Genomic DNA, 54,009 nt, shown 5'->3' on the forward strand with positions numbered 1-54,009 from the left:
TGTTGCCACCGCTAGGACCTGAACCTAGTGCGTCTACCAATTCCGCCACCTGGGCACGTTTCGCTTGCTGCGATGCGAAGACCGCTATTCTAGCGTGTCTTCGAAGTCTGTCAACACAATTTCATCCGAAGCGATAAAAATATCGCATCCTTGTGCGACGGAGTCTCACGCGCCGACCGGATCCGCGCGTTTTGCCGCGAAATTCCAGCGCTGCGCCTGGCCCGTATCGACGCGTGCCGGCAGCAGTCCGGCGGCGAGGAACGTGTCGGCGATCTTCTGCTGTTCGCCGAAATTTTGCGCGACCACTGCGCGAACGAGGTAGCTGCGGCGCGCGTTCGCGCGCGCGATAGTCGCCGCGTCGAGCCCCCAGATCGGCGCAAGCGTATTCGCGGCCTCCTGCGGATGGTCGCGCAGCCACGCGCCGGCCTGCGACAACTGGTCGAACAGGATCTGGACAACGTCGGGCCGCGCGGCGGCGAAACTGCTCGATGCGAGGTAGTAGCGCTGGTACGACGCGAGTCCGTTGCCGTCGGCCAGAATCCGCACGTCGGGATTCCGGTCGACCGACGCGACATACGGATCCCACGTGATCCATGCGTCCACGCTGCCGCGCTCGAACGCTGCGCGGCCATCTGCGGGCGTCAGGTAGTGGATCGCCGCGTCGGCGGGCGTGAGCTTTGCGCGTGCGAGTGCGGCGAGCAGCAGGTAGTGGCTGCCGGCCGCCTTCGTGACCGCGATGCGCTTGCCCTTGAGATCGGCGAGCGTTCGAAGTGTGCTGTCCTGCTTGACGACGATCGCCTGTGCCTTCGGCGACGGCGCTTCCTGCGCGACGTACACGAAACGCGCATGCGCGGCCTGTGCGAAGACCGGGACCGTGTCGGCGACGTCGGCGCTGAAATCGACGGCGCCGACGTTGAGCGCTTCGGTCAGCGGCAGCCCGCTCGCGAATTCATGCCACGACACGCGCAGGCCGAGCGGCGCAAGCGTCTGCTCGAGTGCGCCGCGCGTCTTGAGCAGTGTGATGAGCGTCGAAGACTTCTGGTAGCCAATGCGCAATGCGGCGGGCGTGGTCTCGGCGTGCGTTCGGACGCCCGCCGCAGTGAGGCCTGCGGCCAGCATCGCGCGCGCGAATGCGCGACGGTTCATCGACGTCATGAATCGTGCTCCTCGTTGGGTTCGTTGCAATGAAGCGGGCCGGCTAACGTACCAACGGGGAGGGCGGGCGATAACCGATAAATTCTGCTATCGATCCGACTGGCGGGCATAAGGGTGGGTGGGGAGGCGGTCGCCGCGCAGAGTCCGGAGATCGTGCCGAAGGCGCTCAATCCGCGCGCCTGCGGAAATTCATGAAGGCCGAGTTCGACGAGCCGTGCCGGTTGCTGCGCAGGTTCATCGGTGAGTAAGTCGCTCTTTTTCCCGAGTCGGAAATGAAAAAGGCCGGCTAGAAGCCGACCTTTTTATAAAACAAGTGGTGCCCAGGAGAGGACTCGGTCACACGAGCGCGACCCCGGCTGCGCTTGCAAGCGCAGCCTTTCGAGTCCTCCCGCAAAGCGCGCAGGCGCTTTGCTTCCTGGGCCTGAAAAAGAAAAAGGCCGGCTAGAAGCCGACCTTTTTAAATAAGTGGTGCCCAGGAGAGGACTCGAACCTCCACGGTGTTGCCACCGCTAGGACCTGAACCTAGTGCGTCTACCAATTCCGCCACCTGGGCACGTTTTGCAGTAGCTGCTTGCTGCAAAGAAGCGAAATTATAGCGCCCCAATTATTCGTGTCAACACTTTTTTGCGATGCATCGCAAACCGGCCGCCGTCGCGCCCGCCCGCGGCATTCCCGTCATTTGGCGACACAGGCGGGTGATAGAATGACCCGCCGCCGTCAATATAGAACTGTCTGACGGACACCTCTATGTTGATGCCGTGCACCATCAGTCAACGCAACGAGAACAATCATCGACAAACCCTTGAGCAAATATCCGTACCCCATTCCGAGCCGTGAAGAAATTCTCGGCGTGCTGCGTACGAGCGATGCGCCGCTGGCTGCCAACGACATCGCCGAAGCACTGTCGATCAAGCGTCAGGAGCGCGAAGGGTTCTTCCGGCGTGTCGCCGCGATGGAGCGCGACGGCCAGATCCGCCTCGACAAGCGCGGCCACTACCAGTTGACCCATCCGTCGAATTTCGTCGCAGGGCGCGTGCAAGGGCATCGCGACGGCTACGGGTTCGTGATCCGCGACGACGGCCAGGACGACCTGTTTTTGCCGAACGGCGAAATGCAGAAGGTGATGCACAACGACCGTGTGCTCGCGCGGATCGTCGGCTACGATCGCCGCGGCCGGCCGGAAGGGCATGTCGTCGAAGTCACCGAGCGCGCGAACAAGCGCGTGATCGGCCGCCTGCTCAACGAGAACGGCGCGCTGATCGTCGCGCCGGAAGACAAGCGCATCGGCCACGACATCCTGATCACGCAGAACGTGAAGAAGGCGAGGGTCGGGCAGGTCGTCGTCGTCGATCTGACCGATTTCCCGAGCCGTCATTCGCAGCCGCTCGGCCGTGTCGCCGAAGTCCTCGGCGACATCGACGATCCGGGCATGGAAATCGAAATCGCGGTGCGCAAGTACGGCGTGCCGCATGAATTCAGCCAGTCGGCGCTCGACGAAGCCGCCGCGCTGCCCGACAAGGTACGGCCGGCCGACCTGCGTTTCCGCGTCGACCTGCGCGACGTGCCGCTCGTGACGATCGACGGCGAGGACGCACGCGACTTCGACGACGCCGTGTACTGCGAGCCGGTCAAGGTCGGTCGCGGCGACGGCTTCCGGCTGATCGTCGCGATCGCCGACGTGTCGTACTACGTACAGCCGGGCAACGGGCTCGATGCCGACGCGCTCGAGCGCAGCACGTCGGTCTATTTCCCGCGCCGCGTGATCCCGATGCTGCCGGAGAAGCTGTCGAACGGCTTGTGCTCGCTGAACCCGCAAGTCGACCGCTGCGTGCTCGCGTGCGACATGGTGATCACCGCACGCGGCGAGATCAAGGCGTACCAGTTCTATCCGGCCGTGATCCATTCGGCTGCGCGCCTTACGTACACCGAAGTGGCGGCCGTGCTGTCGAACACGAAGGGGCCGGAGGCTGCGCGCCGCGCGGAGCTGCTGCCGCACCTGCAGAACCTGTACGGCGTCTACAAGTCGCTGTTCGCCGCACGGCAGAAGCGCGGCGCGATCGACTTTGATACGACCGAGACCTACATCGTCTGCAACTCGCAGGGCAAGATCGAGCAGATCGTGCCGCGCCAGCGCAACGATGCGCACAAGCTGATCGAGGAGTGCATGCTGGCCGCGAACGTCTGCGCGGCCGACTTCCTGAAGCGCAACAAGCATCCGGGCCTGTACCGCGTGCACGCGGGGCCAACGCCGGAGAAGCTCGAGAACCTGCGTGCGTTCCTGCGCGGCATGGGCCTGTCGCTCGGCGGCGGCGACAAGCCGCATGCAAGCGACTACGCGGCGCTGATGGCGCAGATCCGCGACCGGCCCGACGCGCAGATGCTGCAGCCGATGCTGCTGCGTTCGATGCAGCAGGCCGTCTACAGCCCGGACAACATCGGCCACTTCGGTCTCGCGTACGAGGCGTACGCGCACTTCACGAGCCCGATCCGTCGTTATCCCGACCTGCTCACGCACCGCGCGATCTATTCGATCCTGTCCGGCAAGAAGTACGTGCCGAAGGCGCCGGAGGGCTTCGAGCTGAACACCGCGCTGTCGCCGCGCGCCCGCGCGATGCAGCAGGCCGACGACGAAGCGCGCAACCGCTCGCGCTCGAACACGGCGATCTGGGAAGAGCTCGGCCTGCATTGCTCGGCGAACGAGCGGCGTGCGGACGAAGCGTCGCGCGACGTCGAGGCATGGCTCAAGTGCTACTTCATGCGCGACAAGCTCGGCGAGGAATACGGCGGGATGGTGAACGGCGTCACGTCGTTCGGCATCTTCGTGCAGCTCGACACGCTGTTCATCGAAGGGCTCGTGCACGTCACGGAACTCGGCTCGGACTACTTCCAGTACGACGAGATCAAGAATGAGCTGCGCGGCGAACGGACGGGCATCCGCTATCGTCTGTCGGACCGCGTGCGCGTGCAGGTGAGCCGCGTCGATCTCGACGCGCGCAAGATCGATTTCCGCCTCGTGCGCGATACGCCGGTGAAGGCGCCGCGCCCGTCGCCCGCGCCGGCTGCTGCAGGCGCAGGTGCCGGCGCCGATCGCAACGGCCCGCGCGTGCGTGCGCTGCCGCAGGCGGAAGAGCTCGCGCCGCGCCGCAAGAAGGCCGCAAGCGCACCGAGCGTCGCGGTGAAGGAAGCACGTGCCGCACGCAAGAAGGGCGGCAGCGGTGGCAGTGGCGGTGCGGCGGCGAAGCCGACCGCGAAGAAGGCACGCGCCCGCAAGAAGTATTGAGCGTTCGGGGCGGCGCAAGCGCACGCCCTGCAGTATCGAGAGACGCCGCGTCACCGGTCATCGGCCGGCAACGCGGCGCTTTCCTTTTCCATGGATCGCGGCCGCGCGCGTCGCGCGGCCGCACGTTTGATCGAAGGTTGTTCCAGTCATGTCACGTCTGAAGGTTCTTTACGGTTTTCATGCGGTGACCGCACGTTTGCGGCACGATGCATCGACGGTTGCGGAGGTGCTGTACGACCAGACGCGCCGCGACCGCCGCATGCAGGACTTCCTGCACACCGCGAAGGAAGCGGGCGTGCGGCTGATCGCGGCCGACGAAACGCGCCTGTGGGGCCTCGCCCATACCGAGCGCCACCAGGGCGTCGTCGCGCGTGTCGAGGACGTTCCGCTCGCGCAGAACCTGTCCGAGCTGCTCGACGGCATCCAGGGCCCCGCGCTGCTGCTCGTGCTCGACGGCGTCACCGATCCGCACAACCTCGGCGCGTGCCTGCGCGTTGCCGATTCGGCCGGCGCGCACGCGGTGATCGCGCCGCGCGACCGTGCGGTCGGCCTGAACGCGACTGCGGCCAAGGTGGCGAGCGGCGCGGCCGATACGGTGCCGTACATCACGGTGACGAACCTCGCGCGCGCGCTGCGCGAGCTGAAGGAAGCCGGCGTGTGGATCATCGGCACGTCGGACGAGGCGTCGGCGACGCTCTACGATACGAAGCTCGACGGCCCCGTCGCGCTCGTGATGGGCGCGGAAGGCGAAGGCATGCGCCGGCTCACGCGCGACACCTGCGATGAGGTGATGAGCATCCCGATGGCCGGCAGCGTGGAAAGCCTGAACGTGTCGGTCGCAAGCGGCGTGTGCCTGTACGAAGCCGTGCGCCAGCGGCGCGTGAAGGGCTGACACATCCTGTCTCGCGCAATATGCGCGTGCCTGGCATGACCCGAACGACGCGTGCCGCGATGCGATGCGGCACGCGGTTCTCCGGAACTTGCGACCGATGACCCTGTTTCGCCTCGGCGCATCATGCGCCGTGCTATGCCTGCTGGCTGCCTGCACGTCGCCGTCGCTCGTCGAACGCGGCACCTACTACGCCGACACGAGCCTGTACGCGCGCGGTGCCGATTCGCGGATCCGCTTTCTCGTGATGCATTACACCGAAAGCGACGAAGCGAAATCGCTGCGCACGCTGACGGGCGATTCGGTCAGCGTGCATTACGTCGTGCCGCCGCAGCCGCGCATCGAACACGGGATGCCCGTCGTCTACCAGCTCGTTCCGGAGTCGATGCGCGCATGGCACGCGGGCGTCAGCGAGTGGCAGGGCGCGACCGAATTGAACGCGGCGTCGATCGGCATCGAAAACGTGAACCGCGGGCCGCTCGATCCGCAGAATCGCACCTGGCAGCCGTACTCGCCCGAACAGATCGATGCGTTGACCCGCCTGTCGAAGGACATCGTCGTACGCTACGCGATCCCGCCGACGCGCGTGGTCGGGCACAGCGACATCGCGCCGCAACGCAAGATCGATCCGGGGCCGCTGTTCCCGTGGCATGCGCTCGCACTGGCCGGCGTCGGCGCATGGCCGGACGATGCGACCGTGGCCGCCCGGCTCGGCGGCCGCGATCCGCACGCGTTGGTCGATGTGCGCGAACTGCAGCTCAAGCTCGCGCGCTACGGCTACGACGTGCCGACCGACGGCGTGCTCGACGCGCGCACGCGGCGCGTATTCGCGGCGTTCCAGATGCATTTCCGTCCGTCCGACTATGCGGGCAATCCGGACGCCGAAAGCGACGCGATCGCACAGGCGTTGCTCGACAAATACTTTCCCGGCACGCAGCCGACGGACAACGCGCCCGAGGCGGCCGCACCCTGAACGCACGGCGCACGGCGCGCCGAAAAACGCGGGCCGTCATCCGAGTCCGGTAAACTGGCGGTTTTCCGCAATCCCACAGCATTACCACGCCATGACTCAAGACGAACTCAAACGCCTCGTCGGCCAGGCCGCCGCCGATTACGTGATCCAGAACGTGCCGGAAGGCGCCGTGATCGGCGTCGGCACCGGCTCGACCGCCAACTGCTTCATCGACGCACTCGCCGTCGTCAAGTCGCGCTATCGCGGCGCCGTGTCGAGTTCCGTCGCCACGACCGAACGCCTGAAATCGCACGGCATCAAGGTGTTCGACCTGAACGAGGTCGACTCGCTGCAGGTGTACGTCGATGGCGCCGACGAGATCGACGCGAGCGGCGCGATGATCAAGGGCGGTGGCGGCGCGCTCACGCGCGAGAAGATCGTCGCGTCGGTGGCCGACACGTTCGTCTGCATCGCCGACGCCAGCAAGCGCGTGCCGGTGCTCGGCGCGTTCCCGCTGCCGATCGAGGTCGTGCCGATGGCGCGCACGGCGATCGGCCGGCGCGTGACCGCGCTCGGCGGCGTGCCCGTGCTGCGCGTGACGAAGGACGGCGCACCGTACATCACCGACAACGGCAACGAGATCATCGACGTGAAGGGGCTGCAGATCGCCGATCCGCGCGGCTTTGAAGCGCAGGTGAACGCATGGCCGGGTGTCGTGACGGTCGGGTTGTTTGCCGAGCGCGGCGCGAATCTGTGCTTGCTCGGCACGGAAAACGGCGTTGAAACGATCGTTTATTCGGCCGAAGCGAGCTGAATGAGAAGCAGTCCGTAACGGTATCAGGAACCCGTAATGGACTGCATGTTTAAATCTTGTGGAAATCACGGCCCGGCAGGCGCAGCGCGCTTCCCGGGCCTTTTTTGTAGCCTTATAAATCACCCCGTCAAAAAGAGGGATAACCCTGTCAGGTGTTTACCAGATAGCGAAATATCCTCGAACTCATCAACTTATAGATCATAAGAACAGTAGTAACCAGGGCCGGCGGAACTGCGGAGCAGATGTTCGCAAATCGACGCACGGGGAGGTGTCATGGAGCAGGGCAAAGACCGGTCACTGGTCGCCAAAGTGATGGATGGGCTTGTCTCGGGTATCGTCGAAGACAAGTACGGCGGCATTTTGCCGCCACAGGACGTGCTGTCGAAAGAGTTCGACGTGAGTCGCACGGTGATGCGGGAAGCGTTGTCGATGTTGCTTGCGCGCGACATGCTGGACGTGCGGCCGAAAGTCGGCACGCGCGTGCGGCCGATGCGCGACTGGCGAATGATCGACGAAGACGTCGTGAGCTGGCGATTTCGGGCAAAACCCGATCCGCAGTTCATGCGCGACGTCATCGAATTTCGAATGCTGATCGAACCGCGCGCGACCGCGCAGGCGGCAGTGCGTGCGACCGCGGCCGACATCGCGGGGATCCGTGAAGCGTTCGATGCGTTCAAGGTGCTGCAGCCCGGCGATCCTGGCTACGACACGGCGGACGAGTTGCTGCACACGCGGATCGTGCAGGCGAGCGGCAACCAGTTCTTCCAGCAGATGGCGGCGATCGTGCGCGGTGCGGTGCGTCTCGTGAATCCGCGCGTCGTGCAGAAGGAAGGCGCGCACGAGATCGCGGTGAAGGCGCATGCGCGTGTCGTCGATGCGATCGAACGGCGCGATCCGCGCGAAGCCGAAGCGGCCTCGCTCGCGCTGATCGATTTCAGCGCCGACGAGATCTCGCGCGATTTCTCCGTCGACGTGCCCATGCGCGCCTGAACCTGCTCGCGTCGCTCATCCGTGTGCCGGCGAGCCGTTTATCATGACGGCCGGTCGGCAGCGTGCCGGCCACCGTCATACGACCGACACGGAAGATCAGGATGAACGACAACGACCACCGCCCGGTGCGCTTCGGCATCGTCGGCGCAGGCAGCATCGCGCGCCGCTTCGCGCAAAGCCTCGCGCACGTGCCGGGCGCCACGCTCGCCGGTGCCTGGGCCCGCCGCGCCGACGCAGCGGCAGCCTTTTGCGAGACATGCGGCGGCACGCCTGCCGCGAGCCTCGAAGCGCTCCTCGCGAGCGACATCGACGCGGTCTACATCGCGACGCTCCATGACAGTCACGCGCAGTACACGCTGGCCGCACTTGCCGCCGGCAAGGCCGTGCTGTGCGAAAAGCCCGCAACGCTGAACGCGGCGCAACTCGATACCGTGCTGCGTGCGGCACGCGACGCCGGTCGGCTCTTCATGGAAGCGATGAAGCCGCCGTTCTTTCCGCTGTACCGCCAGCTGCGTGCGCACCTGCATGACGATCCGATCGGCGAGATCCGGCTCGTGCGCGCGGGGTGCGCATCGTCGTCGGTACCCGGCGACCATTCCGTCTATCGCCTCGATCGTGCGGGCGGCGCGCTGCTCGATATCGGGATCTACGAGGCGTTTCTCGCGGTCGACTGGCTCGGCGCGGCGCTCGACGTGCAGACGCTCGGCCGCGTCGGCGCGACGGGCGTCGACATGTTCGCGAGCCTGAACAGCCTGCACGCGAACGGCGGGATCGCGCAGCTCTTTTGCGGGCTCGACGTGATGGGCCGTGGCGATGCGCTGATCGCCGCGGCCGGCGGGCACGTGACGATTCACGAGAAATGGTGGAATCCGGCGCGCGCGACGATCCGTTATGCGGACGGGCGCACCGTCGAACTCGACGCACCGGCCGAAGGCGGCGGGCTGAACTACGAGACCGCGCATTTCTGCGACCTGCTGCGCGCTGGCGCAACCGAAAGCCCGATCATGACGCACGACCATTCGCGGCAGATGATCGCGATGACCGATGCCGCGCGTGCCGCGCTCGGCGTGCGCTATTCGGGCGAGTAGGCGGGAACGAAGGTGCCGGGCCCGCGTGCGCGGCCCGGCGGATGGCGTGCGCTCAGTGCCGCGACGGCAGCGACAGGCGCTTTTCGTACCAGCGCTGCACCCATTCGAGGATCTGGCACAGGATCCAGTACAGGGCCGCCGCGGCGAGATAGAGCGGCAGCGGCTGATAGGTCGCCGCGATCACTTCCTGCGCGCTGCGCAGCAGTTCGGTCACGGTGATCACGGACACGAGCGACGTGTCCTTGATCAGGCTGATCAGGCTGTTCGACAGGCTCGGCACCGCGATGCGCAGCGCCTGCGGGCCGATCACGTAGCGCAGCGTCTGCCCCCACGACAGCCCGAGGCTGTACGACGCGAGCCACTGGCCGCGGTGGATGCCGTTGATCGCGCCGCGCATGCTTTCGGACATGTAAGCCGCGACGTTCGCGGACAGCGCGATGACGCCGGCCGGCGTCGGTTCGAGCGAGATGCCGAGGCTCGGCAGCCCGTAGTAGATGACGAAGATCTGCACGAGCAGCGGCGTGCCGCGCATCAGGCTCACGTATGCGCGCGCGAGCCACGCGAGCGCGTTGACCCAGATGCGTTCGAAGCCGTCGAGCGGCTCGCTTTGCCGGATGCCCATCATCGCGAGCACGACAGCGCCGAGCAGGCCGAACACCATCGACAGCACGGCGAACTTGACGGTCAGTACGGCGCCCTGGGCGAGCACCGGCAGCGATTGGACGAGCAGGGACGTTGTCGACATGGAATACGAATCGGATGCGTGCGCGAAAGCGCAATCATAAACCGGACGAATAAAGCAAAGGGCGGCATCGTTGCGGATGCCGCCCTGTCCGGCCCGCCGTCAGGCGGGAAATGCAGGCGTGCTTACTTGATCGGCTTCGTCACGTCGATGCCGAACCACTTGTCCGAGATCTTCGTGAACGTGCCGTCGGCCGCGAGCTGGGCCATCGCGTCGTCGATCGCCTTCTGGAACTTCGGGTTGCCCTTCTTGAACGGGATACCCGACGGGTTCGCCGAGCCGACGTTCGCGCCCGGGCGCAGCGGCAACTGCGAATTCTTCGTCAGGTACGCGAGCATCAGGCGGTCGTTGAGCGCTGCGTCGAGGCGGCCGGCCGCGAGATCGCGCAGGTACTCGGGCGCGCCCGGGTACGTCTTCACGTCGATGCCGGGCACCGACTTCGCCATGTCCATGTAGTTCGTGCCGAGCGCGACGCCGAGCTTCTTGCCCTTCAGATCTTCCAGCGACTTGAAGTCACGCGAGTCGTCCTTGCGCTGGATCAGTTGCGCGGACGAGTACGTGTACGCCGGCGAGAAGTCGAGCGTCTCCTTGCGCTTGTCGGTGATGCCGACCTGGTTGGCGATCACGTCGAACTTGCCGGCCTGCAGGCCCGCGATGATGCCGCTCCATTCGGTCGTCACGAACTCGGCCTTCACGCCGAGCTTCGCGGCGACGGCCTTCGCGACGTCGACGTCGAAGCCGACCAGTTCGCCTTGCGGGTTCTTCGAGTTGAACGGCGGGAACGTGCCCTCGAGGCCGATCCGCAGCGTGCCCCGTTGTTTCACCTGGTCGAGGAGATCGGCCGCATGCGCGGTGGCGGCGAACGACGAGCCGATCAGGCCCGCAACCAGCAGCTTCTTCAGCAGCGAAAATTTCATCGTGTTAGCTTCCTTGCCCCAGCTGGGGCTCTGTTCCGATAGTGCGACCGATGATAGCAAAAATGCAATCAGTCGATAAATATCGTTTGTTTATGCCTATATTACTTACGCGGTGCGCTCGCGGGCGATCGCCTTCACGCATTCCGAGACGAGCGCGGGGCCGCGGTAGATGAAGCCCGTATAAAGCTGGACCAGCGACGCGCCGGCCGCGAGCTTCGCCCGGGCGTCCTCGCCCGAGAAAATGCCGCCGACGCCGATGATCGGCACTTCGCTGCCGACTTCGGCATGCAGCTTGCGGATCACTTCGTTCGACGCGTCGAACACCGGGCGGCCCGACAGGCCGCCGGCTTCGTCCGCGTGCGGCAGGCCCTGGACGGCCGCGCGCGACAGCGTCGTGTTGGTGGCGATCACCGCTTCGATCTTGTGGCGCAACAGCGTGTCGGCGATTTCCTTGACCTGTTCGTCGTCGAGATCGGGCGCGATTTTCAGCGCGAGCGGCACGAGCTTGCCGTGCAGGTCGGCGAGGCGCTGCTGCTTGTCCTTGAGCGCCGCGAGCAGCGCGTCGAGCTCGCCCGCGCCCTGCAGCTGGCGCAGGTTCTTCGTGTTCGGCGACGAGATGTTGATCGTCACGTAGCTCGCGAACGGGTATACGCGTTCGAGGCAGTACAGGTAGTCCTCGGCCGCGCGTTCGATCGGCGTATCGGCGTTCTTGCCGATGTTCAGGCCGAGGATGCCGCGATAGCGGGCGGCCTGGACGTTCTTCACGAACTGGTCGACGCCGTGGTTGTTGAAGCCCATCCGGTTGATCAGCGCTTCGGCTTGCGGCAGGCGGAACATCCGCGGGCGCGGGTTGCCGGGCTGCGGACGCGGCGTGACCGTGCCGACCTCGATGAAGCCGAAGCCGAGCGCCGCGAGGCCGTCGATGGCCGCGCCGTCCTTGTCGAGGCCGGCCGCGAGGCCGACCGGGTTGCGGAACGTGAGCCCCATCACGGTGCGCGGCGCGTCGGGCACGCGGGCCGACAGCGCGCAGGCGAGGCCCGTGCGGCCGGCCGCGCCGAGCGCGCGCAGCGTGAGGTGGTGAGCGTCTTCCGCATCCATCTTGAACAGGGATGCGCGGACCAGCGGATAGAGGGAACTGAACACGGGAATTGGGCGGGCAGCCGGAATGAATGACAACCCGCTATTTTACCGGGAGTTGCGCGGCAGGGGCGTGCTTCGCTTCGTAGCCCCGCGGTGCGCGTCAGCCCGAGCCGGAATGCCCGCCCGGCAACGGCGCGCGGGCCAGTGCCGCATCGACGGGCGGCAGGTCGACCCGTTCCGGATCGAGTATCTTCCAGCGGCCGTCGATCAGCCCTTCGAGCGGGTGGAAGTTCGCCTTGTACGCCATCTTCGGGCTCTCGCGGATCCAGTAGCCGAGGTACACGTACGGCAGCCCGAGACTCTTCGCCTGCTCGATCTGCCACAGGATGTTGTAGGTGCCGTAGCTCGTGTGCCGGTCGTCGGGCTCGAAGAACGTGTAGACGGAAGACAGTCCGTCGCCGAGGATGTCGATCATGCTGACCATGCGCAGCTTGCCGCGCTCGCCGCCCGGGGCGTCGAGGTCGCGGAATTCGACGAGGCGCGAGTTGATCCGGCTCTGCAGCAGGAACTGCTCGTACTGGTCGCGGCTGTCGCGATCCATTCCGCCGCCCGCGTGACGCGCGGACTGGTAGCGCATGTAGAGCGCGTAGTGTTCTTCGTCGTAGTGCAGAGGCGAGACCGTCGCGACGAGCGCGCGGTGCCGTTTCCACATCCTGCGCTGTGTGCGCGACGGCACGAACGCGTCGATGGGCACGCGCACCGGTACGCAGGCGCGGCAGCCGTCGCAGTACGGGCGATACGTGAAGACGCCCGAGCGCCGGAAGCCGGCCTTCACGAGTTCGGTGTAGATGTCCGAGTTGATCAGGTGGCTCGGCGTCGCGACTTGCGAGCGCGCGATACGGCCGTCCAGATAGCTGCACGGATAGGGCGCCGTTGCATAGAATTGCAGCGCCGAAAGCGGTGAAAGCGGCAGCTCAGTCGGGTGAGTCATGGGCAGCTCTCGATGCAGGGAAGGAGTGCCGCGCTAGCGCTCGATCCCGGAGGGCGCCGCCGTTTCGGCGGAGCCCGTCAGCGCGGCGAGCACGCGCTTGTCGAACTGCCACGGAATCGGCGGTTCGGCTACCGCGCGGCGCACGTGAGCGACAAAGGCCTTGCGTGCGATCTCGCGGCCGCCGAGCGACGCTAGATGCGACGTATTCTGCTGGCAGTCTATCATCTCCAGCCCCTGGTCGCGAAGGTGGGCGACGAGCGCGGCCAGCGCGATTTTCGATGCGTCGGTGGCATCCGCATACATCGATTCGCCAAAAAACATCCGCCCGAACGACACGCCGTACAGGCCGCCGACGCGGCGCCCGTCGTGCCATGTCTCGATGCTGTGCGCGTTGCCGGAGCGGTAGAGCGAGGTATAGGCGTCGATGATCTCCGCCGTGATCCACGTGCCGCGCTGCCCGCGGCGCGGCGCCTGCGCGCAGGCGCGCATCACGCCCGGAAAGTCGTGATCGACGCGCACTTCCCATGCGGGCTCGCGCAGCACGCGCTTCAGCGTCTTGCGCAGCGACGGCGACACCTTGAATTCGGCCGGCACGAGGATCATGCGCGGGTCGGGGCTCCACCACAGCACCGGCTGGCCGTCCGAGTACCACGGGAAGATGCCGCGCAGGTACGCGTCGATGAGGCGCGACGGCAGCAGGTCGGCGCTCGCGGCGAGCAGCCCGGGCGCGCCGGTCGCGGGACCGAGCGCGCGTTCGATGGGCGGAAACGGATCGTCCGGGCCGAGCCAGGGGACCATGGGGGCGAGCTCAGCCGTTGCGCAGCGAGCGGAAGATATCGCCGGTGTGCACGCCGTAGTCGCCGGCGGCGCGATCGGCGAAGAAGAATCGCAGGGTCTGGCTGACGGTCGGGAACGCGATTTCGTCCCACGGGATGTCGGCTTCGTCGAACAGCTTCACTTCGAGGCTTTCCTCGCCGGCTTCGAAACCCGGATCGGTGAGCCGCGCGAGGTAGAACAGGTGGACCTGGTGCACGTGCGGCACGTTGAGCAGCGTGAACAGGTTCTGTATCTCGACGCGCGCGCCAGCTTCCTCGAGCGTTTCGCGCGCGGCGGCTTCGGCCGTCGTCTCGCCCATTTCCATGAAGCCCGCGGGCAGCGTCCAGAATCCGTAGCGCGGTTCGATCGCGCGGCGGCACAGCAGGATCTGGTCGCCCCAGACCGGGACCGTGCCGACGACGTTGCGCGGATTCTGGTAATGGATCGTGCCGCAGTGATCGCAGACGAAGCGCTCGCGGTTGTCGCCCGGAGGAATGCGCGCGATGACTTCGTGACCGCAGACGGAGCAGAATTTCATGTCGAGTGGAAGGGACGAGGTGATGCGAGTGTATCACCGGGGCGCGGCATTCTCGAACGCCTGCACATGCGGACGGCGCGCCGTGCGAAGCGGCATGCGTGCGCGAAGAGGGTGTGGGGATCGGGTACGGAAAAACAAAAAGCCCGGCGCTGGGCCGGGCTTTTTGCATGAATCTGGACGTTGGTTGCGGGGGTAGGATTTGAACCTACGACCTTCGGGTTATGAGCCCGACGAGCTGCCAGACTGCTCCACCCCGCGTCCGTCGAAGAAATGAATTATAAGGAGTTACCCGAGCGCGCGCAAGCACTTTCTGACAATCGCGTGTCGCGTCTTGCGGGGACGGTACGGTGGTCGCGTGCGCTAGAATCGAGCGGTTTGTTTCGCCTCTTCGGTAGCGGCCGTGCGCGATCGCATCGGCACCGCTGCGGCTCACCTTATTGCATCGACGGATTCATGGACATCGCTCACGATCTTCAATCGATCGGCGCGCAGGAACAGGCGCTCGTGTTTCCCCATTTCGACGCGGCCCGCGCGTGGGCGCTCGGCAACCGGATGCATGCGCTAGCAACGTCGCGCGGCCATGCCATCGCGATCGACATCGTCACGTTCGGCCAGCCGCTGTTCTACGCGGCGCTCGCTGGTGCGACCCCCGACAATGCCGACTGGGTGCGCCGCAAGCGCAACGTCGTCGCGCATTTCCGGCGCAGCTCGTATGCGATCGGCCTGCGCATGCAGCAGGCCGGCGCCACGCTGGCGGACAAGCACGGGTTGCCGATCGCCGAATATTCGCCGCACGGCGGTTCGTTTCCGCTGACCGTCGCGGGCGCCGGCGTGATCGGCTCGATCACCGCGTCGGGGCTGCCGCAGCGCGCGGACCACGAATTCGTCGTCGAGGCGCTGTGTGCCGAGCTCGGCCAGGACTACGCCGTGCTGGCCCTCGCAAGGAGCTGAGCGATGCAGCTTCCCGGATACGCATGGCTCGCGATCGCGATCGTCGCGGAAGTGGTCGGCACGTCCGCGCTGCGCGCGGCGGACGGCTTCACGCGCTTCTGGCCGTCGGCGCTCGTCGTCGCCGGTTACGGCATCGCGTTCTACTGCCTGTCGCTGACGCTGCGCACGATGCCCGTCGGCATCATCTATGCAGTCTGGTCGGGCGCCGGCATCGTGCTGATCACGCTCGTCGCGATGCTGCTCTATCGTCAGGTGCCGGACGTGCCGGCGATGATCGGTCTAGGGCTGATCATCTCGGGCGTCGTGGTGCTGAACCTGTTCTCGAAGATGCAGGCGCACTGAACGTGCGACTGCCGTTTGCCGGATGGCCCTCATGACCGATTCCACTTCCGCTGCCGTTTCTGCCGAGTCCGCCCAGCCTGACGTGCGCGCCTATGTCGCGAACCGCATCGGTTTTCTCGAACTGAACCGGCCGAAGGCATTGAACGCGCTGTCGGGCGGCATGATCCGGCTGATGCAGCAGGCGCTCGACGCGTGGCGCGACGATCCGGAGGTGGTTGCGGTCGTCGTGCACAGTCCGCATCCGCGCGCGTTCTGCGCGGGCGGCGACGTGCGCTTTTTCCACGACGCGTGGCACCGCGGCGACCGCGATGCGATCGACGCGTTCTTCATCGACGAATACACGCTGAACCATACGATCTTCACCTATCCGAAGCCTTATATCGCGCTGATGCACGGCGTCGTGATGGGCGGCGGCATGGGTATTTCGCAGGCGGCGCGGCATACGGGCGGCCTGCGCGTCGTGACCGATTCGACGAAGATGGCGATGCCCGAAACGCGCATCGGCCTGTTCCCGGACGTCGGGATGAGCTGGTTTCTCGCGCGCACGCCCGGTGCGATCGGTCGTTATCTCGCCGTGACGGGCGCGACGCTCGACGCGGCCGGTGCACTATACGCGCAGCTCGCCGACGTCTATCTGCCCGATGCCGCGCTGCCGGCGCTGCTCGACACGCTGCGCAGCGCGCGCATCGACAGCGGTGCACAGGCCGTCGCCTGCGTGGCCGACGCGGCTGCCGCGCACAAGGTCGTGCCGACGCCGGACACGTCGGCGCTGGCCGATGCGCGCGCCGGGATCGACCGCCATTTCGCGCAGCCCGACATCAACGCGATCCTCGCGTCGCTCGATGCCGAACCGGATTGCGCGGCCGTCGACGGGTGGGTCGAGAAGGCGACTCACGCGATGCGCGGCCAACTGTCGCCGCTGTCGATGGCCGTGTCGCTCGAAGTCGTCGAGCGCGCACGCGGCGCGACGATGGCCGATTGCCTGCGGCGAGATCTCGATCTCACGCGCTCGACGTTCGCGCGCGGCGACGTGATCGAAGGCGTGCGTGCACTGATCGTCGACAAGGATCAACAGCCGGCCTGGCGCTTCAAGTCGGCCGCCGACATCGATCGGGCCGAGGTGCTCGCGATGTTCGATAGCCCGTGGACGCCCGATACGCATCCGCTGCGGAACCTGAAGGACTGACCCGCGCGCGCGACAGAAACCAAAAGGCCGCCTGCACATGCAGGCGGCCTTTTCGTTTATTGACCGTCGATCGCTCTGCGGTCGAAGGGCGCGGAGCCCGGGCCCGCGTTACTCGTTGCCCGCGTCGTCCGACATGAACGCGCGCATGAACACGAGCGCGCCGAAGCCCCACACCGCGTTCGCCGCGAAGCCGGCCGCGAGCACGGGCATCATGTTGCCCGACGGCCAGATGCCGCGCAGCGGATCGATCGCGAACACGCGGGCTGCGGTCAGCACGATGCCGCCGAACATGAGTGAGCCGATCCACGATGCTTCGCGTTCCGGCGACACGCGCAACAGCCACGCCATCGGGATCGCGCAGCACGCGCTGATCAGCGCGTTCGCGACAAATTCAGGAATGCCGAGCGGCGCGAACGGCTGCGTGGAGAAGCCGGCCGCGGCGATCAGGTCCGCTGTGTGAAGGAGGGCGAGCGTGGCCTCGCGGAAGAACAGGGCGGCAAGGAAGCCGGACAGGAACGGCAGGATGACTTTCTGCATCGATGAGTGCACCGCAGGCGCGCCCGGCCGGGGCCGTGCGCGCGGAGTTATTCGGATAGGTACGTCATTATAGGGCCCGGTCGCCGCGATATTCGCTCCAGCGTCGTGCTAATCACGAAAGCGGAAAACCTAAGCTCAAAAAAATCGTTCCAAAGCCCTGCACCGATCCCTAGACTGATTTCCCAGAAACAGCCGTGCAATCGCGTATCCGCTCGCCGCACGGCCTGACCGGCGAACCATCCCGATTCGAACGCACACCATGCATGCGTCGCTCGTCCGCGACGCGAGCAGGGCGACGTTTTTTCAAATTTCGGCAAGAACAGTCAAGCAGGAGCAGCAGATGAATGTGTTCTGGTTTATCCCCACGCATGGCGACAGCCGCTACCTCGGCACGGCCGAAGGCGCGCGCGCCGCGGATTACGATTATTTCAAGCAGGTCGCCGTCGCGGCGGACACGCTTGGGTACGAAGGCGTGCTGCTGCCGACCGGTCGTTCCTGCGAGGATGCGTGGGTCGTTGCGTCGAGCCTCATTCCGGCGACGCAGCGCCTGAAGTTCCTGGTTGCAATCCGTCCCGGCATCGCGTCGCCGGGGCTGTCGGCGCGCATGGCCGCGACGTTCGACCGCCTGTCGGGCGGCCGCCTGCTGATCAACGTCGTGACGGGCGGCGATGCGGCCGAACTCGAAGGAGATGGCCTGTTCGCCGATCACGATACGCGCTACGAGATCACCGACGACTTCCTGAACATCTGGCGCGGGTTGCTTGCCGCGTCGCACGACAACGGCGGCTTCGACTACATCGGCAAGCACTTGCAGTCGAAGGGCGGCAAGGCGCTTTATCCGCCCGTGCAGCGTCCGCATCCGCCGCTGTGGTTCGGCGGCTCGTCGCCGGCCGCGCACGCGATTGCCGCCGATCATATCGATACCTATCTGACCTGGGGCGAGCCGCCCGAGGCGGTCGCGAAGAAGATCGCCGACATCCGTGCCCGCGCGGAGGCGCGCGGCCGCAAGATCAAGTTCGGCATTCGCCTGCACGTGATCGTGCGCGAGACCGAGGACGAAGCATGGCGTGATGCCGAGCGCCTGATCAGCCGCCTCGACGACGACACGATCGCGCGTGCGCAGAAGGCGTTCGCGAACATGGACTCGGAAGGTCAGCGCCGGATGGCCGCGCTGCACGGCGGCAAGCGCGGCGGTCGCGAGGCGCTCGAGGTGTATCCGAACCTGTGGGCCGGCGTCGGTCTCGTGCGCGGCGGCGCGGGCACCGCGCTCGTCGGCAATCCCGAACAGGTCGCCGAGCGCATGCGCGAATACGCGGACCTCGGCATCGAGACGTTCATCCTGTCCGGCTACCCGCACCTCGAGGAGTCGTATCGCTTTGCCGAACTCGTGTTCCCGCTGATCAAGGGCAAGGGCGCGCAGCGGCCGGCCGGCCCGCTGTCGGGGCCGTTCGGCGAGATCGTCGGCAACAACTATCTGCCGAAGGCAAGCCAGAGCTGAGCGAGGAGAGGCCTGCGATGACAACGAAAACGTCGACGACGGGTGCCGCCGTGGCCGCCCGCGCATGGCGCGGCGTCGCGCCGTGGCTCGTGCCTCTCGCGCTGCTGGTTGTGTGGGAAGTCGGTGCGCGCACCGGCTGGCTGTCGACCCGCGTGCTGCCCGAACCGGTGGCGGTCGTGCGGGCGGCATGGTCGCTCGTGACGTCGGGCGAAATGTGGGCGAACGTGAAGGTCAGCACGTGGCGCGCGCTGTTCGGTTTTGCGATCGGCGGCGGTGTCGGTCTCGCGCTGGGGCTCGCAACCGGCCTGTCGAAGGCCGCCGAGGTCGCGCTCGATTCGACGATCCAGATGATCCGCAACATCCCGGCGCTCGCGATGATTCCGCTCGTGATCCTGTGGTTCGGCATCGACGAGAAGGCGAAGCTGTTCCTCGTCGCGCTCGGCGTGTTCTTCCCGGTCTACATCAACACGTATCACGGGATCCGCTCGGTCGACGCGAACCTGATCGAAATGGCGAAGAGTTACGGCGTGCGCGGCTTCGCGCTGTACCGCGACGTGATCCTGCCCGGTGCGTTGCCGTCGATCCTCGTCGGCGTGCGTTTCGCGCTCGGGCTGATGTGGGTGATGCTGATCGTCGCGGAAACCATCTCCGCGCAGTCGGGCATCGGCTACATGACGATGAATGCGCGTGAATTCCTGCAAACCGATGTGGTGGTGGTCGGCATCCTGCTGTACGCGGTGCTCGGCAAGCTGGCCGATGTGCTGGCGAAATGGCTCGAGCGCGTGACGCTGCGCTGGCACCCCGCTTACCAATCAGGAGCAAAGGCATGAATGCGACGACTTCGGCGGCCGCCTACGGCCCGCTCGCCGGCGCAGACCTCGAGGCCGAGCTGGCGCAGGCACGCGTCGCGGACGGCGATGCGCGCGACGCGGCGATTCTCGATCGTGACGGTAGCGCATCCGTCGTTCCGCTTGCGCGGCGGCGCGCGGGAAGTCCGGCACCCGACGACGCGGTGACGCTGTCAGGCGTCAGCAAGCGCTTCGGCGCGCGCACCGTGCTCGACAACGTCGAACTCGGCATCGCGCGCGGCAGCTTCGTCGCGATCGTCGGCCGCAGCGGCTGCGGCAAGTCGACGCTGCTGCGTCTCGTCGCGGGACTCGAGCAGCCGAGCAGCGGCGCGCTCGTGACGCGCGGCGACGGCGGCGGCGCGCTCGATACGCGGATCATGTATCAGGATGCGCGCCTGCTGCCGTGGAAGACCGTGCTGCAGAACGTGATGCTCGGCCTCGGGCGCGGCGCGCGCGACGACGCGCGTGCGGTGCTCGATGAAGTCGGCCTGCTGGAGCGGGCGAACGACTGGCCCGCGCAACTGTCGGGCGGCCAACGGCAGCGTGTGGCACTGGCGCGCGCACTCGTGCACCGGCCGCAACTGCTGCTGCTCGACGAGCCGCTCGGCGCACTCGACGCGCTGACCCGCATCGAGATGCATGCGCTGATCGAGCGCTTGTGGCGCGAGCATCGGTTCACCGCGCTGCTCGTCACGCACGACGTGCAGGAGGCTGTCGCGCTCGGCGACCGCATCCTGCTCATCGAGCAGGGGCGTGTGGCGCTCGACCAGCCCGTACCGCTCGACCGGCCGCGTGCTCGCGCATCGGCGGCGTTTGCGGCGCTGGAAGACCGCGTGCTGAAGCGCGTGCTCGCCGGCGGGCCAGGCGCGGCCGAACCGGGCGCGGTGCATGAAGCAGACAACGTTCGACCGGTCGGGCAGATCCGCTGGGCCGTTTAAATCCGGGCGGCTCCGGCCGCCCGTTCTGAGACTTTTTCTTCGGAGCGATCAACCCGATGAGCATCACTGCAATCAACGTGCGTAACCAGTTCAAAGGCAAGGTGAAGGAGATCATTCGCGGTCCGGTGGTGTCCGAGGTCGACGTCGAGACGCCGTTCGGCATCGTCACGTCGGTGATCACGACCCGCTCGGTCGACGAGCTCGAACTGAAGGTCGGCGCGGAAGTCGTCGCACTCGTGAAGTCGACCGAAGTATCGATCGCGCGTCTCTGAGCGCGCGCTTCCTGCGTCGGTGCGGCGCCGGCGGGCTGCCTGCCCGTTGGCGTCGTCCGGCATTCCCGCAGCGCGTTTCCCTCGGTATTCGGCGTCCGGACGAAGTGTTAGGATGGAACGACACCGATGCCGGAGGGCAACGCATGACCCCCATCCTTTCCCCCGAAGCCATCGAGGCGCTGAAGTGGATCGACCAGTTCGGCGAAAGCCGGCCGGTTCCTGCCGCGTTTGGCGACGTCGTCTATGCGTTGTTGAACGAGGGGCTGATCTATCAGGCGGCGGCCGACCGCGTCGACCTGACGGCCGACGGCAAATCCTTTTTGTCCGACGAATACGACTGAGCGCACGGCGCCGGCTGCATGGGCGGCCTGGCGCCGCGTCGCCACGGAGCGTGCGATGGAACCGAGAGGCAGCGACCTCGGCGATTTCAGCGAGCCGTACCGCGGCTTCGAGATCGAGGTGAAGACCGAGCAGGTCTGGGACGGTGAGCATGCGCACTACCGCGTGCTGCAGGGCGACGCCGTGCGGATCGACTGGCGGCTCGTCAAGGTCGACGGGTTGCTGCTGACCGAACGGCGCGTGATCGAGCGCGTGCTCGACGAGGCGCGAAGGGCGGTCGATGCGGAACTGGGCGAGGGAGACTAGCGCGGACGCCGGGCAGGTGCCGCCCATGTTGCGGTAAAATGCTTGGTTGTTTCCGCGCCGCCTGGCTTGTTGCCCGAATTCCATGTCCGTACCGTCCTCGCTTCCTCCCCGTCGCGTATCCGTCGCGCCGATGCTCGACTGGACCGATCGCCATTGCCGGTCGTTCCACCGTACGCTGACGCGCGATACGTGGCTGTATACGGAGATGATCACGACGGGTGCGCTGCTGTTCGGCGATGCCCAGCGGCATCTCGCGTTCACGCCGAACGAATCGCCGGTCGCGCTGCAGCTTGGCGGCAGCGAACGCGACGATCTCGCGCGCGCCGCGAAGCTCGGCGAGCAGTGGGGCTACGACGAAATCAACCTGAATTGCGGATGTCCGTCCGAGCGCGTGCAGCGCGGCGCGTTCGGCGCGTGCCTGATGAACGAGCCGCAGCTCGTCGCCGACTGCGTGAAGGCAATGAGCGATGCGGTGTCGGTGCCGGTTACGGTCAAGCACCGGATCGGTGTGGACGCGGTCGAGGATTACGCGTTCGTGCGCGACTTCGTCGGCACGGTCGCCGAGGCCGGCTGCGAAACGTTCGTCGTGCATGCGCGCAACGCGATCCTGAAGGGGCTGTCGCCGAAGGAGAATCGCGAGATCCCGCCGCTCAAGTACGACTATGCGTATCAGTTGAAGCGCGATTTTCCGTCGCTGGAGATCGTCATCAACGGTGGCATCAAGACGCTGGACGAAGTCGCGCAGCATCTCGAGCATGTCGATGGCGTGATGCTCGGCCGCGAGGCGTATCACAACCCGTATGTGCTCGCGGAGGTCGATGCGCGGTTCTACGGATCGACGGGCGCGGTGCCGACGCGCGAAGAAGCGGAAGCGCAACTGATCGAATACTGCGCGGCCGAACTGAAGCGCGGGACCTATCTCGGCGCGATCGTGCGGCATGCGCTCGGGCTGTATCGCGGCGTGCCCGGCGCACGCGGCTGGCGTCGCGTGCTGTCCGACAACAAGAAGCTCGCGCGCGGCGATCTGGCCGTGTTCGACGAGGCGCGCGCGCATCTGAACGAAGTCGAAGAATTTTTTGAAAAAAAGGCTTTGCAAGATTCAAAAGACTTCGTATAATCTTGCTTCTTCGCTGCTGAAACAAAAACAGCGAAGGGCAGAAAGCAGTATCAGTGGTGGCTGTAGCTCAGTTGGTAGAGTCCAGGATTGTGATTCCTGTCGTCGTGGGTTCGAGTCCCATCAGCCACCCCAAAATTCTCGATCAAAACAGGCGCTTCGGCGCCTGTTTTGCTTTGCGCGGGACAGATCGGGGAACAGCATCGATTCGAGTCTCGCCATCGCCATCGCCATCGCCAGAGCGTTCTGCTCGCCATTCATCCGTTTCGCGTAAGTCGTCAGGAACATCTCGATGTCGAGTCCGAGCTGTTTCGCGCAAAAGGCATGGGGTCATGCCGGCCAGCAGCATTGCTGTCGCGTAGCGATGTCGCAGGTTGTACGGGCTGCGATAGCGAATTCCGAGTCGTTTCAGGATTGTTGTCCAGAAGCATTCGCCGGAATGCTTGTTCGTCTTCCCATCCAGTTCCGTACCGCGGGTCGCGGAAAATTGCGGCGGCAGATATCTGCGTGAATGAGCGTTGCAGTGCCAACGCGCTAAGCGCTCGACTGTTTAGGTGGACTGCGCGCGCGACTGCCGTCTTCGTTCGATTCTTGTGCTCTCCGCAGCACCGAGATTTGCGCGGCTTGGGGGATTGGTGTTGCGATGAGGCACGGAGGTGGTTCGGCTGCTCGACGCCGAGACTCGGTGAGAGTCTGCGCGAGACCAGTCGGCTATGCGTGAATCCGATTCAGGATCCAGGTAGTGCGATATTTCGACCTGAATGGTCTTGCCGGCAGCGCAAAGTAAGCGCCACCGATAGCGTTGCACGTGCCTTCGTCGATCGGAGCGAATCGAAATTCAATAGTGTTTTTTGAGTGAATCCTTCACGAGCAGGCAATTCTTGTAGCGTCCAAGCATTCTGCGAAACATTTTTGCGCCCATGACTTTTGCTGCAGGTTCCCAAGGGTCATTGTAAAAGACGTTTGTATCCTGAACCCCCGTGACAACAATGACATGAGCGAGGCGATGGAAAGAGCCGCTGGCCCAGATGGGGCCATACAATTTCAAATTAGCTTCCAACCATTCTGCAATATCTTCGTCTTCTTCTGGCCGCGTGAGGGGGGGAGACCTTCGGCTGTGCGAGGTCACTAATCGAAGTTAAAGGGAGTCCCTTATCCTTGAGCCATATCTCCATGTGGTTGCAGGCCTTCGCTTCCCTTTTCCAGCATCAGCCACGTTCCATCGGAATTTTTTCGTTGACCGACGAGCGGCACATCCAATATCCGGTAGTTCGGCCGGTTCATTTGCAGTCTCCGAAGTGATGCTATCCGCTGAAGAATAGGAAGATTTGTAATGGGAGGCAATGGCGGCGACTTGGTGAGCGATGCAGGGTATTCAGCGATCTGGGCATCTCTCAGGTAGCGACGTTACGTGCAGTAGCCCGTTTCGACCGCGATCCGTTCGTGGGGTTAAGGTTTGCACGCGCCGTGCCGTTATCTTCCCAGGACAGCCCTCGTGCCTCGGATGCTGATCCGTTTCCTTGCCTGCTCGCGCTTCGCGTGAGCAGGCTTTTTTCGTTTACGGCGACGGAAACCGGAAATTTGGCGGAATAGCGCAGGGATTTGGCACGAACCGACAAAGCGCAACAGTCTTGCATGCGTGTAATGTGTCGTATTCCTCGTGCCCTCATGCCTTGCAGGGCCGTTCGATCCCGGCGACCAGTGAAGGTGTCGGGATTTTTTTTGCCTGCACGCAGATGTCCCGGCGGCGAACCGTCACGGCATGCATGTTTCAAAGAACGGTATATTTTGCGACGGGACATTCCGATCAAGAGAACAAGCTGAAGGAGTTGCCAACCGATGCCGGACACCCGGACCACGCTTCGCGCCGCGACAGCGCACGACGCGCCCCTCATCGCTCGCCTGCACACCCTGAGTTGGCAAACCGCATACAGCCATATCCTTCCGGCGGCCTATCTGTCCGACGAGGTGCCGACGGAACATGCGGTCCGGTGGCGGAAATATCTCGATCGCAATGAAAAAGAGTGGGGCCTCGTGCTGATTGCCGAGTCGGATGGCGAGCCTGTCGGTTTCGTCAGTGCCGAACGCCCGGTCGATCCGGCGCGCGGAGTGCTGCTCGACTGCCTGCACGTCCATCCTTCGCATCACGGCAACGGTACGGGCAAACGCATGATCGAAGCCGTTCGCGCGTGGGTCCGGACGATCGGCGTGGACAAGGTCCATCTGTCGGTGCTGGAGGGCAACGTGCGCGCGATCGGCTTCTATGAGCACAACGGCTGGCAATTGGCGGGTATCGAAACGAGCCGGATCGGCCAGACGGAGGTCACCGATCGGATCTACGCGATACAGGCCTAGCGGCTTGCCGCGATCCGAACGAACGGCCGCACGATATGCAGCCATTCCCGGGCGAAAGCCGAACTTGCTCGTTTGTTACTCGCCGCAATATCGCACGAGCAAATCGGCCTCCGTCTCGTGCACCTCGACGGGCAGGGTCGTCGCGCCGGCATAGGCAAGATAGCGTGCGCGATGCTGGCCGTTGCGGAATGACGCGACGCCGACTTTCGACAGGCCGGGGATGCCGAGCAGCGTTCGCGTTCTTGTCTCGCGAAACGTGATGAGCGGCATGTCCGGAATCTTGTCCTGGTCCGGATCGAGGAATTCGCGAATACCCGCGGCTTTTCCGGGAGCCCAGTACTGAACCGACGGCAGCACATAGTCGGTGGTGTCGCGGTCGGCGCATGTCAGCAGTTTCGTCAGGTCGATCGTCACGACCCGATGTCGCGAGTCGTCGGACGGGAATACCCGCTTGAGGTGCGTATAGGCATAGGGGGCGTGCCCGGGAAGCTGGATAATCCAGACATCCACGCCATTGAGTTGTGCGCGGGCGAGCGTCATTATTTCCTCTGGTGGAGCAAGCGGCCTTCGTGGCCGGAGTTTAGCAGCGCGATTGCGACAGCGGTGCAGGTCGATACCCGGAATAGGAAAACGGAACGATTCGCAGCGGAACCGGATGTGCGGAAGGCGCGATTGGCAAAGCGGATGCGGTCATGCGTCGGCGGTCGAAATCGACAGGTCGTGGGAATATCACGATACTTCCAGCGGAAAGGACACGCCGCGCGAAATTCACGCATGCTTCATACGGCGTCGCGAAGCCGGACAGGCGCGGATCGTCAAGAGAACAGAGAGGGCAGATTGACCGGAGAAAACCATGTCGTCGAAACTTGAAATCGAATATCTCGATTACTGTTTCACGGCAACGCTCGAAATCAGGGAGTCCGGTCGGACGGGCGTTGTCGACCGGAAACTGGAATCCGATTCGCGAAGCAAGACGCTCGCGTGGATCGTGTTCGACCGCTTTCTCGAGCGGAATGACTTCGCCGATGAAGAGGATGCACGTGCAAATATCGTCGACTGGCTGGAGCGTCTTGCCGACCCGAGGTCCGGCGCGTCGGCCGAAATTGCGAAGGCAAACGCGGTTGCCGCCGGGGCGGCGTCAACAGGTTCATCGACTGCCGAAATCGTCGGCGAAACGGTCATTGAATTCGTCAGCGATGTCGACTGGATCGATATGGTCGCCGACTGGTTTTCCAGCAACTCGCCGTAATGACGAAACCGGGTTTTCCTGCCGCTGGTTATTGCGTTCGTGAAACATGGTTTCACGAAAATCGGTGCGAGAAAATGAAGCCGAAATCACGGCTCTCGAAAAAATAGAATAATCCTGCTTTGACATCACCCGCGACTTACCGGAAACTGGGCCGCTTCTGAAAAACGTCCGCTTGAACTAAAACAAAATAGAACTCCAAACATGAAATGAAGAACGCTGCCGACGGCTGGCGCGATCGTTGCCGCCGCCGGTCGCAGGTCTTGCTCCCGGACCGCGACGCCACGCGGCCTGCGGACCAGCCCGACGCCGCCACCTTGTCGACAAAGGGTGAGTTGCCGCACAGACCGTCGCGCGGCCCGCGATCACAATTTGGCCGGTTGACCGTTCTTCCCCGGCCCGGTCAACTGTTTCCCCGCTCGCTCGCGCAGGAGCGGGGGCTTTTTGCCCGCCCGACGCCGGAGAGCTGCGTCGGCGGAATCGGACAGGCGTTCGGCAGGCTGCGCAATCGAACCAGGCGCACCTCGATATCCGTTCGCCTGATCCGCACGAATCGCTTTCCTCGTGCCTGAGCGAACCCTCAGGCCCATCGCCGGTTTCGGCCGGCGATGCCTTGATCCCGGCAGCGCGCAGCAACGCTGCCGGGAATTTTTTGCACCTGACGCGTAGCGTCACGTCGTACGCTGCGGGTATGTCGACCCGCTCAATCAGCCTGTTCGACGCTGGTTTCCCATCCGTCGTATTCCCCTCCGAGCGAACGCACCTCGCGATTGATCGCGATCGTATGGCGCGTGATGTCGGCAAGCGCCATCGTGCCTTCGTGCGAAAACCGCACGGCCGACTTGCCGTCTTCCGTCGGCGCGACCGATTCGACCGGATAGCCTTTCGCTTCGGCCCAGTCCGCGAACTGGTGTGCGTCGCTCGGGTCCGGGAAGTACGCCCAGTGCATCACGCGCCGGCTCACGTCGCTGGCGTCGCCTTTCTGCCGCAGCGCATCCAGCACGCGCATGTCGCGCATGATCTGCCAGTCGTCGTCGGTCGGGTAAAGGGTCTGCCAGTACGCTTCCTTGTCCGGATCGTCCTGGTGTGCGTACTGCAGCGCGTAGGTTGTCTGTTCGGCCAGCGAGTCGACGAGTTCCGCCGCCGCCTCTTCGTCGAACGGCACGTAGAAAAGGAAATCCCGGTTACCGTCGACGGTGACGCGGCCGACCTGCACGCCGCCTTTCGCGGTGATCGTGGCGTCCAGCAGATCCTCGATCTTCGTGAGGTCGGCGAACTCGTCGCCGGTCGGCAGGCCTTCGGGCGTCGGGTGCGCGAAGGGGACGCGCACGCTGAGCAGCGACGTGCGCGGATCGCCTTCCGCGATTTCCGCAAAGCTGTGGTTGAAGCTGATGAAAGCCTGATGGTCGCCCATTCTGGCAGGGAAGGTTCCCCAGGCGTCGGTCATGTGTTTCTCCCGTACACGATTGTCTGTTGACGGTTGCAAAGCGTCCCAATGTATCATCGAAAATCGCGTTCGCCGGAGAGGTGCGCGTGATGGCAGCCCCGCGGGTAACGTATGCGAGATCCGGGGCTGCCCGTGATCCTGCGCATTTGCGTGACGGGCCGCAAAAGCGGACCGCAAAAAAATTCGAAGGAGATTCCGATGTCGATGTTTGCGGTGAATGGTGTCCGAATCGATCCGCTCAGCGCGCGCGTGACGCACGTGCGCTGGGCGGCCGTGAATCCGGCCGACCGGTCGTGGGCGGCGACGCCGAGCGAGGCGCCGGTGGCGGAAGTGGCGCGCGCACTCGCGTCCGGCAACGATGTCCGCGCGATCTTCTCGGCATCGGATGCCACCGCGATCGGGCCCAGGCTAAAACGCGTGCTGTATCGCGATGCGTCTGAAGGTATCGAACTCGACATCGATGCGACGAGCGAGTCGCGCACGTTGCGGGATCTTCCGCAGATCTGACCGGAACGACGCGTGCCGGCGGTAGCGGGCGCCGACGCATTGGTTGCGGCACCCGGCCGAAAGGCCGCCCACACAACGTCGAACGCGAGGAGTAGTATCGAACAACCGTCGTACTGCATTGCCGATCGTGCCGAACGGTTTGACGGGCCGTGCGATGTGCGGCGGGCCGGCACCAAAGCGAATAGTGCGAACGCGCACGAAACCATGTCCAGACCTGTCATCGCCCCGTTGGCATCCGCGCTTTGTCTGGCGCTCGCTGCCTGCCAGACCGCGTCCAGGCCGACGCCTGTGCAGCCGTCGCCCGAGACCGCAGCCGTTCCGGCGGCGTCGCCGGGAGCGCCGATTCGCGGCATCGGCCTGGTGCCTCAGCTGGCAGGGCAAAGTCACTGGGCTGTCGGTCAATGCACGACCAACGGCACCGTCAAGGTATGCAATTGACCGGTGCCGACTGAACGGTGCCCGTTCCCTGCGAACGAAAGATTGTTGGTGCGCGGAAACGCACGACGTTCTCGACTGCAACGATTTCCCATCGCCAATCCCTGTTTTCCGGTTCGTTCGCAGAGCCTTGATATGGCGCCCGATCTCGATGTGCCGATTGCCGTCGATGCGAGTAATTGAACGATGAACGATGAACGCGAAACGAACGATTCCGACCTGCACGCCGATCCCGTCGCGGGAACGGTCATCGGCCAGTTGCCGGTAACGCTGGCGGTCGACGGCCGGAGCCTGAAAAGAAGGGCAATCGCGTGCGCGGTGCTGGCCGCGGCGAGCCTATGCGGCTATGCGGCCGCCCCGACGCTCTGGCCGGTCGCGGCGCTGGCCGTGCTGCTGGCGCTGGCGGGTGTCGCCTTCTTCGTCTCGTCGCGACGCAAGATGGCACTGCATGTCGACGAAACGGGTTTCAGGCTGATCGGCTCCGCACGCGAAAAACCCGTCACGCAATGGCGCGACGTCACCGAGTTCCGGATCATCCGCGTCGCCGGAAATCGTTACATCGGCTACCAGTTCTCGGCGCATTCGTCGCGCACCAAGGTGCCGGGCGGCGTGATGCTGCCGATCGCCCGGTTTGCCGATTTTCCGCTCGACGCGGTGGCCGGGTTGCTGGAAGCGTGTCGCCGGCAGTTTGGCGGGCAGGACGACCGGGCCGACCGAGCGGGCTGATTGCGCCCGATGAGCGTGACCTGAATGACCCGGCACTCAAGAAAACAAAAAATGTCGGGCGCCGTGTCGATTTCCGTCGGGTTCGTCCGTCGTGGTATCGGAGGCGTGCGCATTGCGCGTCCGTCCCGTTTCCCGATACGACAACCGACTGAAGGAGCGACACCCATGTCCACGTCCGTCAAACCGATCCCGGAAGGGATGCGCACGCTGACGCCGCACCTGATCTGCGCCGGCGCAGCCGCAGCCATCGACTTCTACAAGCGCGCATTCGATGCGAGCGAGCAGTTTCGCCTGCCGATGCCTGACGGCAGGCTCGCGCACGCGTGCCTCGCGATTGGCGATTCGACACTGATGCTGGTGGATGAAATGCCCGAGCACGGCGCGTTCGGGCCGAAGGCGCTGAAAGGCACTGCCGTCTGCCTGCATCTGTACGTGCCGGATACCGATGCGGCGATCGCGAAGGCTGTCGCGGCCGGCGCGACGGTGACGATTCCGGCCGCCGACATGTTCTGGGGTGATCGCTATGGACAGGTCGAGGATCCGTTCGGGCATCGCTGGTCGCTCGCGACGCATCAGCGCGACCTGACGCCCGAGCAGATCGCGGAGGCGATGGCCAGCGCACCGCCGTGCGGAAGCTGACGCGGCCAAATAACCTCGGTTGAACGGCGGGGCGGCGGCATGCGCCTGTCCGGTTCGCCCGCGGTCAGGCGCTGGCCGTCTTGCCGCGCAGCTTGTGCTCGTACATCCGGTGGTCGGCCGATGCGAGCAGGTCGGCCACCGCGCGATGGCGCGCGGAATCGCAGGCGGCTTGGCCGACGCTGAGCCGGATCGCTTAGCCGCGCACGTCGGCCATGTTGCGCAACGCAAGCGCTTCCGCCACGCGTTCGACCGGCTCGGCGACGTCGGCCGGTTTCGGTGCGATTTGCGTGGGCTTGTCCTTTGCCCTGCCGGTCATCGAATCGTATGCGCATGATTCGGCGCGTCGCCAGGCCGCAGGTCCCGCGACGGGCGTTTTCGGCTCCGCACGGATCGATGAAGATGCGGCGAGAAGCGGGCGGCATGGGCCAGCGTTGTGTCCCGATGCGGAATCGGCTGCGCGATGCCTCAAGGTGCTCGTCGCGGTGCCGTAAACAGGACGAGTCCAATCGTTCATCGCATCCCATCGCACCATGGTTCGAATCCTGTACGCGGGGTATCTCGCGTTTGCGCTGTATCTCCTTTACCCGATGGTTCAGAACACGCTGACATTCAGCACGGATTGCGTGCGCAACGCGCTGCCCGGCGGCGCCCACGGTTTGTCGACGTCGGCGGCAAGCGGCGTGGACGGGCACGCGAACCGCTGTGTGCCGACCACGCAGGTTGGTGCCGCGACCGCGCGGTTGCCTGAAATCCATTGAGCGCGGCGGACCGTCGCGCGTATCGTTCGATGCGCGATGCGCGATGCGCGATGCGCGATGCGGCGTGCTGGCCATTCGGCCGAATTGATACCCGCGCCGCGTTCGACGATCATCGGTAACACGGCGGATCGAATGCGACGTGTCGAGGGCCGTGCGAAAGCGCGGCGTGGTCAGTAGCTGGAGCGGTACGGCGTGCCCTGGTCGAAGCGGCTTTGCCAGTGCGTGAGGTAGCGTGACGCGAGTTGCGGATTGTTCCACACCACGACGACGTTCTCGGAATTGCGGCTGGACGCCGACGCACTGTAGTTGAACGAACCGGTCTCGACGTGCTCGGCGTCGATCACGAGGTACTTGTCGTGATGGATCGCATAGGCGTCGATCGTGCGCGTCGGGATGCCTGCGTTGACGAGCAGGTTCAGTGCCTGCTTGCTGCTCTTCGCGCGATTGCCCTTGTCGTCGACGACCACGGCGACATTGACGCCGCGTCGCTTTGCAGCGAGCAGCGCGCGCGTGACGGGCGGCGACGTGAACGAATACGCGGCGACGCGAATCGAGCTGCGCGCGGCGCCGATCGCTTTCAGCACGAGTGCCTCAGCGCCGCCGTCGGGCGAGAACGCCGATTCGACAACCTGCGTCGCGGGTGCTTCGTGGGTAGGCGCCGGCAGCCATCGTGACACAAGGTCGATCGCCTGCTGAAGCAGCGATTCACTTTGCGTCCTGCCGAAGGCGGCGAACGGTGTGGCGAGCAGGGAAGCGGCGAGGCAGGCAGCGGCGAGGCGATTGCGCGACAACATCTTGGACAGCGAACAATTTCGAGACAGCGGGCCGTGAGTGTAACGCAGACGCGGCGGCGCGGTCACGCGCGGATGCGAATGGATTGCCCGCGCGGTGATCGCTGGCGGCGGAGGCGATGACGCAAAGTTGCGTTGCGTGGCATCTGCGCGCGCGATCAGGTCGATCGATGGATGTCGCTGACGACGGCGTGCGATTGCGCGTGCCGTTGCGGGACATCGGCGTGCAGGCAAGGCACGCGTGCAGGCGAGCGGACTCGGTACGGCCCGTGACGGAAGCACGCGTGTAAAACGCGGCTCGTGTGCATCAGGCAGGCATGCGCATGCCGCGCGTCATTCCTCGACTGCCGGCGCCCCGGCTTCGTCGGGCGCGATCCATCCGGGCCCGGGCTCCGGCTGCACGTCGCGTGCGTCGAGCGGTTCGCCGCAGGCCGAGCACACGGTAACCGCATGCATCAACTGGCCGCAGGTACGGTGACGCAACTGCACCGGCGGCCCCTGGCCGTCGTCCTTCCAGCGGTCGCCCCACGCCATCAGCGCGAGCAGGGCCGGGTACAGGTCGAGGCCTTTTTCCGTCAGCCGGTATTCGAAGCGCGGCGGGCGCTCCTGATACGCGCGCTTGACCAGCACACCTTCGTCGACGAGCCGTGCGAGGCGTTCGGCCAGTACATGGCGCGTGAGGCCAAGCTGTGCCTGGAACGCGTCGAAACGGCGGCAGCCGAGGAACGCGTTGCGAAGGATCAGCATGGTCCAGCGGTCGCCGAGTACGGCGAGCGTGCGCGCGACCGAGCAGTTCAGCGTGCCGATGTCATCCCATTTCATCGTCGAGTCTCTTGCGTCTTGCGGCGGTTCAGCGAAATAGCGGGTTCGATTATAGAACCCGCCTTCGGTTGCAACGGGCGCGGCTGCGTTGACAACGGCCGGCATCGTTGACAATAATTAGTTCCTATTTAGAACTTACTCGCGCGGAGACGCGCTTTCAACCCGGAGACAACCCGATGAATCCGCTTTCCCTGTCTGGTCTCGATCTGCTGCGTGCCGCTGTGGTGGGCGATGTGCCGCTTGCGTCGATTTCGGAGACGATCCCGATGCGTCCGCTGAACGTCGAACTCGGCTATGTGAAATTTTCGGCGCGGGCGGATGGTCGGCACCTGAATCCGCTGGGCGGCGTGCACGGCGGGTTCGCCGCGACGGTGCTCGATTCGGTCACGGGTTGCGCGGTGCATTCGATGCTCGACGCGGGTGTCGGCTACGGCACGGTCGATCTGCATGTGAAGATGCTGCGGCCCGTGCCGCGCGACGTCGACCTGATCGCGGAAGGGCGCGTGATTCACCTGTCGCGTTCGCTGGGCGTCGCGGAGGGCACGCTGAAGACGCCGGACGACAAGATCGTCGCGCATGCGTCGGCGACCTGCTTCATTCAGCGGCCTCAGTAACGAACGGCGGCAGGCGGAGCCGGCTGCGGGAGGATGCTGCGGACGTGCGACGCAGGTTGCAAGGCCGTTGCCCGCGCATTCATGGCAGAGCCGAAGGCCGCCTGTAAGCGCACGCGGCGCACGTCTGAAGCGATCGCTTCAATGTGATAGCGTTTCTGCTTTCCACCGACGCGACAGGAACAGCATGGAATACCGAACACTCGGCGATTCGGGCATCGAGGTCAGCCTGGTCGGTCTCGGCACGATGACGTGGGGCGAACAGAATTCGGAGCGCGACGCGCACGAGCAGATCGACTACGCGATCGGGCAGGGCGTGACGCTGATCGATGCCGCGGAGATGTATCCGGTGCCGCCGAAGCCCGACACGCAAGGGCGCACCGAGCAGTACATCGGCACCTGGCTCGCGCAGCATCGCGCGCAGCGCGACCGGATCGTGCTTGCGACGAAGATCGCGGGCCCGGCCCGGCAGCCGCACAACCCGCGCCATATTCGTGGCGAAGGCAACCAGTTCGACCGCAAGAACCTGACCGAGGCGCTCGACGGCAGCCTCAAGCGGCTGCAGACCGACTATGTCGATCTCTACCAGCTGCACTGGCCCGATCGCAGCACGACGACGTTCGGCCGTCCCGCGTATCCGTGGGTCGACGACGCGTACACGGTGCCGATCGAGGAAACCCTCGGCGTACTCGCGGAATTCGTGAAAGCCGGCAAGGTGCGCGCGATCGGCGTGTCGAATGAAACGCCGTGGGGCGTCGCGCAGTTCCTGCGCGCGGCCGAGAAGCTCGGGCTGCCGCGCATCGCGAGCATCCAGAATCCGTACAGCCTGCTGAACCGCACGTTCGAGAACGGGCTGTCGGAATTCACGCATCGCGATGGCGTCGGCCTGCTCGCGTATTCGCCGCTCGCATTCGGCTGGCTGTCCGGCAAGTACGAGAACGGCGCACGCCCGGCCGGCGCGCGCATCACGCTGTTCGAGCGCTTCCAGCGCTACAGCAAGCCGCAGGCTGTCGAGGCGACGTCGCGCTACGTCGCGCTCGCGAAGCGCCACGGGCTGTCGCCCGCGCAGTTTGCGCTCGCGTTCGTCAACAGCCGGCCATTCGTGCGCAGCAATCTGGTCGGTGCAACATCGCTCGAGCAGTTGAAGGAGAACATCGGCAGCATCGCCGTGAAGCTGTCCGACGAGATCCTCGCCGAGATCGACGCGCTGCACGAACTGCAGCCGAACCCGGCGCCGTAAACGGCGCGCGGCCCCCGCGGCAGCGATGCCGCGACGGGGCCACAGCGGCGCGCCGTCGCCGGTTGCGTTACCGCATCTTGAGCCGCGTGCGCGCGACGAACAGCGCGGCAAGGCTCAGCAGTGCGCAGCCCATCAGGTAGAACGCCGGCGACAGCCGGTTGCCGGTCGTGCTGATCAGCCAGGTGATGACGAACGGCGCGAAGCCGCCGAACAGCGTGACGCCCGTGTTGTAGCTGACCGCGAGGCCCGTCGCGCGCGTCTGCGACGGAAACAGCTCGGCCATCAGTGCCGGCAGCGCGCCGCAGTACATCGCTTTCATCGCACCGATCCAGACCAGTGCGGCGAGCATCGTCGCGAACGACGCGTGGCGCGTGAGCCACGCGAACGTCGGCCACACGGTGACGAGCATCAGGACGGCCGCGACCGCCATCATGCGGATCCGCCCGGTGCGATCGGACAGATGGCCGACGACCGGCGTGACGAGCGTCAGCACGAAGCCGGTCGCGAGCGTCGCCGCGAAGCCCGTCGATGCGGGCAGCCCGAGCTGCTTGATCGCGTAGGTCGGCATGTACAGCACCATGTAATTGATTGCGGTCGAGATCACCAGCGCGCCGATCGACAACAGCAGCCGCAGCTTCTGGTCCGCGAACAGTTCGCGCACCGGCGCTTCGGAGCGTGCCTGCGTCTTGAACTCGACGCCTTCGTCGACGTAGCGGCGGATGTACAGCCCGACCGGTCCGATCGCGAGACCGAACAGGAACGGCACGCGCCAGCCCCAGCTTTCGAGTTGCGCGGTTGTCAGCGTGGACGTCAGCAGCGCGCCGAAGCCCGATGCAAGCAGCGTCGCGAGGCCCTGGCTCGCGAATTGCCAGCTCGACATGAAACCGCGCCGCTGCGGCGCATGTTCGACGAGGAATGCGGTCGAACTTGCGAATTCGCCGCCCGCGGAAAAACCCTGCATCAGCCGCGACAGCATGATCCCGAGCGGCGCGAGAATGCCGATCGATGCGTAGGTCGGCATCAGCGCGATCAGCAGCGTGCCGGCCATCATCATCGCGATCGACAGCAGCAGCGACGCCTTGCGGCCCGCACGGTCCGCGTACGCGCCGAGCACGAAGCCGCCGATCGGCCGGATCAGGTAGGACAGCCCGAACGTGCCGAGCGTCAGCATCAGCGAGGTCGCTTCGCTCGTCGCGGGGAAGAACAGCTTGGCGATCGTCACCGCGAAGAAGCCGTAGACGATCAGGTCGAACCATTCGAGCGCGTTGCCGATCGACGCCGCGAAGATGATGCGCCGGATCTTCGCGGCGCTGGGGCGGGCGGCTTCCTGCGAGGTCAGGGTGGTCGTATTCATCGTGTGTGCAGGTCCCGAGAAAGGGGCGAAGCGCGTTACAGGGTGGCGCCGGCCGCGGCGGGAGCCGCGCGGCGAACGGGCGGCGCGTCGTCGCCGAGATCCCAGAAGAGGCCGGCCATCATCTGCAGCCCCTCGCTGACGACGCTCGCGAGCAGGTGCTCGTCTGGCGCATGCTGCGAGCACGCCGGGTACGAGTGCGGCACCCACAGCGTCGGCAGCCCGAGCGTGTCGGCGAACACTTCGTTCGGCAGCGTGCCGCCGAGATTCGGCAAGATCGCGGGCTTCTTGCCGGTGGTCCGCGCCAGCGATGCGACGGCCCAGCGGACCCACGGATCGTCCGGCGGCACGCGCGTCGCCGGTGCGCCGCGTTCGATGTCGATCTCGATGTCGCCGAAACCGTGCGCATCGAGGTGCGCGCGCAGGTGCGCATGCAGCGCTTGCCAGTCGGTGCCGACGACGAAGCGCAACTGGCAGTGCGCATACGCGGCGGGCGGGATCGCATTGACGGGGTGCTCGGGGTTGCCGGCCTTGAACGCGAGGATCTCGAACGTGTTCCAGCCGAACACGCGCTCGGCCGCGGACAGGCCGGGCTCGCCCCAGTCGGCGTCGAGCGTCGGATCGCCGGGGCCGCCGCCGACGGAAAGATCGGCGAGCGCGTCGCGCACGGCGGCCGGGATCGGCGGCGGGCGCAGCCCCGCGACGCGAATCGCGCCGCGCGCGTCGACGAGGCTCGCGAGCGCATGCGCGAGCACGATCGCCGGATTGCGCAGCAGCCCGCCCCAGTTGCCGGAGTGGTGCGCGCCGTCGCGAGCGCGCAGGCTCAGCCTGAAGTTGACCGAGCCGCGCGAGCCGAGGAACACGGTCGGGCGCGCGGCGGCGATACGCGGGCCGTCGGACGCGATCAGCACGTCGGCCGCGAGCGCGTCGCGCTCCTGGCGGCACAGCGCGTCGAGGCCCGGCGAACCCGTTTCCTCGCCCATCTCGATCAGCAGCTTCGCATTGAAACCGAGCCGGCCGCCGCGTGCGTCGAGCACGCTCGCCAGCGCAGCCAGGTTGATCGTGTGCTGGCCCTTGTTGTCGGCGCTGCCGCGGCCGTACCAGCGGTCGCCGTCGGCCGTCAGCGTCCACGGCGACAGCGGCGCGCGCCACTGCGCGTCGTAGCCGCGCACGACGTCGCCGTGACCGTAGATCAGCACGGTCGGCAGCGCGTCGTCCTCGTGGCGCGATGCGAGCAGGAACGGGCCGCCGCCGTCGACGGGATTGTCGACGATCCGCGACGTGAAGCCGAGGCGGGCGGCTTCCGGCGCGATCTCGTCGGTGAGGTAGGCGCGCAGCGCGGCTTCGGTGCCGCTTTCCTGGCTTTCGGTGCGCATGCCGACGCGGCGGCTCAGGGTCGCGAAGAACGCACCGGATTCGAACTGGTTCAGCGCGTGCTGGATGGCGGCGGTACGGCTCAAATCGGGTCTCCTCGGTCGGGCTGGCGGCGTGCGCGGATCGCGCGTGCAGCGTGAAGTGCGATCGATTCTAGGAAGCCGTTTTTTTTGTCACAATGATCGAATTTCGAACCTTCCTTTGCCGAAAAGGCAAAGCAGCGCGGCCGGGAACGGCGCGGAGACAGAACGATGACGGCTTTCCTGCATGGCCTGGCGCTGCGGTATTTCGTCGAGGTGGCGCGCACCGGCTCGATCAGCGACGCGTCCGCGCGGCTGCACGTGGCCGTATCGGCGATCAGCCGCCAGATCGCGAAGCTCGAAAGCGAGCTCGGCGCGCCGCTGTTCGAGCGCCGGCCGCGCGGGATGGCGTTGTCGGAGGCCGGCGAGCGGCTGCTGGCCTTCGCGCAGCGCAGCCTGCTGGAGGCCGAGCATGTGATGAAGGACATCGGCGGGCTCGACGCGCTGCACGGCAGCCTGCTGAAGATCGCGTGCTCGGAGGGGTTCGCGATCGATTTCCTGCCTGGCGCGCTCGCGAGCTTCAAGGCACGCCACCCGGGCGTCGATTTCTCCGTGTGGGTCGTGTCGCCGGCGGACGCGACGCGGCGTGTGCGCGACGGCGACGTGGACGTCGCGCTGACCTTCAGCCTCGCACCGGAGAAAGGCGTGCGTGTCGAGCACACCGAGCGAGCACCGATCTTCGCGCTGGTGCGGCGCGACCATCCGCTCGCGGCGCGCGCCGCGGTGTCGCTCGCCGATGTCGCGCGGCATCCGCACGTACTGCCCGAGGCGGGCACGACGGTGCGCCAGTTGATCGACATCGCGTGCGCGCTCGACGGGCTCCTGCTCGAGCCCGAACTGACGAGCAACAACACCGCGGCGATGTACGGCTATGCACGGCGCACGGGCGCGGTGATGTTCACGGGGCTGCTGTCGGTGCGCGACCGCTTCGATGCGGACGGCTTCGTCGTCGTGCCCGTGACGAACCCGCAGCTTCGCGAGCGCAGCATTCAGGTGCAGACGATGGCGGGGCGCGATCTGCCCGCGTCGGTACGGGCGTTCCGCGACCATCTGATCGACGCGATGCAGGTCGCATCGTCGCCGCCGGCCGCCGCGCGCGGCCCGAGACGCCGGCCCGTGAGATAATCGCCAATCCGCCTTCCGCGCCCATGCGGCTCATCGAGCCGCATCGCCCCTGTTCGACGCCAAATTGAAGAACCTGATTGTCACCCTCGATCGCGCCGGCGAGTTCGACGAGATCATCGACGTGCGCACGCCGCTCGAGTTCGCCGAGGACCACATTCCCGGCGCGCTGAACGCGCCCGTGCTCAGCAACGAAGAGCGCGTGCTCGTCGGCACGATGTACCGCCAGGTGTCGCCGTACGAGGCGACCCGCGTCGGCGCGGCGATGGTCGCGCGCAACATCGCACGCCATCTCGACACGACGTTCGCCGACCGTCCGCGCAACTGGCGGCCGCTGATCTATTGCTGGCGCGGCGGCAAGCGCTCCGGCTCGATGACGGCCTGGTTCAACCTGATCGGCTGGCAGGCGCGCCAGCTCGACGGCGGGTACAAGGCGTACCGCCGCTCGGTATGCGCGACGCTCGACACGCTGCCGACGCGCTTTCGTTATATCGCACTCGTCGGCCACACCGGCTGCGGCAAGACGCGCCTGCTGAACGCGCTGCGCGACGCGGGCGCGCAGACGCTCGATCTCGAGGCGCTCGCGTGCCATCGCGGCTCGCTGCTCGGCGCACTGCCGGGCACGCCTCAGCCGGCGCAGAAGGGGTTCGATTCGGGGCTCGTTGAAACGCTCGGACGTTTCGACCCCGAATGGCCGGTGTTCGTCGAATCGGAAAGCCGCAAGATCGGGCTCGTGCAGTTGCCGATCGCGCTGATCGACGCGTTTCACGCGGGGCCGTGGGTGCAGGTCGAAGCGGCGCACGACGAGCGCATCGCGTTCCTGCTCGACGATTACGGCCACCTGTTCGACGAACCGGCCGCGTTCAAGGCGCAGCTCCGTCGGCTGATCGGCCTGCACAGCCGCGAAGAGGTTGCGCACTGGAACGCGCTGATCGATGCGAACGCGCGGGCCGAACTGTTCACCTTGCTGATCGACAAGCATTACGATCCCGCTTATGCGCGCACCTACCGCGCGACGTACGGCAAGCCGAACCGGGCGCTGACGTTCGTTTTCCGGCCCAACGCGGCCGACGTGCGCGATCAGGCCAGCGCGCTGCTGGCCCAACTCGCGCAGGCCGGGCTGCCCGCGTCGGCCGCGCTTGCGGCAGGCGCGAAATCCGAAACCGATAAAGACCAATCGACGACTACACGATGACGACCACACGCACCCAACCCAATCCGGCCCTCGGCTGGATGACCTTCCTGCTGATCGCGGTCGCGGGACTGTTCTATGTGAAATGGTTCCCGTACTACAACAAGGCGTTCGTTGCCGCCGAACACCATTCGATCGGCCAGTCGATCCTGATGGGCACGTCGGCGGCCGCACCCGAGCCGTCGCTGAAGGCTGCGCTCGATTACGCGTGGGCGTACGGCAAGGCGATCTGGCAGGCGATGGTACTGGGCCTGTTGCTCGGTTCGGCCGTGCAGGCGCTGCTGCCCGCACACTGGGTCGCGCGCGTGCTCGGCCGCACGGGCTTCGGCAGCGTCGCCGCGGGCGGCCTGCTGTCGCTGCCCGGGATGATGTGCACGTGCTGCGCGGCGCCGGTCGTCGCGGGGCTGCGTGCGCGCCATGCGTCGCCGGGCGGCGCGGTCGCGTTCTGGCTCGGCAACACGGTGCTGAATCCGGCGGCGCTGGTCTTCATGGGCTTCGTGCTCGGCTGGCACTGGAGCGCGCTGCGCCTCGTGCTCGGCATTGCAATGGTGTTCGGGATCGGTTATCTGCTGAACCGCATTGCTCGCCCTGAAGACCGCAGCATCGACGATGCGCAGCTCGCCGCGCTGGCGGCCGAACAGGCCGCGGCCGGCAATCCGTTCGCCCGCTGGGTGAAGCTGCTTGCCCGCATGGCCGTGCGACTCGTGCCCGAATACATCGTGCTCGTGCTGCTGCTCGGCGCCGCGCGCGCATGGCTGTTCCCGCACATCGGCCCGGACATCGGCAATCATCTCGGCTGGATCGTCGCGTTCGCGGTCGCGGGCATGCTGTTCGTGATCCCGACGGCGGGCGAGGTGCCGATCATTCAGGCGATGCTGTCGCTCGGCATGGGCGTTGGCCCGGCCGCCGCGCTGCTGCTGACGCTGCCGCCGATCAGCGTGCCGTCGCTCGCAATGCTCTCGCGTTCGTTCAAGCCCTACATGCTGGCGATCGTCGCGACCCTCGTCGTCGTGTTCGGGATCGTGAGCGGCCTGCTCGCAGTCGCGTTCGGGTTCTGACGCGCGCGAGCGGCGCGCCGGGCGGGCGCGATCGTCGTATTCATCCGGCGCCGCGGCTTCACGCGTGCGGCGCCCTTTACAAGAAGCAAACAGGAAAACGCATGACCCAACCGAAGATTCATCCTCGACTCGAAAAGGCGCTGACGCGCGGCGATCTCGCGATCCGCCAGGCCAATTCCGCGCGGGCAACTGCCGTGCTGAACGCACTCGGCACGATGATCATCGAGGCCTCCGCAACGATCGGCGTCGACGCCAGCATCGACATTCCGCAGGGCGACCGCATTTACGATCCCGTCAACGGGGTGTGGCCGCAGAAGATGCTGGTGTCGTTCGACGGCCCGGTGGACGAAGCCGACAAGGAAGAACTGCGCTCGGTCTACCTGGTCGCCGACGATCCGGGCACGCAGTTCCGCGTCGAATGGCATCGCGCGGACGGCAAGCTCGGCCGCCAGGAAGGCGGCCCGCTCGCGACCGTCGCGTTCCTGACCGACGTCGAGATTCCGTGGAGCGACGACGACGAGTAACGTCGCCGCATGAAGCCGGCGCTGCGCGCGCCGGCCGTCAGCGCATCATCCGCCGCCGGAACAGCCACGCGGACAGCAGGAATCCGCCGACCGCATAGCCGGCGAGCACCGCAACATGCAACGCGACGTCCGTCGCGGGCCGGCCAAGCATCGCGGGCCGGATCAGCTCGACCGCGTTCGCGAGCGGCAGCGCATGCGCGGCGTGCTGCGCGACCGACGGCAACTGCGTGATCGGGAAAAACACGCCCGACAGCAGCAGCATCGGCGTCAGCACGAGCGTCTGATAGAACATGAAGAAATCGTAGGACGGCGCGAGCGCCGTGACGATCATCGCGACGCTGGCAAACGCGAGGCCCGCGAGCGCGATCACGGGCAGCGCCGCGAGCATCGACGGAAACTGCGCATAGCCGAGCGCACCCGCGACGAGCATGATCGCGGCCCCCGACAGCATGGCCTTGCTGGCTCCCCAGACGATCTCGCCGAGCACGATGTCGCCGAGCGCGAGCGGCGTATGCATGATCGCTTCCCAGGTGCGCTGCACGTGCATCCGCGAGAAGCCCGAATACATCGATTCGAAGCTCGCGGACATCATCACGCTCGACCCGGCCGTGCCGGCTGCGAGGAACGCGATATACGACACACCATCGACATGGCCGAGCATCAGGCCGAGCCCGAAACCGAGCCCGAACAGATAGATCATCGGATCGGCAAGATTGCCGAACATCGACGCGAGCGCGAGCTTGCGCCAGACGAGATAGTTGCGCCGCCATACGGCGACCCAGTTGGTTGCGTTCGCCGGCATCGCGATCGCGAAGCGTGATTCGCGCGGCGGTGCCGAAGGTGCGGTGGCGGAATAGTTGCGGACGTCCATGGTCGATCAGTCCTGCATTTCGCGGCCCGTGAGCCGCAGGAATACATCCTCCAGATTGGCCGGGCGATGCAGATAGCGCAACCCAGAGCGACCCTTGAGTCGCGCGCTGAGCGGCTCCGGGTCGTTCACGTAGCAGAACAGCGTTTCGCCGCTGATCTCGGTGCGCTTCGCGAACGCCGACAACTCGTCGCGCAGCGCGGCCGGGTCGGGCCCGTAGATTTCGATCACGTCGCAGCCGATTTCCGATTCGATCAGCGCATGCGGCGCGCCTTCGGCAATCTTGCGGCCTTCCTCGATCACGCACAGGCGGTCGCACAGGCGTTCGGCTTCTTCCATGAAATGCGTGGTGATCAGGATCGTCTTGCCGCGCGCGAGCAGCGAGCGCAGCCGCTCCCACATCAGGTGCCGCGCCTGCGGATCGAGGCCCGTCGTCGGCTCGTCGAGCACCAGCACGTCGGGATCGTTGACGAGCGCGCGGGCGAGCGTGAGGCGGCGCTTCATGCCGCCCGACAGCTCGCCGACCTTCGCGTCGGCCTTGTTCTCGAGCTTCGCGAATTCGAGCAGCGGCTGCACGAGCGCGCGCGCAGCGTGAGCCGACATCCCGAAATAGCGGCTGAACACGAGCAGGTTTTCGCGCACGGTGAAGTCGGGGTCGAGATTGTCGAACTGCGGGACGACGCCGACACGCTGGCGCGCATGCCGCGCTCGCGATGGAACAGGTTCGCCGCACAGCGAAATGGTGCCCGCATCGGGATACGCGAGGCCGAGCAACATCTTCAGCGTAGTGGTCTTGCCGGCGCCGTTCGGCCCGAGCAGGCCGTAGCATTCGCCGGCCTGTACGTTGAAGGACAGGCCGTTGACGACGAGTTTGTCGCCATAGCGCTTTTCGACGTTGCGGAGATCGATCGGTGCGACGGACATGGGCATGTTGTCGTTGTAAGCGGGTGGTTCCGCCGCCCGATGCGTGGCCGGTTGGCGAACGGATCGGACGAATGCGGGTCACAGGGGCATGACCGAAGCGCGCGACGCCGGCACGTTATGGCCTGCTGGAATACGAACGAGCCATTCTAGTGCATCGGCTGCGTCTCTTCAGGGCAGGCCTGCACGGTGCGATGCAGGTGTGCACCGATCGTGCACCGCATCATCGCGCACGCGCCGAGCGGGGCGAATCAGCGTTTTCCATCCCTTGCGTCCTGAATTGCGGCGCACCATGATGAATGCGTAGGCTCGTTGTCGCGATAGGGAGGTTTCATGGCTAGCTACAACAAGATTTTGCTGTGTTACGACGGCTCGCTCGAAGGGCGCAAGGCATTGCGTTGCGGCGCCAATCTCGCAATGGACCTGAAGGCCGAAACGCACTTGCTGTCGGTCGTCGACATGCGTTCGAGCATTGCGCAAAGCGCGGGTTTGCTGACCGACGTCGCGTGCGGCCGCTTCGAGGAAACCGCGCGCGAAATCCTGCAGGAAGGCGTGAACTGGCTGCGCGAGCGCGGCGTGCAGGCCGAAGGCCATTTCGCGTTCGGCTATCCGATCGACGAAATCGCGAATCTCGCGTCGGAGCTGAAGGTAGACCTCGTCGTCGTCGGCCACCGGTGCCGCAGCGGGCTATCGAGATGGTGGATGGGGTCGGGCAATACGCAACTGCTCGATCGCGTGAACTGCAGCATTCTGGTTGCGTGTTCGTCGGCGGAGGAGCAGAAGGCCGAAATCGCGCGCGAGCGTGAAGCGGCCACGGCGAGCGGCAAATGATCCAATGACGCAATGATTGCCTGACCGGCGATTCGCACCGGTCAGGCGCCGCACTGCATCCGCGGCGCGGGCGTCGCGCGCGACCGGCTACGCATGCAGGTCGATCGCGGACAACTTCCACGAAAACAGCCCGAAGCGGTGGAATACTGCCGCATAGCGCGTGCCATCGGCGCTGCGCTGGTAGGTCACGACGAATTCATCGACATTCCGGTAGCCGGCACTGGTTTGCTGCTGATGCGGCGTGTGCGTTGCATCGTTCGCGTTGGCCGGTGCGGCAGATGCCGGTGCCGGCGATGATGCTGCCGCGGCTGCGTTGCTGACCGGAACGGCTGCGCTCGCCGGAGCCGGATTGGCTGGCGGTGCGGCCGGTGCGCTGCCCGGTGCATTGCCTTGCGGCAGATTCGACCATTCGGGCGGACGCTCGCCCGGATTGCCGCGCGGCGGCAATCCGCTCATCAGCGCGGCCACGCCCTCCGGGGTCGCGTACGCATCGACCAGCGGGCCGATCAGTGCGGACCCGATCAGCGCACCGATCACCGCGAACGGATTCTCCTTCTTCACCGCGTCGATCCGGCGCATCAACTCTTCCGTGACCTGCTGCTTCAGGCTGATGCGCAGCGACGGAAAATCGACATATTCACTGATGGCCTGCGCATCGCGCGAATCGATCGCCGATTTCAGGCGACCGAGCGCGACGTATGGCGATGCGTATGCATAACCGATCGCTGCAATGACGGCGACGGCCAGTACGACGATCAGCAGGGGCTTGAGCCGCCATGTGCGGCCCGAAGATCCAGTCACGTTGCCTCCGGTGCGGGAATGTTCCGCAATCAGAGACCGCCTTGCGCGGCCGATCGTTCCTCCGCGATGCAGCGATCGATCATCCGGCACACGGCATCGATCGTGCCGACCATGATCAGGCGCGACCGGCCGTGATAGACGCGCACCGGCGCGCGGCGCGCGGGTTCCGCATGATTCAGGCCGGCATTCAGCGATACCCGCGCGAAAGCGGGGAGCGCCGACGGCAGCAGGGACGCCTGCCGTTCGACTGCGACTTCTTCTTTCACAGGCGCTGCCGCGGACAGCGGTGCGCAAGGCGTGCGGCCGCGCAGATGACGCAGGCGACCGAATTGACGGAAAGGCAGCAGACGGGCAAGGCGTTCCATGATGTTCTCCTCAGCGAGACGGAATGTCAGAGTTCGCCTGATCGGATCAGCCCGACGGCGATGCCTTCCAGCGCGAATTCCGCGCTGCCGGCCTTGACGAAGATGTTTTCGTAATCCGGGTTCTCCGCGATCAGCTCGAGACCGCCCGGCCGGCGCATCAGGCGCTTGACCGTGACGTCGTCGCCGAGACGCGCGACGATGATCTGGCCGTCCTTCGCTTCCGTGCGCTTCTGCACGGCGAGGAGGTCGCCGTCAAGAATGCCGGCGTCGCGCATCGACAGGCCGCGTACCTTCAGCAGGTAGTCGGGCTTGCTGGAGAACAGTGCGGGATCGCACGCGTAATGCTGCGAGATGTGCTCCTGCGCGAGGATCGGGCTACCGGCCGCGACGCGGCCGACGAGCGGCAGCGACAGTTGCATCAGGCCGGCGTGCGGCAGCGTGAACTGGTGCGGGGCGTCGTCGATGCCGAGCAGGCGGATGCCGCGCGATGCGCCGGCGGCCAGCTCGATCACTCCCTTGCGCGCCAATGCGCGCAGGTGCTCCTCGGCTGCATTCGGCGAGCTGAAGCCCAGTTCGGCCGCGATCTCGGCACGGGTGGGCGGGAATCCGGAGCGCTCGATCGCGCGACGGATCAAGTCGAACACTTGCTGCTGACGGGCGGTGAGTTTGGTCATGGCTCAACTGTATGGATAGACAGTGAGCTGTATTTTTATACAGTACTTCGGGAATTTCAAGCGTTACTTGAGGTTCGACGCGATCGCGCCGGTTCCGGCGCGATTTCGCGACGTCCGGACGCCGGTTCATCTGCCGCAACCGTCCATCCCGTATGCGTTAGCACTTTTGAGTATTAAAAAATGAGGAACGATTATTTTTAATCATGTAAGCCGTTCGCTAGACTGGCCCGACATCGCAATACCGACAACACTGGAGAACCAAGGATGGCGAAGCGCAATACGGGGCTGGCGGGCGGAGTGGGCCGCCTGATCGCAACACTCGCGCTGGGCGCGGCGGCGGCGCTGAGCGTCGCGACACACGCCCAGGCCGATACGACCTTCCTGAACGTGTCGTACGACCCGACGCGCGAGCTGTATCAGGACTTCAACCAGGCGTTCGGCAAGGAGTGGAAGGCGAAGACGGGCGAGACGGTCAACTTCAAGCAGTCGCACGGCGGCTCGGGCGCACAGGCGCGCTCGGTGCTCGACGGCCTGCAGGCCGACGTCGTCACGCTGGCGCTCGCGTACGACATCGACGCGCTCGCGAACAAGGGGCTCGTCAACAAGGACTGGCAGAAACGCCTGCCCGACAACGCGTCGCCGTACACGTCGACGATCGTGTTCCTCGTGCGCAAGGGCAATCCGAAGGGGATCAAGGACTGGGACGACCTGACCAAGCCGGGCATCTCGATCGTCACGCCGAACCCGAAGACGTCGGGCGGTGCGCGCTGGAACTACCTGGCCGCGTGGGCGTATGCGGTGCACAAGCCGGGCGGCAACGAGCAGACGGCGAAGGAGTTCGTCACGAAGCTCTACAAGAACGCGGGCGTGCTCGATTCGGGTGCGCGCGGCGCGACCACGAGCTTCGTGCAGCGCGGGATCGGCGACGTGCTGATCGCATGGGAAAACGAGGCATTCCTGTCGGTCAAGGAATTCGGTACCGACAAGTTCGAGATCGTCGTGCCGTCGGTGAGCATCCTGGCCGAGCCGCCCGTCGCGGTGGTCGACAAGGTGGTCGACAAGAAGGGCACACGCAAGCTGGCCGACGCGTACCTGAACTTCCTGTACAGCCCGCAGGGCCAGGAGATCGCGGCGCGCAACTACTACCGGCCGCGTTCGAAGAGCGTGCCGGCGGAACTGACGAAGCAGTTCCCGAAGCTGAAGCTGTACACGGTCGACGACACGTTCGGCGGCTGGACGAATGCGCAGAAGACGCATTTCGCGGACGGCGGCGTGTTCGACTCGATCTACAAGCCGCAGTAACGCCATAACGACAGCTGCGCGCCACGACAGCGCGCCGCATCCCCGACGGGCCGCCGGCGCAATTCATCGCGCCGGCGTTTGCGTCGGGCCCATGAGCAGCATCGACCCAGCAAGAGCATCCGATGACGACGTACACCTTTCGCAAGCCGAGCGCGCTGCCCGGTTTCGGCGTGACGCTCGGCATCACGGTGGCCTATTTGAGCCTCGTGGTGCTGATTCCGCTCGCCGCCACGTTCATGAAGACCGCGACGCTGTCGTGGGACCAGTTCGTCACCGCCGTCACGTCGCCGCGCGTGCTCGCGTCGTACCGGCTGACGTTCTCGGCCGCGCTCGGCGGCGCGCTGATCAACGCCGTGTTCGGCTTCCTCGTCGCGTGGGTGCTCGTGCGCTACACGTTCCCGTTCAAGCGCCTCGTCGATGCGATCGTCGACCTGCCGTTCGCGCTGCCGACGTCGGTCGCCGGCATCTCGCTTGCGGCCGTTTACGCGACCAACGGCTGGGTCGGCCAGTATCTCGCGCCGCTCGGCGTCAAGATCGCGTTCACGCCGGCCGGCGTGCTGGTCGCGCTGACCTTCATCGGGCTGCCGTTCGTCGTGCGCACCGTGCAGCCGGTGCTCGAGGATTTCGAGCGCGAGCAGGAAGAGGCCGCCGCATGCCTCGGCGCATCGCGCTGGCTGACGTTCCGCCGCGTCGTGCTGCCGGCCGTGCTGCCGGCGCTGCTGACCGGTTTCGCGCTGGCGTTCGCGCGCGCGCTCGGCGAATACGGGTCGGTGATCTTCATCGCCGGCAACGTGCCGATGAAATCCGAGATCACGTCGCTGCTCATCATCACGAAGCTCGAGCAATACGACTACGCGGGCGCGACCGCGCTCGCGGTCGTGATGCTGGTCGTGTCGTTCCTGATGCTGCTGCTGATCAACACGCTGCAATGGTATTTGCAGCGCCGGACGAGCCGCGGCTCGTCCGGCAAGGGCGCAAGCGGCCCCGCGCCCGCGACCGTCACCGTAACCGCAACCGCAGCAGGAGGCCAGCAATGAGCCAGGACGCCACCGTCGTGCTGAAAACCCCGTCGTCGGCCGCGCAAGGGCGCGCCGCAAACCGGCTCGACCCCGTCAGCGAGTCGCGCGTCGTGCGCTGGCTGCTCACGGGCATCGCGCTGGCGTTCCTCGCGTTCTTCCTCGTCGTGCCGCTCGCCGCGGTGTTCGTCGAGGCGCTGAGAAAGGGCGTCGGCTTCTATCTCGAATCGCTGGCCGATCCCGACGCATGGGCGGCAATCAAGCTCACGCTGATCGTCGCCGCGATCGCCGTGCCGCTGAATCTCGTATTCGGCGTGTGCGCATCGTGGGCGATCGCGAAGTTCGAATTCCGCGGCAAGGCGCTGCTGACGACGCTGATCGACCTGCCGTTCTCCGTGTCGCCGGTGATCTCGGGCCTCGTGTACGTGCTGCTGTTCGGCGCGCAGGGCTGGCTCGGGCCGTGGCTGCAGGATCACGACGTGCAGATCATCTTCGCGGTGCCGGGCATCGTGCTCGCGACGATCTTCGTCACGTTCCCGTTCGTCGCGCGCGAGCTGATTCCGCTGATGCAGGCGCAGGGCACCGACGAGGAAGAAGCCGCGCGCGTGCTCGGCGCGTCGGGCTGGCAGATCTTCCGCCGCGTGACGCTGCCGAACGTGAGGTGGGGCCTGCTGTACGGCGTGATCCTGTGCAACGCGCGCGCGATGGGCGAATTCGGTGCGGTATCGGTCGTGTCGGGCCACATCCGCGGCGTGACCGACACGATGCCGCTGCACGTCGAGATCCTGTACAACGAATACAACTTCGCGGCGGCGTTCGCGGTGGCGTCGGTGCTGGCGCTGCTCGCGCTCGTCACGCTCGCGCTGAAGCTGCTCGCCGAGCGTCATCTCGCCGCCGAACTGGCCGGCGCGCGCGACGCCGTTCCCGTACATGCCGGCCCTGTCGCCGCCGTTTCGTCGAAATCGTAAAGAGGCAACCAGAATGGGTATCACCGTCCGTAACCTTCAGAAGCGCTTCGGCGATTTCACGGCGCTCGACAACGTGTCGCTCGACTTCCCGCCCGGCGAGCTGGTCGCGCTGCTCGGGCCGTCCGGCTGCGGCAAGACCACGCTGCTGCGCGTGATCGCGGGCCTCGAGCACGCGGACGCCGGCCAGGTCGTGCTGCAGGGGCTCGACGTCGCGTCGGTCGGCGCGCGCGACCGCCAGGTCGGTTTCGTGTTCCAGCATTACGCGCTGTTCCGCCACATGACGGTGTTCGAGAACGTCGCGTTCGGGCTGCGCGTGAAGCCGCGCCGCGAGCGGCCGTCGGAAGCCGCGATTCGCGACAAGGTGCACGAGCTGCTGAAGCTCGTGCAGCTCGACTGGCTCGCGCAGCGCTATCCGTCCGAGCTGTCGGGCGGCCAGCGCCAGCGCATCGCGCTGGCCCGTGCGCTCGCGGTAGAGCCGAAGGTGCTGCTGCTCGACGAACCGTTCGGCGCGCTCGACGCGAAGGTCCGCAAGGAGCTGCGCGGCTGGCTGCGCCGTCTGCACGACGACCTGCACATCTCGACGATCTTCGTCACGCACGACCAGGAGGAGGCGCTGGAGGTGGCCGATCGAATCGTCGTGCTGAACCGCGGCCACGTCGAGCAGGTCGGCAGCCCGCAGGACGTCTACGATCATCCGCGGAGCGCGTTCGTGTACGAGTTCCTCGGCGCGGCGAACCGGCTGCCGGGCACGGTCGCCGGGCGCGGCTTCGTCGCCGAGGGCGCCGCTGCACCGATCGAGGTGGACGCCGACTTCGCGGGCCCCGCGAACGCATACGTGCGGCCGCACGACCTGCAGCTTTGGCCGGCAGGAGAAGGGCACCGGGACGGCATCGCCGTGGACGTGCGCCGCGTGATCCCGCTGGGCGGCTCGGTGCGCGTCGAGCTCGAGGCGCGCTCGGGCGGCGCACTCGAGGCGGAACTCGATCGCGATGCATGGCGTGCGCTCTCGCTGCAGGTCGGCGACGGCGCGACGGCCGTGCCGCGCGCGGTGCGCGTGTTTCCCGCGCGTTGAAGCGAGCATGCAGGGCAGGGGGCGGAATTCGCTCCGATTCGACCATCAAACAACGACAGCCTAAGAGGCATACCCATGAATTTTCAGCAATTGCGGTTCGTGCGCGAAGCGGTGCGCCAGAACATGAACCTGACGGAAGTCGCGAACGTGCTGTACACGTCGCAGTCGGGCGTGTCGAAACAGATCAAGGATCTCGAGGATGAGCTGGGCGTCGACATCTTCATTCGGCGCGGCAAGCGGCTGACGGGCCTCACGGAGCCGGGCAAGGCCGTGCACCAGTTGATCGAGCGGATGCTGCTCGACGCCGAGAACCTGCGCCGCGTCGCACGCCAGTTCGCGGACCAGGACAGCGGCCACCTCGTCGTCGCGACCACGCACACGCAGGCGCGCTACGCGCTGCCGAAGGTGATCCGGCAGTTCACCGACGTGTTTCCGAAGGTGCATCTCGCGCTGCGTCAGGGCAGCCCGCAGCAGATCGCGCAGATGATCCTGAACGGCGAGGCCGATCTCGGCATCTCGACCGAGGCGCTCGACCGCTATCCGGACATCGTCACGTTCCCGTGCTATTCGTGGCACCACACGGTCGTCGTGCCGAAGGGCCATCCGCTCGTCGGCCGCGAGAACCTGACGCTCGACGAAATCGCCGAGTATCCGATCATCACGTACGACCAGGATTTCACGGGCCGCTCGCACATCGACCAGGCGTTCGCGCAGGCGGGCGCCGTGCCCGACGTCGTGCTGACCGCGATCGACGCGGACGTGATCAAGACCTATGTCGAGCTCGGGATGGGGATCGGCGTCGTCGCGGCGATGGCTTACGATCCGCAGCGCGACACGGGCCTCGTCGCGCTCGATACGCAGCACCTGTTCGAGGCGAGCACGACGCGGGTCGGGCTGCGCAAGGGCGCGTTCCTGCGCGCGTATGCGTACCGGCTGATCGAGATGTTCGCGCCGCACCTGAACGAAGCGGAAATCGCGGGGATGTTGCGCGAAGCCGTCTGACGACAGCGCTTCGCGCGCCGTTCGGGCGGTTGCGCCGGGCGGCGCGGCATGCGCTCGCCGGAGGCGATGCGCAGCGCAGCGGCGGATGTGCCGTAGCCGTGTGGTCGTCGCTTGCCGTCGCCGTGAAGCGGCTGCACGGCATCGACAAGTCGGGTGGTGGATGCTGCTGCACTTCGTGCCGAGCGTCGGCGCGATCGCGTTGTTCGTGATGAACGGTTTCGTTGCCGGACGCCGCATGTGAACCGCTTCGGCGAGCCGCCGTCGGCCGATGAAGACGAGCCGGTGCCGCAGGACCCTGCGTGACGCGCGGCGGCCTGCGCAAGTGTGGTTTTTGCGCGTCGCGACGCACGATCGCGCACTCCGAAAAAACCCTTAAATATTGATCAGACAGGTTGCGCGCCGAAGCGAATCGGTACAGCATAGCTTTCACTCCGCCGGCTTCCAGCCGGCGGCGGCGCGTAAACAACAGCACGCGCCAGGCAGTCGGCCGTCTGCCTCGCTTCCATTCCGTGGTACCGACAGCAGCATCGATGGCCATTGCCCGGGTAGTGTGGCGCAAACGTTTGCTTACATTAAAACAACAGTCCGGCCCTTCGGGCCAGTCGCCAGGAGATGTGTATGAATGTCCGCTTTCGCCGTCGCTTCCTGACCGTCGCGCTCGCCGCCGTCGCGGTCGCCGCCGCACCGGCCGTCCACGCGCAATCTGCGGCCAAGCCGAAGGTCGCGCTCGTGATGAAGTCGCTCGCCAACGAGTTCTTCCTGACCATGGAAACCGGCGCGAAGGAATACCAGAAACACAACGCGAATCAGTTCGACCTGATCACCAATGGCATCAAGGACGAGACCGACACCGCGAACCAGATCCGCATCGTCGAGCAGATGATCGTGTCGAAGGTCGACGCGATCGTGCTCGCGCCGGCCGATTCGAAGGCGCTCGTGCCGGTCGTGAAGAAGGCCGTCGACGCGGGTGTCATCGTCGTGAACATCGATAACCGGCTCGATCCCGACGTGCTGAAGTCGAAGAACCTGAACGTGCCGTTCGTCGGCCCCGACAACCGCAAGGGCGCGCGCAAGATCGGCGACTACCTCGCGAAGAAGCTGAAGGCGGGCGATCAGGTCGGCATCCTCGAAGGCGTGTCGACGACGACCAATGCGCAGCAGCGCACGGCCGGCTTCGAGGACGCGATGAAGGCGGGCGGGATGAAGGTCGTATCGGTGCAGTCCGGCGAATGGGAGATCGACAAGGGCAATGCGGTGGCTGCCGCGATGCTCAACGAATACCCGAACCTGAAGGCGCTGCTGTGCGGCAACGACAACATGGCGATCGGCGCCGTGTCGGCCGTGCGCGCAGCCGGCAAGCAGGGCAAGGTGGCCGTGGTCGGCTACGACAACATCAACGCGATCAAGCCGATGCTGAAGGACGGCCGCGTGCTCGCGACCGCCGATCAGTACGCGGCGAAGCAGGCCGTGTTCGGCATCGACACGGCGCTCAAGGCGATCGCCGAGCATCGCAAGCAGGCCGACATGTCCGGCGTGGTCGAGACGCCGGTGGATCTCGTGACGAAGTGACGCCGCGCCGGTGCGGCCGCCGCCCTCAAGAATCGGGCGCGGCGGCCGTTATCCGGTGTGAGCGCGATCACGGCCACTGCATGCACATGCACTAGTGAGCGTCACACCCGCGCGCCGCGTGCGCGCGGCCGCAACCAGGATCGCGATGGAACCGACCTTCCAACCCTCCCGTTCAGCCGCCCCGGTGCTGTCCGTATCCGGCATCGGCAAGACCTATACCGAACCCGTGCTCGCCGACGTCACGCTGACGCTCGCGGCGGGCCAGGCGCTCGCGTTGACGGGCGAGAACGGCGCCGGCAAGAGCACGCTGTCCAAGATCATCGGCGGGCTCGTCGAACCGACCGCCGGCACGATGCAGCTCGGCGGCCAAGCGTATGCGCCCGCGAGCCGCACGCAGGCCGAGGCGCTCGGCGTGCGCATGGTGATGCAGGAGCTGAACCTGCTGCCGACGCTGACGGTCGCCGAAAACCTGTTCCTGAACCGCCTGCCGCGGCGCTTCGGGATCATCGACCGCGCGCGGCTGCGCGACGACGCGCGCGCTGCGATGGCGCAGGTCGGGCTCGACACGGTCGATCCCGATACGCCCGTCGGCGCGCTCGGCATCGGCCATCAACAGATGGTCGAAATCGCGCGCAACCTGATCGGCGACTGCCGCGTGCTGATACTCGACGAACCGACCGCAATGCTGACCGCACGCGAAGTCGCGCTGCTGTTCGAGCAGATCGACCGGCTGAAGGCGCGCGGTGTCGCGATCGTCTACATCTCGCACCGGCTCGAGGAACTCGCGCGCGTCGCCGAGCGCGTCGCGGTGCTGCGCGACGGCCGGCTCGTGCATGCGGGCGACATGGCGGCGACGACGTCCGACCGGCTCGTCACGCTGATGGTCGGGCGCGAGGTCGGCGAGCACATCGATCTCGGCGAACGCCATATCGGCGCGCCGCGGCTTGTCGTGTCGGGCCTCACACGTGGGTCGGCCGTGCGGGACGTGTCGCTCGAGGTGCGCGCGGGCGAGATCTTCGGCATTTCGGGGCTGATCGGCGCGGGGCGCACTGAATTGCTGCGGCTGATCTACGGCGCCGATACGCCCGATGCCGGGATGATCGCGGTCGGCCAGCCGCTGAAACCGGCGCGGATCGGTTCGCCGGTCGATGCGGTGAAGCATGGCATTGCACTGATTACGGAGGATCGCAAGGGTGAAGGGCTGCTGCTGTCGCAGTCGGTCACCGCGAACGTGTCGCTCGGCCAGCTCGACCGGCTCGCGCGCGGCGGCATCGTCGACACCGCGCGCGAAACGGCGCTCGCCGAGCGGCAGATCGACGCGCTGCGGATTCGCACGCACGGTGCGGCGCAGGCGGTCGGCGAGCTGTCGGGAGGCAACCAGCAGAAGGTCGTGATCGGCCGCTGGCTCGCGCGCGACATGGGCGTGCTGCTGTTCGACGAGCCGACGCGCGGGATCGACGTCGGCGCCAAATTCGAGATCTACACTTTGATGGGCGCGCTCGCGCGCGAAGGCCGCGCGCTCGTCGTCGTGTCGAGCGACCTGCGCGAGCTGATGCTGATCTGCGACCGGATCGGCGTGATGTCGGCCGGGCGCATGACCGCCGTGTTCGAGCGCGGCAACTGGACCCAGGATGCGCTGCTGGCCGCGGCGTTCGCCGGCTTCGGCCGCGAGACGCCGCCGGGCGGCGCGCAGCATCCGGACGCGGGGCCGGCGCAGGGCGCCGCTCCCGGCACTTCGACGACAGGACGACCGCAATGA

61 protein-coding genes and 3 tRNA genes (1 of these 64 running past the window's edge) are annotated in these 54,009 nt (G+C 66.0%); 39 read left to right on the plus strand and 25 right to left on the minus strand.

Annotated elements, in window-relative coordinates; genetic code table 11:
* Positions 1-165: 165 nt before the first annotated feature.
* Together BT264_RS24220 and BT264_RS24225 are read right to left on the minus strand one after the other, a co-directional pair.
* Positions 166-1,155, minus strand: coding sequence for an aliphatic sulfonate ABC transporter substrate-binding protein (locus BT264_RS24220; protein WP_072441618.1), 990 nt, complete (start codon positions 1,153-1,155; stop codon positions 166-168).
* A gap of 466 nt (positions 1,156-1,621) precedes the next feature.
* Positions 1,622-1,708 (minus strand) — tRNA-Leu (locus BT264_RS24225).
* Positions 1,709-1,957: 249 nt separating this feature from the next.
* Between BT264_RS24225 and rnr the strand changes: the two genes are divergently transcribed.
* The 6 genes from rnr to BT264_RS24255 all read left to right on the plus strand — a co-directional run bounded on the left by rnr (position 1,958) and on the right by BT264_RS24255 (position 9,168).
* Complete coding sequence (rnr, locus tag BT264_RS24230) at positions 1,958-4,435, plus strand: ribonuclease R (RefSeq protein WP_072441615.1); 2,478 nt, start codon at positions 1,958-1,960, stop codon at positions 4,433-4,435.
* A 148-nt stretch (positions 4,436-4,583) separates the two neighbouring features.
* Complete coding sequence (gene rlmB, locus BT264_RS24235; protein ID WP_034184068.1) at positions 4,584-5,327, plus strand: 23S rRNA (guanosine(2251)-2'-O)-methyltransferase RlmB; 744 nt, start codon at positions 4,584-4,586, stop codon at positions 5,325-5,327.
* Between the two features lie 97 nt (positions 5,328-5,424).
* Positions 5,425-6,297: an N-acetylmuramoyl-L-alanine amidase gene (locus tag BT264_RS24240; RefSeq protein WP_072441613.1), complete on the plus strand. Its 873-nt coding sequence runs from the start codon at positions 5,425-5,427 to the stop codon at positions 6,295-6,297.
* Positions 6,298-6,388: 91 nt separating this feature from the next.
* Positions 6,389-7,090 (plus strand): ribose-5-phosphate isomerase RpiA, encoded by a 702-nt coding sequence (gene rpiA / locus BT264_RS24245; protein ID WP_072441611.1) that lies wholly within the window; start codon positions 6,389-6,391, stop codon positions 7,088-7,090.
* 273 nt (positions 7,091-7,363) lie between these two features.
* Complete coding sequence (locus BT264_RS24250; RefSeq protein ID WP_034184071.1) at positions 7,364-8,080, plus strand: FadR/GntR family transcriptional regulator; 717 nt, start codon at positions 7,364-7,366, stop codon at positions 8,078-8,080.
* Positions 8,081-8,181: 101 nt separating this feature from the next.
* Positions 8,182-9,168 (plus strand): Gfo/Idh/MocA family protein, encoded by a 987-nt coding sequence (locus BT264_RS24255; RefSeq protein ID WP_072441608.1) that lies wholly within the window; start codon positions 8,182-8,184, stop codon positions 9,166-9,168.
* A 52-nt stretch (positions 9,169-9,220) separates the two neighbouring features.
* On the opposite strand, the gene BT264_RS24260 is transcribed toward BT264_RS24255, so the two are convergent.
* The 7 genes from BT264_RS24260 to BT264_RS24290 form a co-directional block, all read right to left on the minus strand.
* Complete coding sequence (locus BT264_RS24260; protein ID WP_072441605.1) at positions 9,221-9,913, minus strand: amino acid ABC transporter permease; 693 nt, start codon at positions 9,911-9,913, stop codon at positions 9,221-9,223.
* 122 nt (positions 9,914-10,035) lie between these two features.
* A complete protein-coding gene (locus BT264_RS24265; protein ID WP_072441602.1) occupies positions 10,036-10,827 on the minus strand; it encodes a cystine ABC transporter substrate-binding protein in 792 nt (263 codons plus the stop codon).
* Between the two features lie 105 nt (positions 10,828-10,932).
* Entirely contained in the window at positions 10,933-11,970 is a 1,038-nt protein-coding gene (locus BT264_RS24270) for a quinone-dependent dihydroorotate dehydrogenase (RefSeq protein WP_072441599.1), read from the minus strand.
* Positions 11,971-12,067: 97 nt separating this feature from the next.
* On the minus strand, positions 12,068-12,898 hold the full coding sequence (locus tag BT264_RS24275) for an arginyltransferase (protein WP_072441596.1): 831 nt from the start codon (positions 12,896-12,898) through the stop codon (positions 12,068-12,070).
* A 33-nt stretch (positions 12,899-12,931) separates the two neighbouring features.
* The gene (gene aat / locus BT264_RS24280) at positions 12,932-13,696 is read right to left on the minus strand and encodes a leucyl/phenylalanyl-tRNA--protein transferase (RefSeq protein WP_072441594.1); all 765 of its coding nucleotides are present in this window, start codon (positions 13,694-13,696) and stop codon (positions 12,932-12,934) included.
* Positions 13,697-13,706: 10 nt separating this feature from the next.
* Entirely contained in the window at positions 13,707-14,252 is a 546-nt protein-coding gene (locus tag BT264_RS24285) for an NUDIX hydrolase (RefSeq protein ID WP_072441591.1), read from the minus strand.
* 181 nt (positions 14,253-14,433) lie between these two features.
* Positions 14,434-14,510, minus strand: a tRNA-Met gene (locus tag BT264_RS24290).
* Positions 14,511-14,705: 195 nt separating this feature from the next.
* On the opposite strand from BT264_RS24290, the gene BT264_RS24295 reads away from it, so the two are divergent.
* From BT264_RS24295 to BT264_RS24305, 3 genes are read left to right on the plus strand one after another with little or no spacing between them, the layout of a single operon-like run.
* Positions 14,706-15,203: a heme-degrading domain-containing protein gene (locus BT264_RS24295; RefSeq protein WP_072441588.1), complete on the plus strand. Its 498-nt coding sequence runs from the start codon at positions 14,706-14,708 to the stop codon at positions 15,201-15,203.
* A gap of 3 nt (positions 15,204-15,206) precedes the next feature.
* The gene (locus BT264_RS24300) at positions 15,207-15,545 is read left to right on the plus strand and encodes a DMT family transporter (protein WP_072441585.1); all 339 of its coding nucleotides are present in this window, start codon (positions 15,207-15,209) and stop codon (positions 15,543-15,545) included.
* Positions 15,546-15,576: 31 nt separating this feature from the next.
* Entirely contained in the window at positions 15,577-16,731 is a 1,155-nt protein-coding gene (locus BT264_RS24305; RefSeq protein WP_072441582.1) for an enoyl-CoA hydratase/isomerase family protein, read from the plus strand.
* 108 nt (positions 16,732-16,839) lie between these two features.
* On the opposite strand, the gene BT264_RS24310 is transcribed toward BT264_RS24305, so the two are convergent.
* Positions 16,840-17,268 (minus strand): hypothetical protein, encoded by a 429-nt coding sequence (locus BT264_RS24310; protein WP_034184081.1) that lies wholly within the window; start codon positions 17,266-17,268, stop codon positions 16,840-16,842.
* 340 nt (positions 17,269-17,608) lie between these two features.
* On the opposite strand from BT264_RS24310, the gene ssuD reads away from it, so the two are divergent.
* From ssuD to BT264_RS24350, 8 genes are all read left to right on the plus strand, one after another.
* Positions 17,609-18,766 carry an FMNH2-dependent alkanesulfonate monooxygenase gene (gene ssuD, locus BT264_RS24315; RefSeq protein ID WP_072441762.1) on the plus strand — a complete coding sequence of 386 codons (1,158 nt, stop codon included), beginning with the start codon at positions 17,609-17,611 and terminating at the stop codon, positions 18,764-18,766.
* A gap of 17 nt (positions 18,767-18,783) precedes the next feature.
* On the plus strand, positions 18,784-19,596 hold the full coding sequence (gene ssuC, locus BT264_RS24320) for an aliphatic sulfonate ABC transporter permease SsuC (protein WP_034184083.1): 813 nt from the start codon (positions 18,784-18,786) through the stop codon (positions 19,594-19,596).
* Complete coding sequence (locus tag BT264_RS24325; RefSeq protein WP_072441579.1) at positions 19,593-20,552, plus strand: ATP-binding cassette domain-containing protein; 960 nt, start codon at positions 19,593-19,595, stop codon at positions 20,550-20,552. Before ssuC ends, BT264_RS24325 begins: the two co-directional genes overlap by 4 nt.
* A gap of 56 nt (positions 20,553-20,608) precedes the next feature.
* Positions 20,609-20,824 carry a TOBE domain-containing protein gene (locus tag BT264_RS24330; RefSeq protein WP_006400187.1) on the plus strand — a complete coding sequence of 72 codons (216 nt, stop codon included), beginning with the start codon at positions 20,609-20,611 and terminating at the stop codon, positions 20,822-20,824.
* Positions 20,825-20,967: 143 nt separating this feature from the next.
* The gene (locus BT264_RS24335) at positions 20,968-21,165 is read left to right on the plus strand and encodes a hypothetical protein (protein ID WP_011351863.1); all 198 of its coding nucleotides are present in this window, start codon (positions 20,968-20,970) and stop codon (positions 21,163-21,165) included.
* Positions 21,166-21,220: 55 nt separating this feature from the next.
* The gene (locus BT264_RS24340; protein WP_072441576.1) at positions 21,221-21,469 is read left to right on the plus strand and encodes a hypothetical protein; all 249 of its coding nucleotides are present in this window, start codon (positions 21,221-21,223) and stop codon (positions 21,467-21,469) included.
* 130 nt (positions 21,470-21,599) lie between these two features.
* Positions 21,600-22,586: a tRNA dihydrouridine(20/20a) synthase DusA gene (gene dusA, locus BT264_RS24345; RefSeq protein WP_256260706.1), complete on the plus strand. Its 987-nt coding sequence runs from the start codon at positions 21,600-21,602 to the stop codon at positions 22,584-22,586.
* A 56-nt stretch (positions 22,587-22,642) separates the two neighbouring features.
* Positions 22,643-22,718: transfer RNA gene (locus tag BT264_RS24350), tRNA-His, on the plus strand.
* Here the strand turns inward: BT264_RS24350 and BT264_RS39315 are convergent.
* The 3 genes from BT264_RS39315 to BT264_RS40120 form a co-directional block, all read right to left on the minus strand.
* Positions 22,707-22,871, minus strand: a complete 165-nt coding sequence (locus BT264_RS39315; RefSeq protein ID WP_256260701.1) for a hypothetical protein — start codon at positions 22,869-22,871, stop codon at positions 22,707-22,709. The two genes, BT264_RS24350 and BT264_RS39315, sit on opposite strands and share 12 nt — an antisense overlap.
* A gap of 550 nt (positions 22,872-23,421) precedes the next feature.
* Positions 23,422-23,712 carry a papain-like cysteine protease family protein gene (locus tag BT264_RS40560; protein WP_083534190.1) on the minus strand — a complete coding sequence of 97 codons (291 nt, stop codon included), beginning with the start codon at positions 23,710-23,712 and terminating at the stop codon, positions 23,422-23,424.
* Positions 23,713-23,735: 23 nt separating this feature from the next.
* A complete protein-coding gene (locus tag BT264_RS40120; RefSeq protein WP_256260702.1) occupies positions 23,736-23,867 on the minus strand; it encodes a hypothetical protein in 132 nt (43 codons plus the stop codon).
* A gap of 555 nt (positions 23,868-24,422) precedes the next feature.
* Between BT264_RS40120 and BT264_RS24360 the strand changes: the two genes are divergently transcribed.
* Positions 24,423-24,938: a GNAT family N-acetyltransferase gene (locus BT264_RS24360; RefSeq protein WP_072441568.1), complete on the plus strand. Its 516-nt coding sequence runs from the start codon at positions 24,423-24,425 to the stop codon at positions 24,936-24,938.
* Positions 24,939-25,013: 75 nt separating this feature from the next.
* Here the strand turns inward: BT264_RS24360 and BT264_RS24365 are convergent, their stop codons facing one another.
* Positions 25,014-25,478, minus strand: a complete 465-nt coding sequence (locus tag BT264_RS24365) for a plasmid fertility inhibition factor family protein (protein ID WP_072441565.1) — start codon at positions 25,476-25,478, stop codon at positions 25,014-25,016.
* A 313-nt stretch (positions 25,479-25,791) separates the two neighbouring features.
* Between BT264_RS24365 and BT264_RS24370 the strand changes: the two genes are divergently transcribed.
* Positions 25,792-26,187 carry a hypothetical protein gene (locus tag BT264_RS24370; protein ID WP_072441563.1) on the plus strand — a complete coding sequence of 132 codons (396 nt, stop codon included), beginning with the start codon at positions 25,792-25,794 and terminating at the stop codon, positions 26,185-26,187.
* Positions 26,188-26,887: 700 nt separating this feature from the next.
* On the opposite strand, the gene BT264_RS24375 is transcribed toward BT264_RS24370, so the two are convergent.
* Positions 26,888-27,631 (minus strand): DUF695 domain-containing protein, encoded by a 744-nt coding sequence (locus BT264_RS24375; protein ID WP_072441560.1) that lies wholly within the window; start codon positions 27,629-27,631, stop codon positions 26,888-26,890.
* 198 nt (positions 27,632-27,829) lie between these two features.
* On the opposite strand from BT264_RS24375, the gene BT264_RS24380 reads away from it, so the two are divergent.
* From BT264_RS24380 to BT264_RS24395, 4 genes are all read left to right on the plus strand, one after another.
* Positions 27,830-28,138: a phosphatidylserine/phosphatidylglycerophosphate/cardiolipin synthase gene (locus tag BT264_RS24380; protein ID WP_072441557.1), complete on the plus strand. Its 309-nt coding sequence runs from the start codon at positions 27,830-27,832 to the stop codon at positions 28,136-28,138.
* Positions 28,139-28,342: 204 nt separating this feature from the next.
* The gene (locus BT264_RS40565; protein ID WP_072441760.1) at positions 28,343-28,576 is read left to right on the plus strand and encodes a hypothetical protein; all 234 of its coding nucleotides are present in this window, start codon (positions 28,343-28,345) and stop codon (positions 28,574-28,576) included.
* A gap of 183 nt (positions 28,577-28,759) precedes the next feature.
* The gene (locus BT264_RS24390; RefSeq protein WP_072441555.1) at positions 28,760-29,299 is read left to right on the plus strand and encodes an aspartyl-tRNA synthetase; all 540 of its coding nucleotides are present in this window, start codon (positions 28,760-28,762) and stop codon (positions 29,297-29,299) included.
* 165 nt (positions 29,300-29,464) lie between these two features.
* Positions 29,465-29,938 (plus strand): VOC family protein, encoded by a 474-nt coding sequence (locus BT264_RS24395; protein WP_072441553.1) that lies wholly within the window; start codon positions 29,465-29,467, stop codon positions 29,936-29,938.
* Positions 29,939-30,131: 193 nt separating this feature from the next.
* Here BT264_RS24395 and BT264_RS40125 read toward each other — a convergent pair whose 3' ends face one another.
* Positions 30,132-30,254, minus strand: a complete 123-nt coding sequence (locus BT264_RS40125; RefSeq protein WP_256260703.1) for a hypothetical protein — start codon at positions 30,252-30,254, stop codon at positions 30,132-30,134.
* A gap of 214 nt (positions 30,255-30,468) precedes the next feature.
* On the opposite strand from BT264_RS40125, the gene BT264_RS24405 reads away from it, so the two are divergent.
* Positions 30,469-30,696 (plus strand): hypothetical protein, encoded by a 228-nt coding sequence (locus tag BT264_RS24405; protein WP_034184098.1) that lies wholly within the window; start codon positions 30,469-30,471, stop codon positions 30,694-30,696.
* Positions 30,697-30,866: 170 nt separating this feature from the next.
* Here BT264_RS24405 and BT264_RS24410 read toward each other — a convergent pair whose 3' ends face one another.
* Both BT264_RS24410 and BT264_RS24415 read right to left on the minus strand, forming a co-directional pair.
* Positions 30,867-31,490 (minus strand): phospholipase D family nuclease, encoded by a 624-nt coding sequence (locus BT264_RS24410; RefSeq protein WP_072441550.1) that lies wholly within the window; start codon positions 31,488-31,490, stop codon positions 30,867-30,869.
* A 330-nt stretch (positions 31,491-31,820) separates the two neighbouring features.
* Positions 31,821-32,309 (minus strand): winged helix-turn-helix transcriptional regulator, encoded by a 489-nt coding sequence (locus BT264_RS24415; protein ID WP_072441546.1) that lies wholly within the window; start codon positions 32,307-32,309, stop codon positions 31,821-31,823.
* Between the two features lie 176 nt (positions 32,310-32,485).
* Here BT264_RS24415 and BT264_RS24420 point away from each other — a divergent pair, with 176 nt between their 5' ends.
* Together BT264_RS24420 and BT264_RS24425 are read left to right on the plus strand one after the other, a co-directional pair.
* Positions 32,486-32,923 (plus strand): PaaI family thioesterase, encoded by a 438-nt coding sequence (locus BT264_RS24420; protein ID WP_072441543.1) that lies wholly within the window; start codon positions 32,486-32,488, stop codon positions 32,921-32,923.
* A 184-nt stretch (positions 32,924-33,107) separates the two neighbouring features.
* Positions 33,108-34,160, plus strand: a complete 1,053-nt coding sequence (locus BT264_RS24425) for an NADP(H)-dependent aldo-keto reductase (RefSeq protein ID WP_072441540.1) — start codon at positions 33,108-33,110, stop codon at positions 34,158-34,160.
* Between the two features lie 67 nt (positions 34,161-34,227).
* Here BT264_RS24425 and BT264_RS24430 read toward each other — a convergent pair whose 3' ends face one another.
* Both BT264_RS24430 and BT264_RS24435 read right to left on the minus strand, forming a co-directional pair.
* Positions 34,228-35,514, minus strand: coding sequence for an MFS transporter (locus BT264_RS24430; protein WP_072441537.1), 1,287 nt, complete (start codon positions 35,512-35,514; stop codon positions 34,228-34,230).
* A 35-nt stretch (positions 35,515-35,549) separates the two neighbouring features.
* The gene (locus tag BT264_RS24435; RefSeq protein ID WP_072441535.1) at positions 35,550-36,971 is read right to left on the minus strand and encodes a M20 family metallopeptidase; all 1,422 of its coding nucleotides are present in this window, start codon (positions 36,969-36,971) and stop codon (positions 35,550-35,552) included.
* Between the two features lie 165 nt (positions 36,972-37,136).
* Here BT264_RS24435 and BT264_RS24440 point away from each other — a divergent pair, with 165 nt between their 5' ends.
* The 4 genes from BT264_RS24440 (at position 37,137) to BT264_RS24455 (ending at position 40,861) form a co-directional block, all read left to right on the plus strand.
* Positions 37,137-38,090: a LysR family transcriptional regulator gene (locus BT264_RS24440; protein ID WP_072441532.1), complete on the plus strand. Its 954-nt coding sequence runs from the start codon at positions 37,137-37,139 to the stop codon at positions 38,088-38,090.
* 64 nt (positions 38,091-38,154) lie between these two features.
* Entirely contained in the window at positions 38,155-39,282 is a 1,128-nt protein-coding gene (gene mnmH, locus BT264_RS24445) for a tRNA 2-selenouridine(34) synthase MnmH (RefSeq protein ID WP_072441530.1), read from the plus strand.
* Positions 39,279-40,337 (plus strand): permease, encoded by a 1,059-nt coding sequence (locus BT264_RS24450; RefSeq protein WP_072441528.1) that lies wholly within the window; start codon positions 39,279-39,281, stop codon positions 40,335-40,337. The genes mnmH and BT264_RS24450 overlap by 4 nt, the downstream gene beginning before the upstream one ends.
* 101 nt (positions 40,338-40,438) lie before the next feature.
* Positions 40,439-40,861 carry a hypothetical protein gene (locus BT264_RS24455; protein WP_072441525.1) on the plus strand — a complete coding sequence of 141 codons (423 nt, stop codon included), beginning with the start codon at positions 40,439-40,441 and terminating at the stop codon, positions 40,859-40,861.
* A 37-nt stretch (positions 40,862-40,898) separates the two neighbouring features.
* On the opposite strand, the gene BT264_RS24460 is transcribed toward BT264_RS24455, so the two are convergent.
* Positions 40,899-41,732 (minus strand): ABC transporter permease, encoded by an 834-nt coding sequence (locus BT264_RS24460; protein WP_072441522.1) that lies wholly within the window; start codon positions 41,730-41,732, stop codon positions 40,899-40,901.
* 6 nt (positions 41,733-41,738) lie between these two features.
* Positions 41,739-42,653: a nodulation factor ABC transporter ATP-binding protein NodI gene (nodI, locus tag BT264_RS24465; protein WP_072441520.1), complete on the minus strand. Its 915-nt coding sequence runs from the start codon at positions 42,651-42,653 to the stop codon at positions 41,739-41,741.
* 330 nt (positions 42,654-42,983) lie between these two features.
* Here nodI and BT264_RS24470 point away from each other — a divergent pair, with 330 nt between their 5' ends.
* Positions 42,984-43,481, plus strand: coding sequence for a universal stress protein (locus tag BT264_RS24470; protein ID WP_034184109.1), 498 nt, complete (start codon positions 42,984-42,986; stop codon positions 43,479-43,481).
* 87 nt (positions 43,482-43,568) lie between these two features.
* Here BT264_RS24470 and BT264_RS24475 read toward each other — a convergent pair whose 3' ends face one another.
* Genes BT264_RS24475 through lexA form a run of 3 tightly spaced genes read right to left on the minus strand, consistent with a single transcriptional unit; the run spans position 43,569 to position 45,321 of the window.
* Positions 43,569-44,282 carry a DUF2939 domain-containing protein gene (locus BT264_RS24475; RefSeq protein ID WP_072441517.1) on the minus strand — a complete coding sequence of 238 codons (714 nt, stop codon included), beginning with the start codon at positions 44,280-44,282 and terminating at the stop codon, positions 43,569-43,571.
* A 29-nt stretch (positions 44,283-44,311) separates the two neighbouring features.
* Entirely contained in the window at positions 44,312-44,647 is a 336-nt protein-coding gene (locus tag BT264_RS24480) for a hypothetical protein (protein WP_034184111.1), read from the minus strand.
* Between the two features lie 26 nt (positions 44,648-44,673).
* Positions 44,674-45,321, minus strand: coding sequence for a transcriptional repressor LexA (gene lexA, locus BT264_RS24485; protein WP_009689103.1), 648 nt, complete (start codon positions 45,319-45,321; stop codon positions 44,674-44,676).
* A gap of 264 nt (positions 45,322-45,585) precedes the next feature.
* Here lexA and BT264_RS24490 point away from each other — a divergent pair, with 264 nt between their 5' ends.
* Entirely contained in the window at positions 45,586-46,623 is a 1,038-nt protein-coding gene (locus BT264_RS24490; RefSeq protein ID WP_072441514.1) for a sulfate ABC transporter substrate-binding protein, read from the plus strand.
* A 122-nt stretch (positions 46,624-46,745) separates the two neighbouring features.
* Positions 46,746-47,660, plus strand: a complete 915-nt coding sequence (gene cysT, locus BT264_RS24495; protein ID WP_072441510.1) for a sulfate ABC transporter permease subunit CysT — start codon at positions 46,746-46,748, stop codon at positions 47,658-47,660.
* Positions 47,657-48,607, plus strand: a complete 951-nt coding sequence (cysW, locus tag BT264_RS24500) for a sulfate ABC transporter permease subunit CysW (protein WP_072441507.1) — start codon at positions 47,657-47,659, stop codon at positions 48,605-48,607. Before cysT ends, cysW begins: the two co-directional genes overlap by 4 nt.
* A gap of 13 nt (positions 48,608-48,620) precedes the next feature.
* Positions 48,621-49,679: a sulfate/molybdate ABC transporter ATP-binding protein gene (locus BT264_RS24505; protein ID WP_072441503.1), complete on the plus strand. Its 1,059-nt coding sequence runs from the start codon at positions 48,621-48,623 to the stop codon at positions 49,677-49,679.
* A gap of 75 nt (positions 49,680-49,754) precedes the next feature.
* Entirely contained in the window at positions 49,755-50,681 is a 927-nt protein-coding gene (locus BT264_RS24510; protein ID WP_034184116.1) for a CysB family HTH-type transcriptional regulator, read from the plus strand.
* A 618-nt stretch (positions 50,682-51,299) separates the two neighbouring features.
* Entirely contained in the window at positions 51,300-52,250 is a 951-nt protein-coding gene (locus BT264_RS24515) for a sugar ABC transporter substrate-binding protein (protein ID WP_072441500.1), read from the plus strand.
* Positions 52,251-52,395: 145 nt separating this feature from the next.
* Entirely contained in the window at positions 52,396-54,009 is a 1,614-nt protein-coding gene (locus tag BT264_RS24520) for a sugar ABC transporter ATP-binding protein (RefSeq protein ID WP_072441498.1), read from the plus strand.
* Positions 54,006-54,009, plus strand: the 5' portion of a protein-coding gene (locus BT264_RS24525) for an ABC transporter permease (RefSeq protein ID WP_034184119.1). 1,016 nt of this gene lie beyond the right edge of the window; 4 of the gene's 1,020 nt are visible here — the first part of the coding sequence; its start codon is at positions 54,006-54,008; its stop codon lies off the right edge, out of view. Before BT264_RS24520 ends, BT264_RS24525 begins: the two co-directional genes overlap by 4 nt.

Source organism: Burkholderia sp. NFPP32 (genome assembly GCF_900119325.1).
Classification (GTDB): Bacteria; Pseudomonadota; Gammaproteobacteria; order Burkholderiales; family Burkholderiaceae; genus Burkholderia; species Burkholderia pyrrocinia_C.

What these genes read in the sequence shown, in the direction of transcription:
- BT264_RS24415 (WP_072441546.1), bottom strand. Translation starts at nt 32,309, where the DNA reads ATGAAATGGGATGACATCGGCACGCTGAACTGCTCGGTCGCGCGCACG.
- BT264_RS24450 (WP_072441528.1), top strand. Translation starts at nt 39,279, where the DNA reads ATGACGACCACACGCACCCAACCCAATCCGGCCCTCGGCTGGATGACC.
- BT264_RS24455 (WP_072441525.1), top strand. Translation starts at nt 40,439, where the DNA reads ATGACCCAACCGAAGATTCATCCTCGACTCGAAAAGGCGCTGACGCGC.
- BT264_RS24515 (WP_072441500.1), top strand. Translation starts at nt 51,300, where the DNA reads ATGAATGTCCGCTTTCGCCGTCGCTTCCTGACCGTCGCGCTCGCCGCC.
- ssuC (WP_034184083.1), top strand. Translation starts at nt 18,784, where the DNA reads ATGACAACGAAAACGTCGACGACGGGTGCCGCCGTGGCCGCCCGCGCA.
- BT264_RS24380 (WP_072441557.1), top strand. Translation starts at nt 27,830, where the DNA reads ATGTCGATGTTTGCGGTGAATGGTGTCCGAATCGATCCGCTCAGCGCG.
- BT264_RS24420 (WP_072441543.1), top strand. Translation starts at nt 32,486, where the DNA reads ATGAATCCGCTTTCCCTGTCTGGTCTCGATCTGCTGCGTGCCGCTGTG.
- BT264_RS39315 (WP_256260701.1), bottom strand. Translation starts at nt 22,871, where the DNA reads ATGTTCCTGACGACTTACGCGAAACGGATGAATGGCGAGCAGAACGCT.
- BT264_RS24460 (WP_072441522.1), bottom strand. Translation starts at nt 41,732, where the DNA reads ATGGACGTCCGCAACTATTCCGCCACCGCACCTTCGGCACCGCCGCGC.
- cysW (WP_072441507.1), top strand. Translation starts at nt 47,657, where the DNA reads ATGAGCCAGGACGCCACCGTCGTGCTGAAAACCCCGTCGTCGGCCGCG.
- BT264_RS24250 (WP_034184071.1), top strand. Translation starts at nt 7,364, where the DNA reads ATGGAGCAGGGCAAAGACCGGTCACTGGTCGCCAAAGTGATGGATGGG.
- BT264_RS24520 (WP_072441498.1), top strand. Translation starts at nt 52,396, where the DNA reads ATGGAACCGACCTTCCAACCCTCCCGTTCAGCCGCCCCGGTGCTGTCC.
- rlmB (WP_034184068.1), top strand. Translation starts at nt 4,584, where the DNA reads ATGTCACGTCTGAAGGTTCTTTACGGTTTTCATGCGGTGACCGCACGT.
- BT264_RS24275 (WP_072441596.1), bottom strand. Translation starts at nt 12,898, where the DNA reads ATGACTCACCCGACTGAGCTGCCGCTTTCACCGCTTTCGGCGCTGCAA.
- lexA (WP_009689103.1), bottom strand. Translation starts at nt 45,321, where the DNA reads ATGACCAAACTCACCGCCCGTCAGCAGCAAGTGTTCGACTTGATCCGT.
- BT264_RS24360 (WP_072441568.1), top strand. Translation starts at nt 24,423, where the DNA reads ATGCCGGACACCCGGACCACGCTTCGCGCCGCGACAGCGCACGACGCG.
- BT264_RS24285 (WP_072441591.1), bottom strand. Translation starts at nt 14,252, where the DNA reads ATGAAATTCTGCTCCGTCTGCGGTCACGAAGTCATCGCGCGCATTCCT.
- BT264_RS24390 (WP_072441555.1), top strand. Translation starts at nt 28,760, where the DNA reads ATGAACGATGAACGCGAAACGAACGATTCCGACCTGCACGCCGATCCC.
- BT264_RS24255 (WP_072441608.1), top strand. Translation starts at nt 8,182, where the DNA reads ATGAACGACAACGACCACCGCCCGGTGCGCTTCGGCATCGTCGGCGCA.
- BT264_RS24470 (WP_034184109.1), top strand. Translation starts at nt 42,984, where the DNA reads ATGGCTAGCTACAACAAGATTTTGCTGTGTTACGACGGCTCGCTCGAA.
- cysT (WP_072441510.1), top strand. Translation starts at nt 46,746, where the DNA reads ATGACGACGTACACCTTTCGCAAGCCGAGCGCGCTGCCCGGTTTCGGC.
- BT264_RS24330 (WP_006400187.1), top strand. Translation starts at nt 20,609, where the DNA reads ATGAGCATCACTGCAATCAACGTGCGTAACCAGTTCAAAGGCAAGGTG.
- BT264_RS24295 (WP_072441588.1), top strand. Translation starts at nt 14,706, where the DNA reads ATGGACATCGCTCACGATCTTCAATCGATCGGCGCGCAGGAACAGGCG.
- BT264_RS24260 (WP_072441605.1), bottom strand. Translation starts at nt 9,913, where the DNA reads ATGTCGACAACGTCCCTGCTCGTCCAATCGCTGCCGGTGCTCGCCCAG.
- BT264_RS24405 (WP_034184098.1), top strand. Translation starts at nt 30,469, where the DNA reads ATGGTTCGAATCCTGTACGCGGGGTATCTCGCGTTTGCGCTGTATCTC.
- BT264_RS24490 (WP_072441514.1), top strand. Translation starts at nt 45,586, where the DNA reads ATGGCGAAGCGCAATACGGGGCTGGCGGGCGGAGTGGGCCGCCTGATC.
- BT264_RS40565 (WP_072441760.1), top strand. Translation starts at nt 28,343, where the DNA reads ATGTCCAGACCTGTCATCGCCCCGTTGGCATCCGCGCTTTGTCTGGCG.
- BT264_RS24505 (WP_072441503.1), top strand. Translation starts at nt 48,621, where the DNA reads ATGGGTATCACCGTCCGTAACCTTCAGAAGCGCTTCGGCGATTTCACG.
- BT264_RS24395 (WP_072441553.1), top strand. Translation starts at nt 29,465, where the DNA reads ATGTCCACGTCCGTCAAACCGATCCCGGAAGGGATGCGCACGCTGACG.
- BT264_RS24240 (WP_072441613.1), top strand. Translation starts at nt 5,425, where the DNA reads ATGACCCTGTTTCGCCTCGGCGCATCATGCGCCGTGCTATGCCTGCTG.
- BT264_RS24310 (WP_034184081.1), bottom strand. Translation starts at nt 17,268, where the DNA reads ATGCAGAAAGTCATCCTGCCGTTCCTGTCCGGCTTCCTTGCCGCCCTG.
- BT264_RS40125 (WP_256260703.1), bottom strand. Translation starts at nt 30,254, where the DNA reads ATGACCGGCAGGGCAAAGGACAAGCCCACGCAAATCGCACCGAAACCG.
- BT264_RS24365 (WP_072441565.1), bottom strand. Translation starts at nt 25,478, where the DNA reads ATGACGCTCGCCCGCGCACAACTCAATGGCGTGGATGTCTGGATTATC.
- BT264_RS24480 (WP_034184111.1), bottom strand. Translation starts at nt 44,647, where the DNA reads ATGGAACGCCTTGCCCGTCTGCTGCCTTTCCGTCAATTCGGTCGCCTG.
- BT264_RS24425 (WP_072441540.1), top strand. Translation starts at nt 33,108, where the DNA reads ATGGAATACCGAACACTCGGCGATTCGGGCATCGAGGTCAGCCTGGTC.
- BT264_RS24325 (WP_072441579.1), top strand. Translation starts at nt 19,593, where the DNA reads ATGAATGCGACGACTTCGGCGGCCGCCTACGGCCCGCTCGCCGGCGCA.
- aat (WP_072441594.1), bottom strand. Translation starts at nt 13,696, where the DNA reads ATGGTCCCCTGGCTCGGCCCGGACGATCCGTTTCCGCCCATCGAACGC.
- BT264_RS40120 (WP_256260702.1), bottom strand. Translation starts at nt 23,867, where the DNA reads ATGAACCGGCCGAACTACCGGATATTGGATGTGCCGCTCGTCGGTCAA.
- BT264_RS24265 (WP_072441602.1), bottom strand. Translation starts at nt 10,827, where the DNA reads ATGAAATTTTCGCTGCTGAAGAAGCTGCTGGTTGCGGGCCTGATCGGC.
- BT264_RS24300 (WP_072441585.1), top strand. Translation starts at nt 15,207, where the DNA reads ATGCAGCTTCCCGGATACGCATGGCTCGCGATCGCGATCGTCGCGGAA.
- BT264_RS24410 (WP_072441550.1), bottom strand. Translation starts at nt 31,490, where the DNA reads ATGTTGTCGCGCAATCGCCTCGCCGCTGCCTGCCTCGCCGCTTCCCTG.
- dusA (WP_256260706.1), top strand. Translation starts at nt 21,600, where the DNA reads ATGCTCGACTGGACCGATCGCCATTGCCGGTCGTTCCACCGTACGCTG.
- BT264_RS24305 (WP_072441582.1), top strand. Translation starts at nt 15,577, where the DNA reads ATGACCGATTCCACTTCCGCTGCCGTTTCTGCCGAGTCCGCCCAGCCT.
- BT264_RS24430 (WP_072441537.1), bottom strand. Translation starts at nt 35,514, where the DNA reads ATGAATACGACCACCCTGACCTCGCAGGAAGCCGCCCGCCCCAGCGCC.
- BT264_RS24370 (WP_072441563.1), top strand. Translation starts at nt 25,792, where the DNA reads ATGTCGTCGAAACTTGAAATCGAATATCTCGATTACTGTTTCACGGCA.
- rpiA (WP_072441611.1), top strand. Translation starts at nt 6,389, where the DNA reads ATGACTCAAGACGAACTCAAACGCCTCGTCGGCCAGGCCGCCGCCGAT.
- ssuD (WP_072441762.1), top strand. Translation starts at nt 17,609, where the DNA reads ATGAATGTGTTCTGGTTTATCCCCACGCATGGCGACAGCCGCTACCTC.
- BT264_RS24335 (WP_011351863.1), top strand. Translation starts at nt 20,968, where the DNA reads ATGACCCCCATCCTTTCCCCCGAAGCCATCGAGGCGCTGAAGTGGATC.
- BT264_RS24220 (WP_072441618.1), bottom strand. Translation starts at nt 1,155, where the DNA reads ATGACGTCGATGAACCGTCGCGCATTCGCGCGCGCGATGCTGGCCGCA.
- BT264_RS24440 (WP_072441532.1), top strand. Translation starts at nt 37,137, where the DNA reads ATGACGGCTTTCCTGCATGGCCTGGCGCTGCGGTATTTCGTCGAGGTG.
- BT264_RS24340 (WP_072441576.1), top strand. Translation starts at nt 21,221, where the DNA reads ATGGAACCGAGAGGCAGCGACCTCGGCGATTTCAGCGAGCCGTACCGC.
- nodI (WP_072441520.1), bottom strand. Translation starts at nt 42,653, where the DNA reads ATGTCCGTCGCACCGATCGATCTCCGCAACGTCGAAAAGCGCTATGGC.
- BT264_RS24510 (WP_034184116.1), top strand. Translation starts at nt 49,755, where the DNA reads ATGAATTTTCAGCAATTGCGGTTCGTGCGCGAAGCGGTGCGCCAGAAC.
- BT264_RS24375 (WP_072441560.1), bottom strand. Translation starts at nt 27,631, where the DNA reads ATGACCGACGCCTGGGGAACCTTCCCTGCCAGAATGGGCGACCATCAG.